Source organism: Rothia nasimurium (assembly GCF_928391935.1).
Classification (GTDB): domain Bacteria; phylum Actinomycetota; class Actinomycetes; order Actinomycetales; family Micrococcaceae; genus Rothia; species Rothia nasimurium_D.
The window spans coordinates 285926-342234 of record NZ_CAKMTD010000001.1; the positions used below are offsets into that span (position 1 = coordinate 285926).

The following is a 56309-nucleotide window of genomic DNA, read 5'->3' on the forward strand; positions in this document are numbered from 1 at the left end:
CACGGTCACTTGGAGTGTGGGGTTTGGCCAGGCGTAACGCTGCCGCAAAGAACTCTTTTTCTTGTTTCATAGCCACACCATAAAACAAATCGTTAGAAGAGCGTGTCATGACTCCCTGTGCGGGTGAGAACAAGAAGAAGCTCGTCTCGTTCCACCTTATAGATCAGTAGCCAGTCCCCTTCGATTTGGAGTTCCCGGTAGCCTTTCCAGTTCCCTTTCAAGGCATGATCCTTGTATTTGGTAGAGAGCAGGTCGCGGTCTTCGGCAAGTAGAGCTTCGACTGCCTGGGCTAGTTTTTCAGGCTTATAGTGTTTTCGAAAGAGAGCTTTGGCGTCTCTTTTGAACTGGCTGGTTCGGTGGATTCTAGTCAGCATCGGTTAGGTCAGCCATGAGAGCTGCTACAGAGTTGAATGTTTTCCCCTGTCTTTCTTCAGCTTCTTTCCGGGCTTGCACGCTGGCAGGGTTCTCGCGGTGGGGAGTGAAGGGCAGGCCATTATCAACCAGCGACTGTTTTAGAAACATATTCAGTGCAGTGCTGAGGTCGAGGCCGAGGTCGCTGTAGAGTTTTCGCACCTCTTCTTTAGTGGCGCTATCGGTGCGGAAGGAGATGGTTGCGTCAGCCATAAGTGCTCCTGTTATTACAGTGTCATTACATTTGCACCATACTCGCATGAATCTATCTTTTCAAGACTTTTACCGAGAAACCCAGTATTCGTGAATCCCGGCAATAAGAAACCACATGCCTTGTCACCAGCCCCAGAATTTAATCGGGGTGCAACAAGGCATGTGGTTCTGTAAAAGATAAGCGAACGGTTAGACGTTCTTCTCGATCAGCGCCTTGACCGCATCGACGTCGTTGGGCAGGTCGATGACGTGGCGGTCGGCGTCCATGATGCCGGCGAAGCGCTCGGGGATAGCGGGCTCGGCGCCGGTAGCTTCACGGATGGTTTCAGCAAACTTGACCGGCAGGGCGGTTTCCAGGCAGATGATGGGGGTATCAACCTTCTCTGCCCAGTCGCGGGCGACCTTGACGCCGTCGGCGGTGTGGGGGTCAAGCAGCACGCCCAGGCGCTCGTTGGCGTCGCGGATGGTGGCGATGCGGTCGGCGTGGGTTGAGCGGCCCGAGGCAAAACCGTAGCGCCCAGCAGCCTCAGCGAACACCGGGTCCTCGGCCAGGGAGAAGCCGCCCTGGCGCACCTTGTTGCCGAAGAGGTCGGCGGTACGCTCGGCGTCGCGGCCCAGCAGGTCGTAGATGAAGCGCTCAAAATTAGAAGCGCGGGAGATATCCATGGAGGGGCTGGAAGTCTCGTAGGTATCAGCCGAAGAACGCACCCGGTAGTCACCGGTGCGGAAGAATTCGTCGAGTACGTCGTTCTCGTTGGTGGCGACGATCAGGCGGTCGATGGGCAGGCCCATCTGGCGGGCGATATGGCCGGCGCAGATATCACCGAAGTTACCGGTGGGCACGCAGAAGGACACCTGCTGGTCGTTGCTTTCGGTAGCGCGAATCCAGGAGGAAACATAGTAGACAATCTGGGCCATCAGGCGGGCCCAGTTAATGGAGTTCACCGCACCAATGCGCTTGTCAGCTTTGAAGGCAGCGTCAGCAGAAATAGCCTTGACGACGTCCTGGCAGTCGTCGAAGACGCCGTCGAGGGCAACGTTGAAGATGTTGTCGTCGTCCAGGCCGAACATCTGGGCCTGCTGGAAGGGGGTCATGCGTCCGGCGGGGGTGAGCATGAAGACCTTGATGCCGGGGCGTCCGCGCATGGCGTATTCGGCAGATGAACCGGTGTCGCCCGAGGTGGCGCCCACAATGTTGAGGGTCTGGCCGCGGCGGCCCAGCTCGTATTCGAAGAGCTCGCCCAGTAGCTGCATGGCCATGTCCTTGAAGGCGGCGGTGGGGCCTTCAGACAGGTGGCCGATCAGGATGCCGGGTTCCAGTTCGGTCACCGGAACGATCTCTTCTGAAGCGAACTTGGGGTAGGAGTAGGCGCGGGCAGTCATCGCCTTGATGTCTTCGGCCGGGATGTCGTCGACGAAGAGGCTCAGGACTTCAGCTGCGAGCGCTGCGTAGCCCTCATCGGTGAGGACGGTGCGCCAGCGGGTGAGGGTGGCGTCGTCGAGGGTGGGGTAGGTTTCAGGCAGGTAGAGGCCGCCATCGGGTGCTAGGCCACCGAGCAGGATGTCGGTGAAGCGGGCGGGGGTCTTGGAGGCGTCGCGGGTGGAGATGTACTGCATGGGTACAAGATTACCGGTTTTGGTGCTGTGTCGCCGGGTTCGGCTCATACTACGGTATGAACTCTGGGGTCTGGACGGTTTCGAGGCGGTTGGTCTGTGGTGGGCTGGTTTTAGACTGGGTGTGTGGATGAAATTCAGGTTGAGCTTGACACTGTTCAGCGGCGGAAGAGGCTGGTGAACGGTTTATCGGTTGTTCTGGCCCAGTTTGCTTCCCTCCTGTTGGCTGGGGTGGCGCTGTCCCAGACCACTTACTGGTGGGTTCCCTTGCTGGTGTGGGTGGTGACGACGTCTAGTTTGTACTGGCGGTATAGCCGGCCTAAGACCATGACGGCGGTTGTGGTGCTGGGGGTTTTTATCTCGGCTTTTGAGCCTTTCCCGGCGCTTCATCTGTGGTGGGTTGTGCCTGTGGTGGTTTACCACTGGGCCCGGTATGGTAGCCGGAGGACCCGGATTGCTATGGTGGTCTGTTCTCTGGTCGCTTCGGTAGCTGGTGGGGTTGTTTTCGCCCACGATATGAGCGTCTACCTGTGGAGCACCCCGGAGCTTTTGGTGGGCTTTGGTCTTGCAACCTTTGTCTGTTCTGCCTTGACCATGATGGCCTGGTTTTTAGGTGATACCCGGCGGCTTCGCGAGAACCGCCACCGGGCTTTGATTGAGCGGAACCGCCAGTTGGAGCATGAGCGGGAGCAGGAGCGGCAACTTGCTGCCCTGGATGAGCGGGCCCGTATTGCCCGGGAAATGCACGATATTGTGGCTCATTCTCTGTCGGTGATTATTACGCAGGCGGACGGGGCTCGTTATGCTGGTTTGGCCCGGATTCAGCAGGAGCAGACTTCGTGTCCGTCCAGGCTGGGGAGCACGGCCCAAGAGGGGCCTGCAGGTTCTCAGGTGCGGGCCTCCTTACCGTCGGATGATGGAGAACCGCTGGAGTTTAAGGCCCTGGGCACTATCTCTTCAACGGCCCGGGAATCCTTGCAGCAGATGAGGTCCCTGCTCGGGGTCTTGCGGACGGATGAGGGGCAGGTGTTTGAGCCACTTCCAGCCCTGCATAATATTCCCCAGCTGATTGAGCAGATGCAGAAACTGGGGTACGCGGTGGACTATACCCAGGTTGAGGGTGTGGAGGAGAAACTTCCCCAGGGCGCTGAACTGACCATATACCGTATCGTTCAAGAGGCCCTGACGAATGTTCGTAGGCACAGTCCGACCACGTCCCTGGTGACCGTCGCCCTCACCGCTGGCAAGCAGAGTTTAGATATTTCGGTAACCAACCGGCCTGAGGCGTCGGCGTCCGCCCCCATACCCGGTGCCCGCAGGGGCCTGCTGGGTATGCGGGAGAGGGTGGATATGTACGGTGGTACCCTTCAGTATGGCCGCCTGGCGGATGGTTCGTTCCGGGTTCTGGCCCAGATACCGTTTGCCCCCTAAGTTTCGTGTGAGAAGGTAAAACTATGCAAGATAAGATAAGGGTTCTGCTGGTGGACGATCAGCAGCTGGTTCGATCTGGGTTGGCGATGCTGGTGGGGTCCCAGCTGGATATGACGGTGGCTGGTGAGGCGAGTGACGGGGTTGAGGCTGTGGACGTCGCCGCCCAGCTGGCAGCGGCGGGGCAGGGCCCGCAGGTGGTGCTGATGGACGTCCGTATGCCACGTATGGACGGGATTGAGGCTACCTCTTCCCTGTTGGCTGCCCACCCGGATACCCGGGTCATTATGCTGACCACCTTTGATATTGACGACTATGTGTACGCTGCTATCCAGAATGGGGCCAGTGGTTTTCTCCTGAAGGACGCCCAGCCGGAGCAGCTCCTTGACGCAATTAGGACGGTCCACCGGGGGGATGCTGTCATTGCCCCGTCCGCGACCCGGCGGCTTCTGGAACAGATGATTCCCCATCTGCCCGGCGGTGACCTGGCCCAGCCGGGGCCGAGGCAGCACGCTGAGAAGATTGCCAGCCTGACCCAGCGTGAGCATGAGCTCTTACTGCTGATCGCCCAGGGTATGTCCAACGGTGAATTAGCCCAGCACCTCTTTGTTGCAGAGGCAACTATTAAGACCCATGTTTCCCATATTTTGGCAAAATTAGGGGCTCGTGACCGGGTACAGGCTGTCATTATTGCCTACGAGGCTGGCCTGATGAGCACTTAGCACCCTAGCTGATGTGCCTCATACCCAGGTATGAGGGCATGGACTAGAGAAGAAACACCTTTTCACACCGGGGAGTGATGCTTGCCCACCTTCTCTTTGGGAAGCTTGATGTATGAATATTCCACACACCACACCTATTGCTGTTTCAGCCCGAAACCTCAGTAAAACGTACGGATCTGGCCCCAGCGCCGTGGCCGCCCTCAAAGACCTCAACATCGACTTTGAACGAGGCAAGTTCACCGCCATTATGGGCCCCTCAGGCTCGGGGAAGTCCACCCTCCTGCAAACCCTAGCTACCCTAGACACCCCAGACTCCAGCCCTGCCACCTCCCTGCAGGTGAAGGGGGTGGAGCTGACCGGCCTGAAAGACTCCCACCTCTCCGAGTTCAGAGCCCGTAATATCGGTTTCATCTTCCAGTCCTTCAATCTCATTCCCACCCTCACCGCCGCCCAGAATATTGAGCTCCCCCTGGGCCTAGCCAAGATGGCGGTTGATACCATCTGGCGCGATGAGCTGGTACGCACCCTGGGCCTTGCTGACCGCCTCAAGCACCTACCCTCCCAGCTCTCCGGTGGGCAGCAGCAGCGGGTGGCGATCGCCCGGGCCCTGTTGCCCCGCCCGGCCGTCATTTTTGCCGACGAACCCACCGGTGCCCTCGACTCCGCCTCCAGTACCGAGGTACTAGGACTCCTCCAGCAGGCCAGCCGGGAGCAGGGGCAGACCATCCTCATGGTCACCCACGACCCCCTCGCAGCCTCCTACGCCGACCGGGTCCTCCTCCTCAAGGACGGCCAACTAGCCGGTGGGCTCGAAGCTCCCACCCAGACCAGCGTCCTTTCAGCCCTGGCAAGGCTCGGTGATTAAGATGGCCACCACCCTTGGCACCGTTGCCTTTTCTAACCTGGGCAAGCACCGCCTGCGCTTTGCCCTCACCTCTATCGGCATCGCCATTTCCGCCTTCTTCCTCACCGCCGTCCTGCTCCTCAATTCCTCCATGGACGCCACCCTACGTGCCGGGTCTGAACCTGCCTACAGCAAGGCTGATTTCGTGGTGTCACCGGTAGGGGTCTTCAACAACGATTACTCCCTGGCCCAGTCCGTGCCCCTGGAGCTTGAAAAAACCCTCGAAGGAATCGAAGCGGTCAGCGGCCTCTGGGCCCAATTCACCGTTTACGCCCCCACCGTCATCAATAACGAGGCAGGACGCTCCACCCGGCACTACCTGGCCCGCGCCGACCTGCCCCCGTCCGCAGACCTCTTCCCCTTCGAGCTGGAGGAAGGTGCCTACCCCACCGATTCCAGCCAGGTCCTGGTTCCTAGCCCCCTGGCCACCGAATACGGCCTCACACCGGGCAGCACCATCGATCTCACCGACTTCAAACAAATCAGGGACGACAACCTCTACCAGATCGACACCCAGCCTCTCCGTTCCTACACCGTCAGCGGAATCTATAAAGTCTCCCCCTTCACCGCAGAGACCGCCTCCCCCATCTTCACCCTCGCCAGCCCTCTTGACGGGGACAGCGTCCGTAGTTACCAGAACAGTCTCATTGCCTACTTCGGCGGTAACGAAAAAAGCGAGGCCACCCAGATCCTCCTGACTGTCCAAGGGGACCCGGCCCAGGCCCAAGCCCAGCTTGAACAAGCCCTGGCCCCCTACCCCAGCGTCCTCCTGGCCACCCCCGACCAGCAGGTGCAGCAGGAGGTTGGTCACAGAATGGGCTCAGCCTCCAACCTGGTGGTTGCCCTCCTCACCTTCTGGCTCCTCGCCCTGGGCCTCTCCACCTTTATCATCGCCAACACCTTCAGGGTCCACGCTGCAGCTCGGACCCGGGAACTAGCCCTCCTGCGGGTCCTCGGCGCCAGCCAGGGCTCCCTGGTCAGAATGCTCCTGCTTGAAGCGGCCCTCCTCGGGGCCACAGCCTCCCTCATCGGCGTCGCGACCGCCTACCTGGTGGGCTACCTCTTCAGGCTCGCCCCCACCACTGACCTCATCATAGAACCGACCGCCTTCGCCGGACTCACGGCCATTGCAGTCTGCACCCTAACCACCCTGCTCGGAGCCCTCCTCCCGGCCTTACGCACCCGGTCGCTCTCCCCCGTCGCAGCCCTCAGCCCCCAGGGCCAAGGCCTTGAACCCAGCAGGTTGAGCCGTCTACCCCTCTACGCAGGTCTGGCCTTCCTACTCTCAGCCGGGCTGGCCCTACTCCTCGGCGGTGGCCACTACGTCAGCTACATCGTAGCTACCGTCCTCTTCTCCATCGGCCTCATCTGCCTCTTCCCCCTAGCCCCCTACCTGCTGGCCCAGGCCCTCACCCGCTGGGGTAGCCCCTATTCCTCCCTCCACCTGGCAGCCAGCAGTATCAGGCAGTCCCCCACCCAGGCAGCTACCGTCGGGCGAATCATCTTCACCTGCACAGCGATCCTCGCCGCCCTCTTGACCGGCACCAGCACCGTACAAGAGAGCGTGCTCACGGAGATGAAAAAATATCAGTCCTTTGGGGTGGACGCCCCCGTCCAGCTGCGTCAGCTCACGGAGGCAACCAGCCTGCAAGACCAGCTCCTGGCCCTCCCCCAGGTCAAGGCGGCAACTGTTACCTTCCCCCAGGCCACCGCCCCGGCCAGCATACCCGACATGCCAGATGTCACCCTCTACTCCGCCGATCTTGACCAGCTCGCCGGGGCCCTGCTGACTCCCCAGGAGCTGGGTGACCTCGACTCAGCCCTGGTCGTCAGTGAAGCTATAGCCACCAATAGCGGCTGGAAGGACGGGGACACCGTCACCGTAACAGGCAGCCAGGGGCACAAGGATCTCACAGTTAAAGTGCTTCCCTTTACCTACACCTGGGCCCTGATTCCCTACGCCGTTGGGCAAGATATCAGCGGAACCAGTTCAACAGCGCCCGGGGACAGTTCCGTAGAAGGCAGGATTATCCTCTCGACAGTTGACCAGACCAGCGACGAGCAGGAAGCAGCACTGCTCACCACCCTTGAGGACATCACGGGCACAGGAAGTAGCGGCTTCTCCGGCTTCTTAGCCCAAAAACAATCCCTTAAATCTGATATGACCGCGCTTCTGGCCGTGGTTCTGGGACTCCTGAGCCTAGCCCTGCTGATATCGCTGGTCGGTATCGCCAACACCCAGATTTTGAGTGCCTACCAGCGCCGCCGACCCTACGCCCTGCTCAGGGCAGCGGGTATGAGCACCCGGGCCCTCCGCAAGACCATCAGCCTAGAAACCACGCTGATAGCCAGCACTGCCGTGCTCCTGGGCCTGGCCGGGGGAATCTGCTCAGGGGTCCTGCTCATGCAGTCCTTTGAGGGGGTCAATCTGGTCTACGCCATCAACGGAATCGGCCTAGCCCTGGTCGCAGGTGGAGGCCTCTTCCTCTCCTGGTTCACCGCCTTCCTCCCGGCGGTGAGGGCCTCCCGCTACTCCCCTGTCAAGGCCCTGGCAGAAACCACCTAACCGGGAAGAGCAGGGCAGGACGGGGCCGCCCCGGCCCTACCCAGCAGTTGGGCTGGGGCTGGGGGTCGGCACCGTCACCGGGGAGGTGTCCTTCGGGTCGGTGGCGTCGGCGGCAACCCGCTCCAGGGAGGTCTCGTGAATAGTGGTCAGTTCCTCGGAGAACTGCTTTAGCCTCTTGTAGACCGACTCGTAGTAGCTGTTCTTGAGATCGGTCATAGCTGCATCAAAATTCAGGGTTTCCCGGCAGGAAATATCGGCAGCTAGCATGTCTTGAGCGGCTTTTTCCCCCAACAGGCTTGCCTCATATGAAGCCTGGTCTGTGGAGCTTACCTGGGCAAAGCCCCGGTCGTTCATGCAGCTAGCCCAGCTGTTCTGAAGGGTGGTGTAGTTTTCATCAGCAAAGAGGCTATCAGCAATGGCTTGCCCGAAAGATGGAGCAAGCAGGGCAGCCTTGATACCGGCCTCTACTGAACCATAGATGTATTCGTAGCTCTGGGCCATACAGCCTGCTGAATTCAAGGTGCCGGTGGAATACTCCATGAAGCTGACGCTGAAGGTTTCCCCACCGGTGCCCAGGTAGGCGTCCAGACCGGCCTGGTCAAAGCTAGCTACGGTTTCACTCTGGGTGGGCTGTAAGAGGTCATAGCCGTTCTCTTTGAGAGCTACTGTGCTTCGTCCCGTGAAAACAGCATCAGCCAGGCTGTCCTGGCTGACGGCTTCCGTGTAGGAACCTCCTGCAGCCTTCACGCACCTCTGGACGAAAGCCCGGCGGGCCTCTTCAGATTCAGCAGGCGGGTATATCCAGGTTTGGAGTTGGTCGATATGCTCGCTTTTTGCCTCAGCAGCTGTTAGTTCCTTGAAGTTTTCTGGCTCAGGGGTGCACCCCACCAGGCCGGTTCCGGCGAGACATGTCAGGGCTAGAATTGCCCGAATCCTTTTGTCCGTTACAAATAACACGGTGACCTTCCCTAGATAATCAGCCTCAATTCTAACTACTATGGATAGTCGAGTTATATCTTGCCCATGGCAATATGTGCGACGTCCTCGTCACAGAAAGCAGTTTCTTACTTTTATGGTCAATGATCAGCCCCAGCTGGGCCTTACCCCTAGCCGTCGATCGCTGATGCGTTTTGCGGCTCTCACTGGTGTGGCCGGTGTTGCCGTCAGCGCTGCCGGTTTAGTCCAGCCCCAGGCCCATGCTGCTGACGCTAAGGCAACGGTCTTTGGTGATACCTTCCCCTACCCGACAGTCAACGGCCCATCCCTGGCCCTGTGGGGCAGCTCGTCCATCGATGGAGCCTACGCTGACCAGGGGGTTCCTGCTGGCTATAATGCCACTGTTCAGGCCCGCCTCACTGAACTTCTGGGTGCCCCAGTGCTGGATTTTGGCCGGGGTGGGGATACCTCTTCAATCATTATTTCCCGTCGAGGCGTTCCTGATTTTCGGTACCGGATTCTCTTCCCCAACGACCGGATTCCTGCTGAGGGGTCGGTCCAGGTGGGGATCCCGTCAGACTCTAAGGTGGAGTGGGGGTCCTCTACCCTCCTCCCGGGTTATGTAGGTGCAGTACCTGGCATCCTGAGTGCAGGTGAGGTTGCGGGTACCTATGTCTTTACACGTGTGGTTCCTGGTGAAGAAATTTATGCCCCCCACGGGACTGGAGCGAACTGGCTTACCTCCTACCAGGAGATGATTAGCCGGTCGAGCTACCATCTGATTCAGGTTGGCCGTAATAACCTGGGTGAACCTGAAAAGATTCAAGCCCACACCCAGCTTGCCTTTGATCTAGCCCCGGAACGCACCATTGTCTTGGGTCATTTCCGGGCCCGGGGTGATGGCCGTGATTCGACCATGTCAAAGCAGGTGGAAGCCTACAACCAGTGGGGGGCCTCCACCTACGGCGCTAAGTTTATAAACCCGGAAACCTACCTGCGTGAGGTCACCCGGGAAGAGTGGCTGCGGTACGGGGCCCTGAACGGCTCGAATGTCTGGTCTTCTGATACTGATCAGAAAGCCTACGACGAAGGTAAAATCCCTCCATCCCTGTACGCCTCCGACGGCTTCCACCTCAACGGGTGGGGCTATATCGCCTTGTCACACATGATTGCTAGCAAGGTAAAGGAACTGGGCTGGTTTTAGCCTTCCCCGCTTTCTTGGGCTGAGAGGCCGGTGGCACCTAAGGTGCAACCGGCCTCTTTTTCGTGTTAAACACGTCAGGACGCCCCTGACCTTACCTGGCAGACCAGGTGGGTCAGGGGCGTCCTGTGGTGTGGCTGGTGCTCTTGTTAGGCTTCCTTGGGTTCCTCGTAGCGGGGGAAGATGGGGGCCGGGGCAGGTAGCTCAGTGCCGGGGGTTAGGGCCTGACCCAGGGCCGCAAAGACGCGGTTCTCGGGAGCAACCGCCAGCAGGTCGAGCATCTTGCCCATAGAGGTGGGCATAACCGGCTGGGTGAGGGTGGCGACGATACGCAGGACCTCTGCGGTCACGTAGAGTACAGTGTTCATGCGCTCCAGGTCGGTCTTGCGCAGCTTCCAGGGTTCCTGGGCGGTGAAGTAGCGGTTGGCCTCCCCCACCACCTGCCAGATGCGCTCCAGGGCCCGGTGGAAGGCCTGCTCGTCAAAGTCAGCGCGGACGGGCTCGTAGAGGGCGGCTGCCATCTCAAGCATGGCGGTATCCTCGGAGGTGAAGGCACCGTGGGCCGGGACCTTACCTTCGCAGTTCTTGGCGACCATAGAGAGGGACCGCTGGGCCAGGTTACCCAGGTCATTCGCCAGGTCTGAGTTGATACGGTTCTTGATGCCTTCGGCTGAGTAGGAGCCGTCCTGGCCGAAGGAGACATCGCGCAGCAGGAAGAAGCGCAGCTGGTCCAGGCCGAAGCTGGCGACCAGGTCGGCAGGGTCAACCACGTTACCGATGGACTTGCTCATCTTCTCGCCGTCAACCAGCAGGAAGCCGTGACCGAAGACCCGCTTGGGGATTTCAAGGCCGGCTGACCAGAGGAAGGCGGGCCAGTAGATGGCGTGGAAGCGGGTGATGTCCTTACCGATCATATGCACATCTGCAGGCCAGTACTTGGTGAAGAGTTCGCCCTCGGTATCGGGGTAGCCCAGGCCGGTGATGTAGTTGGTCAGGGCGTCCACCCAGACGTACATGACGTGCTTGTCGTTGCCGGGTACAGGTACGCCCCAGTCGAAGGTGGTGCGGGAGATGGAGAGGTCGGTCAGGCCGTTCTTGATGAAGGCAGCCAGCTCATTACGGCGGGATTCGGGGTAGACAAAGCCCTCGGTGGAGTAGAGTTCCAGCAGGCGGTCGCCGTACTTGGAGAGGCGGAAGAAGTAGGATTCCTCTTCGGTCCATTCGACCTCGGTGCCGGTTGAGATAGCGTAGCGGACGCCGTCGCGCACCTCGGTTTCGTCTTCGGTGTAGTAGGCCTCGTCGCGCACCGAGTACCAGCCGGCGTACTTATCGAGGTAGATATCGCCGTTCTCTTCCATCTTCTTCCAGATGGCCTGGGAGGCAGCGTAGTGGTCGGCATCGGTGGTGCGGATAAAGCGGTCATAGGAGATGCCGAGCATATCGTCCATCTCTCGAATTGCGGCAGAGTTGCGATCAGCAAGTTGGCGCGGAGTGAGACCTTCCTTCTCGGCCGTGGTCTGCATCTTCTGCCCGTGCTCATCGGTACCGGTCATAAACCGGACATCGAACCCGTCAAGACGTTTGAATCGAGCCATGACGTCGGTTGCAATGTGCTCATAAGCGTGCCCGATATGAGGCTTGCCGTTGGGATAAACAATCGCAGTGGTGATGTAGTACGGGGTAGAAGTCATAGCTACCACTTTACCCGTTTACAGCAACCACTGCGAACGCTATTTCACACAGGAAAAAAGGCGCGGGTGGGCTTTCCCGGAGCCGACTGGCTGGGGCTGGCATGAATTGGTCGAGCGCCCCAGCGCGAGACCAAGAAGGTTAGTCGGCAAGGGAAAGCCTACCCGCGACTTCGTTTAGTCAGCCAGATTAATAACCGCTGCGCGAGAGGCGTTGACGACGCGCTTGATGGATTCGAGTACCTCGGCTGAGAGGGCTGAGTCCAGGGCCAGGACGCAGAGGGCTTCGGCGTTCTTGTCGTTGCGGGAGACCTGCATACCGGCGATGTTGATGGAGGCGGTGCCCAGCAGGGTACCGATAGCAGCAATGACGCCGGGGCGGTCTACATACTCCAGAACCAGCATGTGGTCGGTGATGGGGATTTCGACGTCGAAGCCGTTGACGTTGGTCAGCTTCTCGATCAGCTTGGGGCCGGTGACGGTACCGGCTACGGAGACGACCTCCCCGTTAGCTAGAGCACCGGTGAGCACGGTTTCGTTGCGGAAGTAGTCGGTCTCAGTGGTGGTGACCAGCTCGACCTCGACGCCGCGCTGTTCGGCCAGGACGGGGGCGTTGACGTAAGACACCTTGTCTGAGACGACGTCGGTGAAGACGCCCTTGAGAGCTGAGAGTTTGAGGGAGGTGACGTCCTTGGTTGCGATCTCGCCGGCGATCTTGACTTCCACGCGGGTGAGGGCCTCGTCGCCGCCAATGGCGGTGAGGATGCGTCCTACCTTTTCGGCCAGGGGAACGCCGGGGCGGACGTCCTTGTCAATAGCGCCACCTGCAACGTTGACGGCATCGGGCACCAGGTCACCTTCAAGAGCCAGGCGAACCGACTTGGCTACTGAGATACCGGCCTTTTCCTGGGCCTCGAAGGTGGAAGCACCCAGGTGGGGGGTGGCAACGACGTTGGGCAGCTCAACAAAGGGCACGTTCTTGGCCGGTTCCTTGACGTAGACGTCAATGGCTGCACCGGCAATTTCACCGGCACGCAGGGCAGCATCCAGGTCGGCTTCGTCAATCAGGCCGCCGCGGGCTACGTTGACAACGTAGGCGGTCTTCTTCATCTTCTTGAAGCTCTCAGCATTGATCATGCCCAGGGTTTCGGGGGTACGGGGCATGTGGATGGTGATGAAGTCCGAGCGCTCTACCAGTTCATCGAGTTCAACCAGTTCTGCCCCCAGGGCTGCTGCGCGGGCTGCGGTAACGAAGGGGTCGTAGGCGATGATTTCGGTACCAAAGGCTTTGAGACGTTCGGCCACCAGCCCGCCGATACGGCCCAGGCCGATGATACCGATGGTCTTTTCAAAGAGTTCTACACCGGAGAAGGCAGAGCGCTTCCACTGGCCTTCTTTCATGGAGGCATCTGCTGCTGCGATATTACGGGCCAGCCCCAGGATGTGGCCGACTGTTAGTTCAGCTGCGGAAATGACGTTAGAGGTGGGGGCATTGACCACCATGACACCGGCCTTGGTGGCGGCCTTGATATCGACGTTGTCAAGGCCTACGCCAGCTCGGGCGATGACCTTGAGCTTCTTGGCGGCAGCGATAGCTTCGGCGTCCACCTGGGTGGCTGAGCGGACAAGAATGGCATCGACGTCGGCGATGGCGGGGATGAGTTCCTCGCGGTTGGCTCCGTCGCAGGAGCGGATTTCAAAGTCGGGGCCCAGGGCTTCAACGGTGGCAGGTGATAGTTCTTCAGCAAGCAGAACGATGGGTTTTACGGTCACAGGTAGGTTCCTTAGATGACGTGGGGTAACGGTTGGTGGGTGCTGGGCGCTTCGGACCCTAAAGGACGCTCCAGCAGGTGGGAGGTTCGGGTGCCCGGTGTCGGCGTGGGGTTGGCAGGTAGTTCACCGTACGGCTACCTGCTGGCCTGGGGACGGGCGGGGGTGGGGACGGCAGAAGCCGACTACCGTCGTTATGTGACGACGACGGTAGTCGGCTTTGTTCAGCTGTCCCGATTGTGGTTCATCGAGGGGGTAGGCAATCTGCCTTAGCGGGCAACGGAGCCGTCGACGTAGTCTGAGTCAACGGAGTTGTTCCATGCAAAGAGCTTGCGCAGTTCGCGGCCGGTTGCTTCGATGGGGTGGGCTTCGCCCTTGGCGCGCAGTTCCTTGAACTCGGGACCGCCGGCTGCCTGGTCTTCCATGAAGCGCTTGGCAAAGGTGCCGTCCTGGATGTCAGCCAGAACAGCCTTCATGTTCTCCTTGACCTCGGGGGTGATGACGCGGGGGCCGGAGACGTAGTCGCCGTATTCGGCGGTGTCTGAGATGGACCAGCGCTGCTTGGCGATGCCGCCTTCAATCATGAGGTCAACGATCAGCTTGAGTTCGTGCAGGACCTCGAAGTAGGCGATTTCGGGCTGGTAGCCAGCTTCGGTCAGGGTTTCGAAGCCGTACTGGATCAGCTGGGAAGCGCCACCACAGAGGACTGCCTGCTCACCGAAGAGGTCGGACTCGGCTTCTTCCTTGAAGGTGGTTTCGATGACGCCTGCGCGGGTTGCACCCATTGCCTTGGCGTAGGCCAGGGCCAGGTCAAGGGCCTTGCCGGAGGCGTCCTTTTCAACGGCGACCAGGGCGGGAACAGCGCGTCCTGCTTCGAATTCGCGGCGGACAGTGTGGCCGGGGCCCTTGGGGGCTACCATGGCGACGTCGACGCCCTCGGGGGCTTCGATGTAGCCGAAGACGATGTTGAAGCCGTGGGCGAAGAAGAGGGCGTCACCTTCGTTGAGGTTGGGGGCGATGTCGTTCTTGTAGACCTCTGCCTGGACCTGGTCGGGGGTGAGGATCATGATGACGTCGGCTTCTGCTGCGGCTTCGGCAACAGTGAGGACGCGCAGGCCTTCAGCTTCTGCCTTGGCGCGGGACTTGGATCCTTCTGCAAGGCCGACGCGGACGTCTACGCCTGAGTCACGCAGGTTGAGGGCGTGGGCGTGGCCCTGGGAGCCGTAACCGATGATGGCGACGGAGCGTTCTGCGATGTTAGCCAGGTCGGCGTCGTCGTTGTAGTAGATCTTTGCCATGATTGTGCGATCTCCTTAGATCGGGTGAGGGGCGTGGTGCCCGTCGGTTGTGAGTGGGTGAAACCCTTAGTTTCTACAGTAACCCCTGTTACTGGTTTTGAGACATAGGTTTCATATTTTGGAATGTTGTGGTGGTTTTAGACGCGCAGGGCTTTTTCGCTTATGGAGCGGGGGCCGCGGGACAGTCCAATGGTGCCTGCCCGCACGATTTCCCGGACCCCGAAGGGCTCAAGGACTTCGAGCAGGGCGTTGATTTTGTTGGCAGAACCGGTGGCCTCGATAATGACCGATTCGGTGGATACGTCCACAATTTTGGCGCGGAACAAATCAGCTGCTTGGGTTACCTGGATGCGGGTTGCAGCATCTGCCTTGACCTTAATCAAGATGTGGTCTCGCTGGGCCGACTGGTCGTCGGGCAGTTCAACAATTTTCAGGACGTGAATCAGCTTGTTGAGCTGTTTGGTGACCTGTTCTAGGAGCACCCCGTCCGCGTCCACAACGACCGTGATGCGGGAAATTCCGGGGACCTCGGTGGGGCCGACGGCCAGGGAGTCGATGTTGAACATGCGGCGGGCAAAGAGGCCGGAGACGCGGGCCAGGACGCCGGGCTTATCTTCTACCAGAACTGAGAGGGTATGGCGGCTCATTAGATTTCCTCTTCTTCGCCCCAGGAGGGTGAAATGTCTTTTGCAATCTGGATCTGGTCGTTGGAGACGCCTGCGGGCACCATGGGCCAGACGAGGGCGTCGGGGCTGACGTTGAAGTCCACGACGACGGGGCGGTCGTTGATTTCGAGGGCCTTGGCGATGGTGGCTTCGACGTCCTCATCTCGTTCACAGCGCAGGGCGGCGCATCCGTAGGCTTCGGCGAGTTTGACGAAGTCGGGGATGCGGGCGGTGCCCATGCCGGTGTTGAGGTGGGTGTTGGAGTAGCGGCCGTCGTAGAAGAGGTTTTGCCACTGGCGCACCATGCCCAGGGAGGAGTTGTTGATGACAGCTACCTTGATAGGAATGTTGTTCTGGACGCAGGTGGCTAGTTCCTGGTTGGTCATCTGGAAGCAGCCGTCGCCGTCAATGGCCCAGACGACAGAGTCGGGGAAGGCGACCTTGACGCCCATGGCGGCGGGGACGGAGAAGCCCATGGTGCCGAGGCCTGCTGAGTTGATGAAGTGGCGGGGGTTCTCGTTCTTGATGAACTGGGCTGCCCACATCTGGTGCTGGCCGACGCCGGTGACGTAGTAGGCGTCGGGGCCGCTCATTTCTGAGAGCTTCTGGATGACCAGCTGGGGGGAGCCGAGTCCGTCGGTGGTGGGGGTGTAGCCCAGCGGGTAGGTTTCCTTGAAACGGTTGACGAGGGCCCACCAGTCGGTGAGGTCGGGCAGGTTCTGGGCGAATTCGCCGGTGAGGATTTCGTTGAGGTCGGGCAGGACATAGCGCAAATCGCCGACGATAGGCACGTCTGCAATGCGGATCTTAGAAATTTCTGCCGGGTCGATGTCAACGTGGATGACCTTGGCGTGGGGGGCGAACTCTGAGACCACGCCGGTCACGCGGTCGTCAAAGCGGGTGCCCAGGGCGATGAGCAGGTCGGCCTTCTGCATAGCGGTGACAGCCGGTACGGTGCCGTGCATGCCGGGCATGCCCAGGTTCTGGGGGTCGGAGTCGGGGTAGGCCCCACGGGCGGTGAGGGTGGTGACGACGGGGGCGCCAATGGTTTTGGCGAGCTTCATCAGTTCCTCGGAGGCTTCGGCCCGGACGACGCCGCCGCCAACGTAGAGGACGGGGCGGCTTGATTCGGTGATGAGCTTGGCTGCTTCACGAATCTGCTTGGAGTGGCCTCGGGTGACGGGGTTGTAGCCGCGGGGGTCGGTGTTGGCGGGGGGCCAGGAGAAGTCCATCATGCCCTGCTGGGCGTCCTTGGTGATGTCTACCAGGACGGGGCCGGGGCGGCCGGTTGAGGCAATTTTGAAGGCGGTTGCCAGGCAGCGGGGAATTTCCTGGGCGTCGCGCACCATGAAGGAGTGCTTGGTGATAGGCATGGTCATGCCTACGATGTCGGCTTCTTGGAAGGCGTCGGTGCCGATGACCTTGGAGGATACCTGGCCGGTGATGCAGACAATCGGTACGGAGTCCATATTGGCGTCTGCAATGGCGGTGAGGAGGTTGGTTGCCCCGGGGCCGGAGGTAGCAATCGCAACACCGACCTTACCGCTGGCAATGGCGTAGCCTTCTGCGGCGTGGCCAGCACCCTGCTCGTGGCGGACGAGAATGTGATTGAGTTTCTCGGAGTCAAAGAGGGGGTCGTAGGTGGGAAGAATTGCGCCGCCCGGAAGGCCAAAGAGGTCAGTGACACCCAGTTCTTCGAGGGAGCGCACAATTGCCTGTGAACCTGTCATACGTTCTACAGGTGAGGGCTCCTGGGCGGCTGAACGAGTGCCCAGGTTCTTTGCTAGATCTGCCGGGTTGATTGAAGGTCCCGTCGTCATTGTTTTCCTCGTGGTGGTGTGAAAATGATCTTGTGTGGGTGAGCGATGGGTGCGCCCGTTAGGTAGGCTCGGCCGGGTTGCGGTTATTTACCTAGAAAAAAACCCTCCGCTGTACTTGAGCGAAGGGTGCGCACGCTTTGGACACAAGGCGTTCCTATGCTGCGCACTCGTTACCGAGTCGCACCACAAGACGAATCTGTGACTGCTGGCGTGATGTCATACCCACAATTCTCTTGTGTCCTTCCAGGGAGGTCAAACCAGTCTTAGAATGTGACACTTTTATGTCACAGTGTGGCTACCTACGGACTTCCCCCTAACCCGCTACCGGAGCTCCCACCCTGGGGATTCATGCTGTCATAAGGAGTCACATAGAACCTTCCCCGATTGATACCAGGACATTTAAACAGATAGAACATAGACTGATGGCATGACTTCACCCCAGCTCTCCAGCGCAGAAATAGCCCAGGCTTTGCACACCGTTTTTGATAGCCAGATCATTAACTACGGTGCCTATAACCTGGTTTTTGCGACGGGAACGTCGATGTACAGAAACCCTGACGTTGCTGCCCTCCAGGAGGACGACCAGCGTTATTTCCTTGTGGGCTACCGGGAAACCCCGCGCGAGGCCGTCGTCGCCCCCTTATCCCTTCCGTCGGTGCGCGGCACTGGCTCCCCGACGTCCGTGGATAACACTAACGCTGCGCGTACCTACGCGCTCTCAGATTTTTCTTTCGGGCTGGAGATGACCAATGGCACCTCCTTCTCCCTCACCTTTGAACCCCTCGTTACCGTTGAAACCGACCGGGGCGTTGGAGTTCTCGACCAGAGCCAGGATATTCCTGACTTCAAGAAGGTTATTATCGACGCCTGGGAGGTCTAGCCCCCTTATCCGGGAAACAGAGCCTGATGCCGTCAACTTGAGGTTAGCAAAAAGCCCGACCGGAAGACCGATCGGGCTTTTTCTCTGTGCGCCCCCTGGGACTCGAACCCAGAACCCATTGATTAAGAGTCAATTGCTCTGCCAATTGAGCTAGAGGCGCATATTCACTTGTCAGACCAGGTTTCCCTAGCAACGAATAAATACTATACGCCCATTTTTTGAAGCACGCAAGCCAAAACGGCCTTTTGTGACTAGACCCATAATTTCTAGCCTAACCCCCCAGGAATCGTCCTCCCATCCCTCCTGTGCACCCAGCAGATCCACCGCCACTGACTGACACACGAAAAAACCCGACCGGAAGACCGGTCGGGCTTTTCTCTTCTGTGCGCCCCCTGGGACTCGAACCCAGAACCCATTGATTAAGAGTCAATTGCTCTGCCAATTGAGCTAGAGGCGCATTTCTCACCACCAGGTTTCCCTGGCAACGAGTAATAACTCTACACACCCCACAAGTGGTTTGCAAGCCAAAATTCGGTTTTGTGACGACCTTCATAAAATTCCAGGTCGCCAACCGTCCTCGCCTGGACTTCTAGGACTTAGAGCTCCGATGCTCGGCAATCATTTCTGGGGTGATGACATCCATTACTGCCGTATTAATGCGCTCCCCCAGGGGTTCAGCAGCTGCAGCCTCAGACAGGTCGACAGGGGCCGGAGCCTCGGCCAGGGTGCTAGAAATAGCCCCAACTTCTGCACTGTGTTCGTCTGCCACTCCCTCAAGAACGGAGCTGCCACCGTGATTCTCTTCAAGGGATTCAATAATGCTGATCAGCATTTCGCGAAACTCAGGGTTAGAGAGTTCCCCGGCTGAGCCAAGCTTGCGGTCGATGCTTTCTGCCTCTGCAAGAACCCGTCGCCCCTCTTCAGTGATACCAAGCAGGTAGCTGCGACGGTCCACCGTATTGCGGGTACGGAAGACGTGGCCGTGAGCCTCCAGGCGGGCCAGGGTCTTACCCATGGTCTGGGCCTGAACACCCACTAGGGAGGCAACTTTAACCTGAGAAATCATACCTTCGCGTGCAATAACACCGAGGGCTGTCACACCTGCGTGGGTCAGCCCCAGCGACTTGAGCTGGTCATTCCAGCTGTATTCCAGCATGCGGGCTGCAGTTGAGAGCAGTCGATTAATCGACCAATTACGAATTTCTGGCATACCACCCATTATAAGCATGTTTATCACTTATCTGCCCAGAATTGACAGGACACCGCCCCACCACTAGGCGCTTCACACCTTTGACCAGACAGGTTCCCCGTCAAGGATTTACCAGGCAGGGCCTGCTTGTGCTTGATAAACTGGCCTCCTCACCCATCAGGAGCCTCCGCCCGTGCACACCCCGGACGGACGCGCCCGTCCAGCCCGATTTCCCCGAAAGGTTGCCCATGACCCGCCTTGAACCCGGTACCACCGCCCCCGCCTTCACCCTGCCCGCAGCTGGCGGATCCACCATCTCACTGGCAGACTACGCAGGCCAGCAGGTGATTCTCTACTTCTACCCCAAGGCCTCAACCCCCGGCTGCACCACCCAGGCCTGCGACTTCCGCGACTCCCTCGAATCCCTCGCCGCCCACGGCTACACCGTCCTGGGTGTCTCCCCTGACCCGGTAGCTGCCCTCGACCGCTTCGCGGCCAAGGAAAATCTTCCCTTCCCCCTGCTCTCTGACGAAGACCACGCCGTAGCCGAAGCCTACGGAGCCTGGGGCGAGAAGAAGAACTACGGCAAAACCTACATCGGCCTCATCCGTTCAACCATCGTCATCGACGCCGACGGAACCATCGCCCTGGCCCAGTACAACGTGCGAGCCAAGGGCCACGTTGCCAAGCTCCGCCGGGACCTAGGCATAGACGCCTAACCCCTAGGTTTCACAAAACCTAAACCGGTGTTGTAGCATAGTCTTTGTTGCTCTAAACAGCACCACGCGCGAGTGGTGAAATTGGCAGACACGCAGGATTTAGGTTCCTGTGCCTTACGGCGTGAGGGTTCAAGTCCCTCCTCGCGCACAGAGAAACCCGCCTCCCGGCTCAGCACCGGTGGGGCGGGTTTTGTGTATCACCGGCCCCTCCCCCAGCTCACACAGGGCGAAGGCCCGGGACAATGCTCTAAGATAGGCACCACAAGGCCCCACCCACCGAGGCCCATCCCGCTCACAGGTTCGAGGTTTTTCCATGGCACCTACATCGATACCCCGTCGCCAGGCACTCCAGCTCGGCGCAGCCTTAACCCTCGGCCTGTCCCTCACCGCCTGTAGCACCTCCACCCCCGAGGAAGCAGCCAGCCCCACCCCACAGGCCCCCCGCACCTTTACCTTTGCCCAGGCCGCCCACGTCCTGACCCTCGACCCGGCCCAAACCACCCGAATCGAGTCCTACCGAATCAGCGCCCAGATCCTAGACCCCCTGCTGAAAGCTGACGCCAACACCGGCCTGCCCTCCCCAGCCATCGCCGCAGAATGGGATGTCAGCGACGACGGCCTCACCTACACCTTCACCCTCGATACCCCCCTCAGCTTCAGCGACGGCACCGCCCTCACCGCGGCCAGCGTCCTGGCCAATATCGACCGCTGGAAAAAACTCGGCACCGGAACCCCCACCCGCACCAACCACCCCTTCACCCAGCTCTTTGCCCCCCTCCCGTCCGGCGGCGCTCCCCTGATCCAGGACTACACCAGCCCCGACGACACCACCGTCACCATCACCCTCAGCCGGGCAGCCCACAGCTTCTTGCTCATGCTGACCCAGCCAGCCCTCGCCCTCCTAGCCCCCGGCAGCATCGGCGAAGACGGCTACCTCAAAGGCACCCCCATCGGCAGCGGCGCCTTCACCCTGGCCACCCACGACACCACCACCTTCACCCTGATCCCCAACCCCCACTACCGGTCCGCTGCCCCCGAGATCACCAAACTCACCTTCGTCACCATTCCCGACGCCGAAAAACGCTACTACAACCTCGTTGAAGGCCTCGTAGACGCCTACGACCAGGTAGGACTCACCGACTACGTCCCCCTAGCCCTCGGCGGCTTCCCCGTCCAATCCCGCGACCCCTACGCCATCGCCTACCTCGGAATCAACCTCAACCACCCCGCCTTTGACGACGCCCGCGTCCGCCGGGCCCTCGCCCACGCCATCGACCGCAACAAAATCGTCAGCACCTACTACCCCCAGGGAACAGCAGCAGCCCGGGACTTCCTCCCAGCCCTCTTCCAAATGCGAAACGAGGACGCCGCCCAGGCCTACACCTACAACCCCGAGCAGGCCCGGGAACTCCTTCGGGCCTCCACCTACGCCAACCAGCCCATCGACATCTACTACCCCATCAATCTCTCCCTCCCCTACCTTCCCTCCCCAGAGGGGATCTACTCCCTCATCTCCGCCGACCTGGTGAAGGCCGGCTTCACGATCGTCCCCAAACCCTACCGCTGGTCAGACACCGGCACCGAAGACATCCCAACCGCCCACCCCGACTACGGGCTCGAACTCACCGGTTTCGTCGGCGCTTACCGGGACCCCACCGCCTTCCTCGCCCCCGTCATTTCAACAGCAGCCAAGGCCCCCTCCAGCCTGACCCTACCCACTGCCACCCCCAGCCCCACCAGCTCTCCCAGCCCCACCAGCGCCGCCCAGGAACCCACCCAGGTCGCCTCAAGCTACCCCGCTATCCTGCAAGCCATCGCAGACGCCGACGCCATCACCGACCTCGCCGAACGACGCGAAGCCTACAAGGCCATCAACGCCAATATCGCCGAACTCCTACCTGCCATCCCCCTCGCCTACCCCGTCTCCGGCGTCTCCCAAGGCCCCCGCGTCGATCGCTACAGCGTCAGCGCCACCTGCATAGACGATTTCTCCCGCGTCGCCCTAGAAAGCTAGCCACCCCACCGGCACCCCAGTAATGTGCAAGTAACCTAGCCCACCTGTTAGGCCAGGTGGGCTATCTGTACTACTCTAAAAAGTAAGCGGGGTCCGCACGGGCCCTTCCCCTGTGGTGTCCAAAGTCGGGCACCATATCGTACAGTGACGGAGTGTCAAACAAGTGGCAAACGAAGTAAAGACCGACGTCGTCCTTGTAGGCGGCGGAATCATGAGTGCAACCCTGGGCGTCCTGCTCAAGGAGGTCGAACCCACCTGGGATATCACCCTGCTCGAACGTCTGGATCAGGTAGGCCAGGAATCCTCCAACCCCTGGAACAACGCAGGCACTGGCCATTCAGCCCTCTGCGAGCTCAACTACGCCCCGGCAGGCCCCGACGGCACCGTCGACCCGGCCAAGGCCCTGGGCATTAACGAGCAGTTCCAGGTGTCCCGCCAGCTGTGGGCCTCCCTGGTTCAAGAGGGCAAGCTCAAGAACGCCAACTTCATCAACCCCGTCCCCCACATGTCCCTGGTCTTCGGCGACGACCACGTCTCCTACCTGGGCAAGCGCTTCGAGGCTTTCGAGAACCAGAAGCTCTTTGAGCGCATGAAGTTCTCCACCGACTTCGACCAGATCCGCCAGTGGGCCCCCCTGGCTGTTGAGGGCCGTGACCCCAACCAGAAGATCGCTGCCACCTGGTCGCCAGAAGGTACCGATGTTGATTTCGGCAACCTGACCCAGCAGATGGTGGACTACCTGGTAGAGCAGGGCGTGACCATCCAGTACGGCCAGCAGGTCACCAACCTGACCCAGCAGAGTGACGGCAGCTGGCTGGTAACAGTCAAGAACCGTCTGAACTCAGAACTCAGCCAGACCATCCGCGCCAAGTTCGTCTTCCTTGGCGCAGGCGGTGGAGCCCTGAACCTGCTGCAGAAGTCAGGGATCAAGGAGGGCAAGGGCTTCGGCGGTTTCCCCGTCTCTGGCCTCTTCTTCCGGAACACCAACGAAGAAACCGCCCTCAAGCACAACGCCAAGGTCTACGGTCAGGCTTCTGTCGGTGCGCCCCCGATGTCGGTACCCCACCTGGATACCCGCTACGTCAACGGCAAGCGCTCCCTGCTCTTTGGCCCCTACGCCGGTTTCAAGACAAACTTCCTCAAGCAGGGTTCCCTCCTTGACCTCCCCCTCTCCCTGCGCCCGGATAACCTCTACCCCATGGTGCGGGCCGGTCTGGCCAACGTTGATTTGACCAAGTACCTGATTGGGGAACTGCTGAAGAACCGGGACGAGCGCCTTGCCTCCCTGCGCGAGTACTACCCCCAGGCCGTCGCCGACGAGTGGGAATTGATTACCGCAGGCCAGCGCGTCCAGGTCATTAAGAAGGACGCGAAGAAGGGCGGTGTGCTGCAGTTCGGCACCGAGTTGATTGCCTCGGGCGACGGCTCCATTGCGGCCCTGCTGGGCGCCTCCCCCGGCGCTTCAACCGCAGCCCCCATTATGCTGAACCTCCTGGCCCGCTGCTTCCCCGGCAAGATGGGCCAGTGGGAACCCCGTATTAAGGAGCTCGTACCCGGTTACGGGGTCAAGCTCAACGATAACCACGACCTGGCTGATGAGCTCTTTGCCCACACCGCCAAGGTCCTCGGTATCGACAACTAACCCCGGAGCTTCCCCTCAAGCCTCAGCCTGTGCCCCGGCCCCTGCGCCGGGGCACAGTCGTCTGAGCCAGGAGGGGAAAATCATCATACTACTGATAAGATGTTGACTGATTAAAAATCAGTACCCTTACTCGCACCCCCTAAAGGACACCCACCGATGGCACGCGTTGAACAAACTATCAGTCGGTCCCGCACCGAGGACAAACACCGGCAGACCCCCAAGCCCACCAAACTCACCCAGATGAGTGCTTCCAGCTGGAAGTACATCTTCAAACGGGCTTTCAGAGAGTTCTCCATCGACGGCTGCACCGACCTGGCAGCGGCCCTCACCTACTTCACCGTCCTGTCCATCTTCCCGGGCCTCCTGGCCGTCGTCTCCCTCCTGGGTGTCTTCGGTCAGGGCCAGCAGACCACCGACGCCATCCTGGGCTTCATGAAAGACTTCGCCCCGGAAGACATGCTCAACCTGCTTGAAGAGCCCATCACCCAGCTCACCAGCTCCTCCGCAGCCGGGTTCGCCCTACTGACCGGTGTCGTCGGTGCCCTCTGGACTGCCTCAGGCTATGTTGGGGCCTTCGGCCGGTCCATGAACAAGATTTACGGGGTGGCTGAGGGCCGCCCCATCTGGAAGCTCCGCCCCTGGAACCTGATGGTCACCGCCCTCATGGTCCTGATCGTGGTAGCCATGATGTTGGTTCTGCTGTCCTCGGGCGACGTCCTCAACACCATCCAGGCTGCTATCCCGGCGGTAGAGCTTGGCGGCTTTATCGGAATCTGGATGTGGCTACGCTACCCCATTATGCTGGTGCTGGCCGTGGCCCTCATTAGCCTGCTCTACTTTGCTACCCCTAACGTCAAGCAGCCCTCCTTCCGTTTTCTGACCCCGGGGGCGGCCCTGGCACTGGTCACGATGGGTATTGCCGGGCTCGGCTTCACCTTCTATGTGTCGAACTTCGGTTCCTACAACGCCACCTACGGCCTGATCGGTGGTGTCATTGTGATGTTGCTCTTCATCTGGATTATGAACAACGTGCTCCTGCTCGGGGCCCAGGTGGACGCTGAAATTCAGCGGGGCCGGGAGCTACAGGCTGGTATCAAGGCCGAGGACGAGCTCAGCCTGCCCCCGCGCGATGACACGATGGCCATCAAGATTCAGAAGAAGCAGGACGAGCTGGTGGAAGAGGGCCGCCAGATCCGCCTGGAACACCACGGGATGGATTTCCAGCAGTTGGCCAAGGACCAAGAAAAGAAGAAGCAATAATTCCCGTATGACATGCCAAGGGCCCCGGTTACTTCAGACAGTAGCCGGGGCCCTTACTCTATATACCATGACATCTTTTTCCCTCACCCTGGAGTATCTGCCCGCCCCCACGCTTCCGCCCGACGCCCCGGCCCGGCTGGTGGAGGGCCAGCAGGTGGTGCTGGTGCACGGTTTTGCTTCCACGGCCCAGATTACCTGGGAAAGGACGGGCTGGGTCAGGCAGTTTCACCGGGCCGGGGCCGGGGTAACCCTGGTAACCCTGCCCTGCCACCGGCTAGTTACCAACCCGGTCGAGGACGAGGCCCACCAGCTGACGCAGGTTGCGGTCAGCTTTCAGGAGGGGGAAGGCCTACTGTCAGCTATCAGCCGGTCCCTAGCCAAGGCCCTAGAAGCACAGGCATTTGGAGGCCAGGCCCTAGAGGCCCAGCCCGGCCCGGTTCATCTGGTGGGCTACTCCCTGGGGGCCCGCCTGGCCTGGCAGGTAGCCCTCAGCTACCCTCAGTTGGTTGCGACCCTCACCGCCGGCGGGCTGCCCACCAGCACCCACCTGGGTGGGGTGCATGCCTACCTCACCGGTACCGCAACCAGCCAGGCCCTGCCGCCTGGCCTCCAGGCCGTCCTGGCCTCTAGCCCCCTACCCCGGCAGGCCCTAGCAGACTTCACCGCCCACCCGGTCGAGCCATTTGATCTGACGAACCTGCCCACCTGCCCCGTCCTGCTCTTTGCCGGGGATCAGGACGACCTGGCCCGGCAGACCCCCAACCTGCTCGCCGACTTACCCCACCCGGCATCCACCTTCCTGCCCCTGGCCGGGCGGGACCATATAACCGCCCTCACCAGCGGCCAGGCCCGCCGGGCCACCACTGACTTCATAGCCCGTCACGCAATCTCACCAGCTGGCAGAGAGCCCGGCCACACGGTAGCGTAGAAGCAGAGCACGGTAGGCTACCCTGCCTGCCCCTTATCCTCCCTCCCCTCACCAAAGGAGCCCCCATGCACAAGGTCAAGGCCGTTGTTTCTCTGGCCAAAAATGAGCCCGTTGAAGTAGTCACCATCAATGTGCCCGATCCCCTCAAGGGCGAAGCCCTGGTCAAGGTCCTGACCTGCGGTGTCTGCCAGACCGACCACCACTATGTTCAGGGCGGGGTCGGCAACGACTACCCCTACCTGCTGGGCCACGAATCAGCAGGCATCGTCGAGGCCGTGGGCGAGGGCGTCACCAACGTCGCCCCCGGCGACCTCGTCATTCTCAACTGGCGGGCTGTCTGCGGCGAGTGCCGGGCCTGTAAGAAGGGCAAGCCCCAGTACTGCTTCGCCACCCACAACGCCACCCAGAAGATGACCCTGGAGGACGGCACCGAACTCTCCCCCGCCCTGGGTATTGGCTCCTTCGCTGAGAAAACCCTAGTGGCAGCAGGCCAGTGCACCAAGATTGAGGCTGAGCTGACCGAAGACCAGTACGCCGCCATCGGCCTGCTGGGCTGCGGCGTCACCGCCGGTCTGGGCGCTGTGCTCAACACCGGTGAAGTAGCCCGCGGCGAGTCCGTCGCCGTCATCGGCTGCGGCGGTGTGGGTACCGCCGCTGTTGCAGGTGCCAAGCTGGGCGGGGCAACCACCATCATCGCCGTTGATATTGACGACGAGAAGCTGGCCCGGGCAAAGGAGCACGGTGCCACCCACGTCATCAATTCAAAGAACCAGGACCCGGTAGCCGCCATCAAGGAGCTTACCGATGGCTTCGGAGCCGACCTGGTCATTGACGCTGTGGGCGTTGAAGCCACCTTCAAGCAGGCCTTTGAAGCCCGCGACCTGGCCGGACGCGTCGTCCTGGTGGGCGTACCCGCCCCCGGCACCACCTGGCAGGCACCCCTCGATGAGGTCTTCGGACGCGGTGGCTCCATCAAGTCAGCCTGGTACGGCGACACCCTGCCCTCCCGCGACTTCCCCATGTTCGTCCAGCACTACAAACTCGGCAACCTGAACCTAGACGGCTTCGTGACCGAACGCATCAGCCTGCACCAGGTCAATGAAGCCTTTGAAACCATGAAGACCGGTAAAGTCCTGCGCTCGGTCGTAGAACTCTAAGGAGAAAACACATGTCAGAACGCATTGAACGGGTTGTCACCTCCGGAACCTTCTCCCTGGACGGGGGCACCTGGGAGGTCGACAACAACGTCTGGATTATCGGAAACGACACATCCGTGGTCATTATTGACCCGGCCCACGACGTCGATAAAATTTCAGCCAAGGTTGCAGGGCGCACCGTTGAGAAAATCCTGCTGACCCACGCCCACGACGACCATATCCGCTCCGCCAAGGAAGCTGCCGACCGCTTTGACGCCCCGGTTTACCTGAACCCGGCCGACCGGCCCCTCTGGGAAATGGTTTACCCCTCCTGGGACTTCGATTCTGCCCTCACCGACGGGGATACCATTACCATCGGCTCCACCGAACTAAAGGTGCTGGCCACCCCCGGCCACTCCCCCGGCTCCGTCTGCTTCTACGCCCCCACCCTTTCCTGGGACAACAGCGAGGGCGTGCTCTTCTCAGGTGACACCCTCTTCAACGGAGGGCCCGGAGCCACCGGCCGCTCCTTCTCCAGCTTCGAGACCATCATCGAATCCATCTCAACCAAGCTCCTGACCCTGCCCGAATCCACCGCCGTGCTCACCGGCCACGGGGACTCCACCGGCATTGGCCTAGAAGCCCCTGAGCTGGAGAACTGGATCAAGCGCGGCCACTAGCCCCACCTCCGTCCAGCTTTCCCTAAAGGTTTAAGAGCCGATCCTCGAACCGACCTACAAGAGGGAGCGCTAAGGTGAAAGCTGGGCTGATGAAGGCTCAAATGGTTGTGATACCCGCAATAATGTACTAGCTCGTGACCTGACTGACCTCACCTTGGATGAAGACGGTTGCCAAGTGCTAGCCGGAGTCCTCCAAGCCCCCTATACGGATACCAACATCGCTTTGCTCCGTTGAGGTTCAGTCATTGATGGTATTCGACTTGCAACTCCTCGACCTGGTGGTGAATAAAGTTATGGGAAAAGAAAGAATGCCTGCGGGACAGACTAAGAAACAAAAGGTTTTTTCGAGAATAGGACTCTGTGTAGCTCTTCTTATTTTTGGTGGGTATCCTTTGTTTAACTGGTACAACACGACACACCCAGTCAGCCGTGAATGTACTATCGAATCAGCTGAAGTTTCCAGCAGCCGTAGTGGCACCGGTGGAATCGCTACCTCCAGTACCAAACTCAAAATCCATACTTCAGATTGTGGAACCGTCTATATCTCGAGTGTCGCAGACCCTGGGTACCGTGCCTCTTGGCAAGAGATGGCAGATGAAGTGAATAAGCATCAAGGTCAGAAAATGACCTTGCTCTTTGAACCTATTCAGCTACCTGCTGAGGGGGATCGGGTAGAAGGATTAGGGTTTGTTTTATAGGGTGTTGTCTTAATGAGTAGAAAAACAAGCATATTTTATACCGGTGCAGTAAATGAAAAAGGAAATAGAAAGCCCAGAAAGTGGGTTACTATTTGCCTGTTGAGCATTGTGTTCCTTAGTGTTTCATCTATGATTGGCGTTCCGTTGTATAACGCATATAGCCAAAAGAATCCTATCGATAAGACGTGCACTATCATTTCTGCGGAAGTCTTCAATAATCGCAGTGGCACTGGCGGTTTATCAACTTCCAGCACTGAGTTGAAGATTCGTACGCAGGAGTGCGGAACTGTCTATGTATCGAAAGTTTTGTCTCCTTCTCCTGCTAGGTCTTGGGATGAGATGGCTGCTGAGTTGGATGGGTATCGGGGGCAGCAGGTTACGCTGGTGTTCCCGCCCTTTCAGCTACCGGCTGAGGGAGATTACGCACTGGGGTACGGGTATGCGGTGCCTCCCCAGGAAGAAGAGATGAAGACAATGCTTTGAAGGGTGGCGTCAAGTCCGCTGTGAGTGGTGGTTCTAGGATGGTGAGTTCTGGTGCTACTGATAGTATTCGGGTGGCGACACCTAGACAGATATGGGAATAATGATGCAAAAGAGTAAGAGTAGCTCGCAGGCTGGTTCTCGTCGGGGAACTATTTTGTCGATTATTTTTACCATTTTGAGTTTGTTGATCTTTGTAGGCATACCGTTGGGGGAGAAGTACCGGCAGGCTAATGCTGTGGATCAGCAATGCACCATTGTCTCTGCTGAGGTTTCAAGTAGTCGTAGTGGTACCGGTGGTCGATCAACTTCCAGCACTAAGTTGAAGATTCGTACACAGGAGTGCGGAACTGTCTATGTATCGAAAGTTTTGTCTCCTTCTCCTGCTAGGTCTTGGGATGAGATGGCTGCTGAGTTGGATGGGTATCGGGGTCAACAGGTGGTGTTGGTGTTCCCTCCTTTTCAGTTACCGGCTGAGGGGGATTATGCGTTGGGGTATGGGTATCGTTTGTAGGTTTGTGATGTGCCGGTGTCTTGTTGAGTAGCTACTTCCTTTTCTTTTACTAGTAACCAACCAGGCGGCATTCCAGGTGTGCTAATAGAGTGAAAGATGGTAGCGTACGAAAAACAACAATGAAGAAAATAATCAGCTCGTAAAGCAGGAAACTAATCATAGACCTGGCGGTAAATTGTTCACTTTTATTCTTGTTGGGTTTTTGATTATTACAGGCGGGTATTATCTGATTAATTTAAACTTCGATCGCCCTATTGATTGCACGGTCATCAGTGCTACTGGAAGTAACGGAGGCGGTGGCGTGAAAACCTCGGCTTCAAGCCCAAGCGTGACTGTTGAAACACAAGAGTGCGGAACTATTGTTTTTGTACGAATACACAACGATGGTTTTGATACAGCACAGGATCTAGCCGATGAATTGAATAAGAAAAAGAACGAGAAAGTTCGTTTTTATGTTGGGCCAATCCGCTTGTTCACATGGCCTTATGAAGCTAAAGCTGCTGATCTCGAAGGGTATCCCATCAGATAGTGAATCGGTGGAAAATGCTATAATAAATGAGAGTATAAGAAGTAATTATTGGATGGGGTACAGATGAAATTCACCAGTAAATTTTCAGACAATCTCAAGGCAGCTGCAATTATTTTATTTATTTTTTCCTACATAGTTCTGCTTCCTTCATTTTTGGCTGGGGATTTTGCGGGCCGAATAAAAGTTTTCACTGCCGTATCTGCGGTAGGTTTGATATACACCACGCTAATTCCTGAAAAATTAATAATTTCAGTAATGATTATTCCATTGGTGGCACTACCCTTTTCAGACCACCTTCTGTTTGAATACTCAAAATATGGCCTAACCGCTTTTTTCGCGTTCTTAACTGGATCCCTAGCTTCAATCTGCTTTATTCGTAAAAGTTCAAAGTAAAAAATGTGTATATTTAAAGATTCCAACGGAAAAGAGTTAAAGATATCGACTTTTACCCATACCTTCAAACCGTTATTCAGGTCAGAAGTTAAGATTCCTTGCATCAGGGTAGAAACATGGGATGGATGGGCCATTTTCAGTGTTTCCAACCTAGATGTTTCTAATATAAATATCGTTGCAACGTACTCAAACGTTGGCGATGTATTTCTAACGCACGTGAAAAGCGTAGCTCAAGATACATATTTTGGGGATATCACCAGAGGCATCCCCGCAGACCGTTGGGTTCTTACCTTTATGGGCATGAAAGATAATCAAGTTCAAGCGGTATTTACCGAAGATAGATTTATAGAATTTTTGAACATATGTAAAAAATTGCAACCTGCTGAAATTCTATAGTATAATTTCAGCAATCACCCATAAGGAATTCTGGCATTTTAGTAATTTTTCAACAAGTCGATCTATACTAAGCGGATAGTATTCACCCCACCATCTCGCCTGCGAATATGAAATAGAATTTAGGGAAATATCTTATTTTCTGGTATTTTCGCCCTACAATCATCAATAGAACCGTAGATACCTCCAGCTGTAGGCAACATGGCACAGGGTTGATGTGATACCCTCTGATGCTCTGGTGGCGTGAGATTGGTAGTTGAAGTTCTTGTGGATGAGAGTGTTAGGAGTAATGTAAGTGAATAGCGAGAATCCATTAGAAAATGGAGATGAGAAGAAAGCTAAAAAGCCTGTTACTCGTGGGGAGCGTATTCGGGCGGGGCTTTTCGTATTGGTTTTTGGCTTACCTATGGTATTGGGCGTTGCTTGGGTACTCTTCTCTACACCCTTTAACCGGGCCTTCCATTACGAGAAAGAATGTACTATCACAGCAGTAATCGGTGCAAAAGGTGGTGCAAAATCATATAACTCATCATCAGATATCTATATCCAAAGCCCAGACTGTTCAGACCTCGAGTTCAAAGGCTCCCAGCATGGCCTCAGAGACGACCAGGTGGTCGAACGTATTCGTGATTTTAAAGGCCAAACAGTGACAGTAGATGTTGGTTACTGGCAGTTACCTTTTTCTACCACAGTAATTGTTGGCATTGAAGGCCTGGATTTAAGTCGCGAAAGTAAGGAGTAGTGCAAATGAATACCGAGAATACATTAGAAAAAGAGGACGAGGGGAAAGTTGAGAAGCCTGTTACTCGTGGGGAGCGTCTCTTAGCGATTATTGGATCTGTCATACTTATTGGGCCTATGGTATTTAGTATCACTACACTATTATTCGCCACCCCCTTCAACAAAATCTTCAATTACGAAAAAGAATGCACCATTTCAGGGGCAGCTGCGGGCTCATCTGGTTCCAAGTCCTCCTCTAGTAGTTATTATATTTATGTTAAAAGCCCTGACTGCGGCGGGATGAGATATTACGGCCCCCGCAATGGACTGAACCATGACGAAGTTGCTGATCGTATTGACCTTTTAGAGGGTCAGACGGTGACAGTGGATGTTGGTTATTGGCAGGTTCCTTTTTCAGATACTGACATTGTTGGTATTGAGGGGCTAGACCTTAGTCAATAGCTTCCAGTCTCTTACCTTTAAGCCTGGTAGTAAAGCCGTGCCCTTATATTCGTATGAGGGCACGGCTTTCATCATTTCGCATCACTTTTATATTCCAGCTACAAGGAGGAACACCACATGACCAATCCCAAAACGGCCCTAATCGAACACATCTGTACCCTACTGACGTGCGACACCAGTGACCCCAATACCCGCAGGACTATTGCATTAGCTCATCACAGGGATCTAAGGCAGACCCTTCAACGCACCCCAGTTTCCGCCCCCACCCCGCACCAGGTGGCAAATCATCAAAGACGCCAAGCTAGTAAAAACCCAGACCAGCTCAAAGCCCTCCGAAACCTCTACAAGGAGCTAGGCCCCGAGGGACTGACAAAAGCTGCTAAAACTATCAGCAACTTGAACACCCAAGAACGTACCCAATTCCTCACCACCAACCCCGACAAAACACCCAGCGGCTCCGGTACCTGCACGGTACCGGAGCCGCTTCTGTTGCCACCAGGTAGGCCTACAGCAGGCTCAGGCGCTCCTCGTAGGCCCGGCGCCAGCGGAAGCCGTACAGATGGCCGAAGCAGAAGTAAATCACGGCAGCCAAAATAGGTACCAAAAGGGCGACCTGGTAGTTGTAGAGGCCACTGAGGTCAGCGGCCCAGACGAAGCCCACAGCAATCCCGCCCAGGGAGCTGGCCTGGAGGGTTGCGAGCGCCAAATCCAGATTGTGGCGGGCAGTGAGGCTGGCAGTAATGGAGTCCATGGTGACCAGGCAGATCCCGTAGGCCAGGCCCATGCCGATGAGGGCCGGGATCATGCCCAAGGTGGAAACGGGTAGGGAGAGCATCATGGAGGTGATGGTCAGGAAGATTCCGCTGATGATCCAGGCGCTCCAGCCGAACATGGGAAGGCGTTCGAAGATGACGAAGAGGGCGGCGGCTACGGCTGATACGCCGAGGAGGGCGATGAGGAAGCCGGTGACTTCCATCTGGTCGGTTGAGATGGTGAAGGAGACGATGGAGGCCTGGGTTGCTCCGAGGGATAGGCCGAGGAAGACGCTGCCTACTTGGGGGATCCAGATGAGGCTTCGGTTGCCGCCGCGGAGGGGCTTGCGGGGGTTGTCGGAGACGACGCGGGTTTCGATGGGAAGGTTTTCTGGTCTCCAGAGGAGCATGAGGAGGCCGAGGACGTTGATGAGGATGACGGCGAAGAGGGTGAATTGGGCTGTTAGGGCTAGGGTGGTGATTCCGGCGAGGGCGGCTCCTGCGGGAATAGCGGTGACGTCGAAGATGGTTTCCAGGGAGATGCTGGCGTTGAGTTTTCGGCGGTCTTTGGTGGCCTGGTACTCAGCTGACCAGTAGCTTCGCATTACTGTTCCGAGCGGGACGGTGGTGAGTCCTGAGAGGGCGCAGGCGATGAGGAATCGGGTGATGGATCCGTTGGCTGTTTCGCTAAATCGGAGGGATTCGAGCATAAGCCAGAGGAGGGCCATGATGTTGAGTAGGGTGATGGTGAAGAAGATTCTGCGTTGGCCCCACCGGTCTGAGATGGATCGGTAGACCGGGATCATGAGGGCGGCGCCGAGGCCGACGGTGCCTGCTGCGTATCCCCCGAGGGTTGCTTCTCGGTTTTGGTCGGAGAGCATCATCATGACTGCGAGCATGACCATTGCGGTGGGTAGGCGCATGAGCAGGGAGAAGACGAGGAAGCGCCACCCGTGGGCTAGGAGGATCCCTTGGATGCGGGTGCGGGCGTATTTGGCTGAGACCCCGAGGCGGCCGACTCCGTCCTTCATGCTGGAGCCGAGTGTTTCGGTGGCTTCTAGGGGGCGCCGGCGGTGTCGTCGGTAGCCGATTCCGGCTAGGGGCGAGGTGCTCCTGTTGTTGGGGTTCCGATGGGGGCTCACTGGGCTCCTTGGTCAGTTATGAGGTGGGACCCCTGGGGGGTGGTTGCTAGTTGGACGTGTTTGGTGATGCGGTTTTTCATTTCGGCGACGTGGGAGATGAGGCCGATGACGCGGCCTCCTTCTCGTAGGCCGTCGATGGTGGCCATGACTTCTTCGAGGGTTTCGTCGTCGAGGGAGCCGAAGCCTTCATCGACGAAGAGGGTGTCGATGTCGATTCCGCCGTGGTTTTGTTGGACGACGTCGGCTAGGCCGAGGGCGAGGGCGAGGGAGGCCATGAAGGTTTCTCCGCCGGAGAGGGAGTCTGGTTTGCGGGAGGCATTGTGCCAGGCGTCGAAGACGTTGAGTCCGAGGCCGGATTTGCGGTTGCGGCCGTCGGATTCGTCGGTGTGTTCTAGGCGGTAGCGGCCGTGGGTCATGCGTTGGAGGTGCTCACTGGCGGCTTCTGCTACTTCTGATAGTTGGAAGGCTAGGACGTAGGTGGATAGGGTCATGCGGAGTCGGTTGTCGGTGCTGAGGCCGTTAGCGACGTCTGATAGCTGGGTTTTGAGGTGGGCGTCTTCGATGAGGTGCTGTTGTTTTTGGTGGGTTGCGGTGAGGGCGGCGATTGAGGCGGTGAGTTCCTCGCTGGTTGCGGTGAGGCGTGTGGTATGGGTGAGGAGTTGGTCGCGGTGTTGGCTGGCTTTTGCCTGCTGGGTCTTGAGCTGGTCTAGTTCGGTTCGATCGGGTGCGGTTTCTCCGGCCTGGTGGAGTTCGCTGATGCGTACCATGGCTTCTTCAGCGAGGAGGGTTTCTAGGGACAGGATTTGCTCACGGTGATCGGTGATTGCGTTTTCATAGGCTGTTGCTGTGGGCTGGGGCAGGATTGCGTCGGTGACCTCGGCTGGGGTGGTGAAGGTCGATTCGCTCAGGTGGGTGTCGAGTTCTTGGCGGGCGGTGGCCTCTTGCGCGGTGAGGCGGTCGTGTTCTGCCTGGGTGGAGAGCACGTGGGAGAGCTGGTGGCTGATCTGGTTGAGTTGGGTTATCCGCTGGTCGAAGGGTAGCTGCTGGTGCTGGGGTTCTAGGACCTCTTGGAGGGTTTCGATGGTTGAGTGGTGCGTTGTGATTTGGCTTTGGCAGGCTGATATGTCCTGGTGGCGGGAGTTGAGGGTGTCGGTTGCCTGCCGTAGTTTCTTCTCGGTTTCTGTGATGCGGGTAGCCTGTTTTTGGCGCTGGGTGAGGGCCGCCTGTGCCTCTTTTAGGGCGGCTTCGGCGGCGGTGAGACCTGCTTGTGCTGTGTCTGGCTCAGGGGTCTGGTTCTCGATGAGTTGGGTGAGGGCACCGCGTGCTGTGGCGTGCTGGGCTAGGGCTGTGTTGGCTGCTTGTTCTGCTGCGTCCCTGGCTTTCTGGGCGTTTTCTATTTCTTGGTTCGTCACTTCCCGGCCTGTGTGGGAGGCGGGGTTGGGGTGTTCTGGTGACCCGCAGACAGCGCAGGGTTCTCCCGGGACGAGGGCCAGCGCCAGGGTGTGGGCTGCGTTGTCGAACCGTTGCCTGAGGAGGGTTTCGTGGTGGTGGGTTGCCTGACGACGGTTCTCTTCGGCCTCTTGGGCGGCCCTTGCTGTTGTTTCTGCAGTTGTGCGGGCCTGGGTGAGTTTCTTGGCTTCGGCGACGGCCTTCTGAGCTGCGGCCAGGGCCGTTTCGGCTGCTTCGTAGCGGGCGGGGGCTTGTTCGACCTGTTCATAGGCAGCCCGGTCTGCTTCGAGTTGTTTTTCGAGGGTGTGCTGGGTTTCCTGGGCGGCCGTTAGCTTGGTGGTGGCTTGGACGAGGTCTTCTTGGGCTTTCTGGAGTTTTGTGCGGGTGGCGGCTAGGGTGAGTTCGTCCCGCTGGAAGGTGGCCAGGTCTTGGGTTGCGGCGTTTGCCTGTTGTGTGAAGGAGGAGAGGGCTGGTTCGGTTAGTTCCCCCTGGATCAGTGTGGCGGCGTCGGCGAGCAGGCCAGCTTCTAGGGCTTGGTCTGTCAGGTTCGCTTGCGCTGATGTAATGGCGTCTGCGGCAGCTGTGCGGGCTTGTCCTGCTCGCTGTCGGGCCTCAGCCAGGGCTGTTTCTGCTCGGCTGAGGTGGGTGATGTAGGGACGGATCTGGGCAGCTTCCCGGTGGCGGGCTAGGGCTAGATCCTGCTGGTTGATGGTCTCGGTCTGAGCCTGGAGGGTGGCATGGAGGGCGGTGAGCTTCTGGTATTCCTGCCAGGCTTCTATTTCCTGGCTGAGCTGCCGGGTCTGGTGGGTCAGCTGGTCCAGGAGGCCGGTGTGCTGGTTGAGGGCTGAGTCGAGCTGGGTGAGTAATTCTGTGAGGTCTGTGGAGAAGCTCCTTGCAGATTCCAGCAGCTGTTCAGGTGTTTCTTGGGTTTTTTCTGGGACTGGGTCACCAGGGTAAATAGTTGGGTCTGTGGGGTGGGGCTGTCCGAGGAGTTCCCGGGTCCGTTCCAGGGAGGCGGTGGCCATCGCCCGCTGGACACGGTTCATGTCGGCGTCCAGCTTGATGGCAGCTTCAGCTGCGGTGGTGCTTGCTTTTCGTGCGTGTTCCTTCAGGGTTTCTTCGATCTGCTGGTAGTCGGCTGCCCCGAAGAGTTGGCGAAGTAGCTTTTCCCGGTCGGTTGATGAGGCGGTGAGGAACTGTTGGAACTGCCCCTGGGGAAGGAGCATAACCTGGTTGAATTGGGCTGCGTTCAGGCCAATGGCAGCCATCATGAAGGCGGCGGCATCGTCGATTCGGGTGATGGCTGGGGCGTCTGTTGGTTCCCCGCTGGCCTGGTCGAGGGTTTGGATCAGGACCTTGGCGTGTTCTTTTTGAAGGCCGGAATTTTTCCTTTTCCCGGGCCGGGTGAACTCTGGGTTGCGGACGATCCGGTACCGGTTTGCGCCGATACTGCAGGTCAGTTCTACTTCGGGTGTGGTGGTGGGGTCTGCGAAGCGGGATTTGAGGTCGCTCCGACCTGACGAGGTTCGGCCGTAGAGGGCAAAACAGATGGCATCAAGTATGGATGATTTGCCTGATCCGGTGGGCCCGTTGAGCAGGAAGAGTCCTTCGCGGTTGAGGTCGTCAAAGTCGATACTGACGGTTCCGGGGAAGGGGCCGTAGGCTGTGAGTTTGAGGTGGTGCAGTCTCATGCTGATGCTCCTTTGACGCGCACTTCTTCAAGGATTGAGCGGAGGTAGGTTCGTTCCTCGTCGTTGAGGTGGCGTTCCCGCACGTGGTTGAAGAAGGCGTCGCAGATTTCTTCGGTGCTTTGGGTGGTTGCAGATCGCCGGTAGGTGTGGGTTGGCTTCTCTGCTGCCCCTTCTGGGGAGAAGTAGAGTTCGTGGACGTTCTCAAATGCTGCTTTGAGGTGGTCGAGGGCTTTGGCAGGACGTTCGGGGTCCGTTAGGGTGATGCTGAGGAAGGCGTCCTTGTAGCGGTTCCTGTTCTCTTCGGAGAGGATGTCTTCTAAGGTCCCTTTTAGGGTGGCTAGGGTGAGGTGGGTTTTCCAGTGGTATTCGGTGATGGTGGCCTGCCCCTGGGGATCGAGGTCAATGATCCAGGCGCCCTTGCGGTGGTGTTTTTCACTGAAGGAGTAGGCCAGGAGGGACCCTGAATACCTGACGGTATCGGTGATGGTCTGTTTGCCGTGGAGGTGGCCCAGGGCGGTGTAGGTCATGGGGCTGAAGAGGGAGGCCGGGGCACTGATGGCCCCTCCGACGCTGATATCTCGTTCTGAGTCAGACCCTTCACCGCCGGTTGCAAAGCAGTGGGCTAGGGCGATGGTGGCGGTGTAGTTTTGCTCCTGGGCGTGGTTTTGTATCCGGCGCATGGCTTCTGTCAGGACGGCGGTGTGGCTGGCTTCTGTTCCCCAGGCTGCTGCCGTTGGGCGCGGCTCAAGGTAGGGGATGCCGTAGAAGCCGACGCGCACCCCGTCCTTGTCTAGGACAACCGGGGAGCCAACCTGCTCGATGGAAGTGATAAGGTGCAGGCCGGCGTTTGCCAGCATGGAGGAGCCGAAGCCGAGTCGAACGGCTGAATCGTGGTTGCCGCTGATTGCGACCACCTGGGTGCCAGCTGAGATGAGACGGGTGAAGACGCGATCGAGCAACTGTACGGTTTCTGGCCGGGGCTGGGCTTGGTCGTAGACATCCCCGCTGATGAGAACGACATCGATGTCTTGTTCGCTGACAAGGTCAATGAGTTCGTCGAGTACCTTTTCTGCGGTGGTGTGCAAGGACGTTCCGTGGAAGGTCCGGCCAAGGTGCCAGTCTGATGTGTGCAAGATACGCATACACCCAGTCTAATAGGGCTGGCAGGAGCAGGGTTTTAGAATAGGGGGTATGAGCCCTGTTTTTCCAGCACCTAATGCCCTATCCCCCACCTACCGGGCAGCCCTGCGCGGGAGCCTGTACGGCACTGCCCTGGGCGATGCCCTGGGGTACCCTGTGGAGACCTTCACCCTAGCCCAGATGCTTGATACCTTCGGCGTCAACCAGCCTGATGACCTGGTTCCTGCCCTGGCCCAGCAGCCCCTGCTGGTCTCTGACGACACCCAGCTCACCCTCTCCACCCTGGACGGCCTGACCGAAGTCCTGGAATGGAACAATGAGGGCCAGGCAGCCGACGAACTAGCCTGTATTTGGCTGTCATACTTGCGCTGGTACACGGGGACGGGGCATCCTGCTCCAGAGGCAGCCCCCTTCTCCCTGCCCCGGCCCCTGAACCAGTGTGAGGTGATGACGGTAAGTCGTGGCCCGGGAAAGGCTACCCTTGCTGCCCTGGCTGAGGGGGAGATGCAGTTTATTTCAAAGAATGTGAACCCCCAGGCCCTTGGTACCGGGGCTCTGATGCGGTCGGCCCCCTTTGGCTACCTCCCGGTTGAGGATGATGCGACAGTCATTAAGTTGTCAGCCCACGCGGCAGCCCTAACTCATGGCCATCCTGAGGCTATTGTTTCTGCCAGCGCCTACGCCCTCCTCGTCCGCTACCTCCTGGGCGCCCAGCAGGTTGCCCTTACTCTGCCGCTGCGGGCAGCTGTTGAGCAGGTTCTCAGGTGGCTGGCCGGGGTCAAGGATTCCCAGGCCCTCCCGGGTTCAGGGGCTCTGACCAGCGGGGCCCTGCAGAAGGCCCTGAGGGCTGTGGACGATAGCCTCACAGGTGCCGAGGCAAGGGACCTTTTCGGGGATCTGGTGCTTGCACCAGATTGCCTGGGGTATGCCCTCTGGGTGGCCCTGGCTGCTGAGAAGGCTGTTGAGGACGGGGAGCAGACGGTCGGTCCTGACCTTTTCCTGAAGGCGGTCGGGGCAGCAATCGCTATCGATGGGGACTCTGATTCCCTAGGTGCCCTTGTAGGTTCCCTCCTCGGAGCCCGTTTCACGGATGCCGTCCTCCCCCAGCATCTGGTTCCCATGCTCGATGCCCTCGCGGCTCTTGAACTTGTCGAAGCCGCCTGGTTTAAGCAGCTAGGTCTTTAGCCCAGGATGCGGTCCCTGTGCTCCAGGTACCATTCGTCGGCCCGTTCGATGGCTAGGCGTTCGATAGCGCCTCCCATCCCGTTCCGCATGGTATAGGCCAGGGATTGCAGGGGCAGCAGCCGGGCCACGATGGTGGCCCGGTTGAGCTGGTCGGGGCTGAGGACCTTGGCCAGGGAATCCCAGCCATAATAGTTGCCCAGGGAGGCATGGTCGATAGCGGGGTCCCCCACTGAGGCGTGATCCCAGTCGATAACGCCTACGAGTTTATCGCCGTTCCAGAGGATGTTGTGACCGGCCAAATCCCCGTGAACTAGGCAGGGTTCAACAGGTTCGAGGGCCAGGACGCTGTCAATGGCTGCCAGGGCAACCTTTTGGGCCGAGCGGAGAAGGTTCGGAATAACCTGGGACTTGAGGTAGTCGTCCCAGTTATCGCGTCCTCCCCAATGCTCGTGAACCATGTCGAGGTAGGGCCCATACCCCCCGTAGTCAATCCCGTGAATTGCTTTGATGAGGGTAGCCAGCTGCTTGGGTGGGGCTGCCCCCTGCAGGCGGGGTTCTCCCTTAATCCAGGTCAGCCCAACAGCGGTATAACCGTTGCGGGTAATGACCCGGGTGATGGGCCGGGGCACTTCGAAGGGGAGGTTGTGGGGTAGACGGCGCAGGATCTCTGTCCTACGGGCCACGAGGTGACCTGTTTGTTGGGTTTTGGCGATGCGCACACTGAGTTCAGCCCCCATATTGACGATGAGGTGGGCGCTCCCGGTCGTGCGGATATCCCACCGCTCTGGGGGGATATTAAGGCCGGCTTGGTCCATAACGGCTGTCACGACCGGAAGAGCCTTCATTTGTTCCAGTTGTGCAAGGTGCGCTGCCATAGGGTACCTTCTGTGCGGACGGGGGTGGGGTGGGTTAGCGTTCCAGGGCTGCCTTGAGGTGGGGCAGCAGCTTGGCCAGGGCTTGAGCCCGGTGGCTCATGGAGTTTTTAATCTCTGCTGGCACTTGGGCGCAGGTGAGTCCCTCGTAGTCGCCGGTGAAACCGCTCGGGGCGAGAATCGGGTCATAGCCGAAGCCGCCCTCTCCCCTGGGTTCGGTTGTCAGGGTGCCGGGTAACTCGCCGTGTTCCACGGCGGTTTCTCCACCGGGGACGGCCATGGAGGCGGCACAGACGAACTTAGCTCCCCGGTGCTGGGAGGGGATGTCAGATAGTTGGGCCAGGAGCAGGTTGAGGTTGGCGGTGTCGTTCCCGTGCTGGCCTGCCCAACGGGCTGAAAAAATCCCGGGGGCACCGTGCAGGACGTCAACGGAGAGACCTGAGTCGTCAGCTACGGCAATGAGGCCGGTGGCCTCCGCGACAGCCTTGGCTTTGAGGAGGGAGTTTTCAGCGAAGGTAAGGCCGGTTTCTACCACGTCCGGGGCGCCTGCTGAAGCGGCGTCAATGACCTCAGTATCGACGTCCAGCCCCTCAATGGCTCCGCGCAACAGTTCACGAAATTCGCGGAGTTTTCCTTGGTTCTGGGTCGCGAGAACGATTTTTGCAGGCATTAGGATTCCAGGGCTTCTTTCTGAATCTGGGCCAGTTGGGCGGTACCGTGGAGGGCCAAATCGAGGAGGGAGTTGAGTTCATCGCGGTCGAAGGGGGCCCCTTCTGCGGTTCCCTGAACTTCAACGAATTTGCCGTCCCCGGTGACCACGACATTCATATCAGTTTCAGCCCGGACGTCCTCTTCATAGGGAAGGTCAAGCATGGGCGTGCCGTCGATGATACCCACAGAAATAGCGGAGACGGAGCCGGTCAGGGGCTTAGCCTTGGAGGAAATAATTCCCTCCCGGACGGCCCAGGCGATGGAGTCAGCCAGGGCAATGTAGGCGCCGGTGATAGCTGCTGTGCGGGTGCCGCCGTCGGCCTGCAGGACGTCGCAGTCAAGAACGATGGTATTTTCCCCAAGTTCTGCGGTGTCGATGACAGCCCTCAGGGAGCGGCCGATCAGGCGGGAAATTTCGTGGGTTCGGCCGCCAATCTTCCCCTTGACGGATTCGCGGGAGTTGCGGGTGTTGGTGGCTCGCGGGAGCATGGCGTATTCAGCCGTCACCCACCCGGTGCCCTGGCCCTTGAGCCAGCGGGGCACGCCCTCGGTAAAGGAGGCGGTGCAGAGAACCCGGGTGTTACCGAACTCAATCAGGGCAGATCCCTCTGCGTTCTTGGCCCAGCCCCGGGTGATGGTGATGGGACGGAGCTGGTCTGGGGTGCGGCCGTCGGCGCGGAGGACGGTGGTGGTTTCTGCCATGGGGTGTGTCATACCTATCAGCCTAGTGGGTGGTGGGGTGGGTTGGGGGCAGGTGGCTTAGGCCAGTTGGCCGTGTCCTGGGGTGGGTTTAGCCGTGGTGGCGGCTAATGACATTGAGGGTGGTGGTTTGCGGGTTAGCGGCGTATTCTTCGGGGCTCCTGCGGGGGTTGACCCGGTAGGTTGCAGACGCTTCAGCAACGGAGATCGGGCCGTCGAAAACTTGACGGGCTTCTGCCAGGGCGATGGCGGGGTCGGTCCAGATGGGTAGGTGGGTGAGCAGGAGGTTGCGGACGCCTGCCTCAGCGGCAGCTTCCCCCGCCCGTTTGCCGGTGAGGTGGATTCCACGCAAGGCGTCATCGCGTCCTTCCTGGTAGGCGGCTTCGCAGAGGAAGAGGTCGGCCCCGCGGGCAGCCTCGATCAGACCGATGCAGGAATCCGTGTCGCCGGAGTAGGTCAGTACGGTTTTACCCTCGCTGGTTTCACATTCTATGCGGAGGGCGTAGGGTTCAACAGTGGGGTGAACAACGACGTGCGGGGTGACGGTAAAGGGACCGATTTTCACCTCAGAGTGGTTAGACCACTCATGGAACTCGAACTCGGTGTGCATACCCGGTTCCAGGGGCAGGCCGTGGGTGTTCACAAGATACTGGTGAATATCGCTGGGACCATACAGGGGGATGGGTCCCTTTGACCAACCATTCGGGTTCCACTTGACCGCAACGTGCAGACCAGAAAGGTCAATACAGTGGTCGGGATGGAGGTGGGAAATCAAAATAGCGTCGATATCTTCAAGATTGATGTGAGTCTGGAGAGTACCGAGGGCACCGTTGCCCATATCAACGATGATCCGCCAGGTTTTACCTAGGTCGTCGATGGTTGAGACCATGTAGCAGCTTGCTGCAGCATTTGGCCCGGGGAAGGAGCCGGTGCAGCCTATGACTGTCAGTTGCATGGGTCGATTCCTTTGGTCTGTGCATCTAGGGGAAAGATTAGTGTGGGGTGGTGATATTGACCTGTGGCTTGATGAGCTCTGGGGGGATCACGGCAAGGGAGCCGGTGGGGAACCGTTCAGCCACCGAGTCTGTGTGGCGGACGGTCGCTACTTCCGGTCCAAGGAAGCGGCGGGCCAGGTTCTCAAAGAGTTCGGTTTCGCCCGTTGCCAAAAATTCGTGGGAGGGAGGGAGGGTGGCCGGACGTTCAAGACCCGCCTTGAGCAGGGCCTTGTAGACATCCTTGGCAGACTCTTCGGAGGAGGATACGAGGGTAACGTCATCCCCCATAATGTAGGAAATCACGCCTGTCAGCAGGGGATAGTGGGTGCAGCCAAGCACCAGGGTATCTACCCCGGCTTCCTTGAGCGGGGCCAGGTAGGCTTCTGCGGTTTCCAGTAATTCGGGGCCGCTGGTGATGCCCTTTTCAACAAATTCCACGAAGCGGGGGCAGGCCACAGAATAAATTTCAAGGTCGCTCATGACCGAGAAAGTATCTTCGTAGGCCCGGGAGGTCACGGTCGCTTCAGTAGCAATCACCCCAATTTTTCGGTTGCGGGTGGCAGCCACAGCCCGTCGGGCAGCAGGCTGAATCACCTCAACCACCTGGATCCCGTACTTGCGGGTATAGCGTTCGCGGGCGTCCCTCAGGACGGCGGCCGAGGCCGTATTGCAGGCAATCACAAGGAGCTTGACGCCTGAGTCCACCAGTTCATCCATGATGCGCAGGGCATGGGCACGCACCTGGGCAATGGTCAGGGGCCCATAGGGGCCGTGGGCGGTGTCCCCAACGTAAATGATTGATTCGTGGGGCAGCTGGTCCATGATGGCTCGGGCTACTGTAAGTCCGCCCACTCCGGAGTCGAAAACACCAATGGGGGCGCTGGCCGTGGGCTCGGCAAGCACCTGGGACCCCCAGGGGGTAACAAGGGTGGGGTTCATATCACTCATGGTAGACCTGACACTAGCTAACTTTTGGTGCCCTGGTGGGTTCCGTTGGCACCTTCACAACATATTGAGTTGACCATCACGGGTAGACAGTCTTCAGGACGTCATAAAACGTACTGGGTGGGCCTTATTCTCCATCTTCAAAACTTTGGGTCAGCGCTTCCATCAGGCTGTCCTGGATCCAGGTCAGAAAGTTGTAGATCAAACCCATGTAGTCTTCTGTTGTTTCTACAGAATCCCAGTCCCGGTACTCCGCGATCCGTTCAGCGTCCTCTGCATGGTTGATGTTGAGGCGGGTTCCGAGGGTGAGCCTGACGTCGTTGAGGGCCGCCGCCCAGGCCCTGGCGTGGTCCGTTGTTAAAGTGACGGTTCCGGCCTGGAGGTCCATGGCGGCCAGGGTGAGATTGGCTCTTTTCGCCTGCCTCAGAGAGAGGTCAGTGTACCGACGATACTCGTCGGCGACTTCCGGATCATCGCTTGCGACCGGTAGCATTCTGGCAACTGCCGGATCTGTTGGAACAGCTGCCGACTCAGAGATACCCACCATAACCGCTAGCGGGTCTGCCTCCGGGTCCAGATCAGGTTCGAGGGTCAAGGCTACGTCCTCAAAGAGGCGGGTGAGAATACTGACTTCTTCCTCCGAGAATTTAGCGGTGATGCCCCGGGGCGTGTAGGTAAAAGGCTTTGCCATGTCTCTAGTTCCCTGCCTGCTCAAACGTAGCCCACAATCCCCACGTGTGGAGGGCTGTAGTGTGCTGTTCAGCTTCTTCCTTGGATCCGCTGAACACTGCGGCCTTACCCTCGTGATGGACTTTCAGCATCAGCTCGTGGGCCTTTTCCTTGCTCATGCCAAACTGGGTTCTAAACACATAGGTCACAAAACTCATCAGGTTCACGGGGTCATCCCACACAATAACCGTCCAGGGGGCCTGGCTATTGATAGCTGAGTCCTCAAAAACAGACCGCTCAAGGTCAGGCAGGGTATCTACCCCACCACTCGACAGATCAGCGTTCACCACCGAACACATCAGAAACATCAGCTCCCGGTCTAACTTTTTGTATCTAAGTCAGAGTAGAACCCACTGAAGGTTACCCCTACCCTTACTATCATAGATGCTCACTAGCAGGTACGAGCACCAAACCATTAGAGTAGTACCGTGACTCAGAAAACCTCGCTCCTCACAGACCATTACGAACTCACCATGGTCCAGGCTGCCCTCGCGTCCGGGGCTGCCCACCGTAAAACCGTCTTTGAAGTCTTTACCCGCCGTCTCTCAGGTGGCCGCCGCTACGGCGTCCTTGCCGGGACAGGACGCCTCCTAGAGGCCCTCAAAAACTTCACCTTCGGCCCTGAAGAAATCGACTACCTGGCCCAGCGCAAGGTCGTCAACGACGAAACCATCGAGTACCTGCGGAACTTCCGATTCAGCGGAACTATTCGGGGCTACGCTGAAGGCGAGGTCTTCTTCCCCTACTCCCCCGTCCTTCAGGTTGAAGCGACCTTCGCAGAAGCCTGCCTGCTTGAAACACTTATTCTCTCGATTCTGAACTACGACTCAGCTGTTGCCACAGCCGCCTCCCGCATGACCATTGCAGCAGGTAACCGCCCCTGCATCGAGATGGGCTCCCGACGAGCTCACGAGCAGGCTGCTGTCTCAGCAGCCCGGGCAGCTGTTATCGCTGGATTCGCTGGAACATCTAACTTGGAAGCAGGACGTCAGTACGGCCTGCATACTCTCGGAACCAGCGCCCATGCCTTCACCCTGCTCCATGATTCGGAGGAGGACGCCTTCCGCGCCCAGCTTGCCTCCCAGGGAGCCGGTACCACCTTGTTGGTTGATACCTACGACGTCGAACAGGCCGTGAAGCTAGCAACTGAACTAGCTGGGCCCGAGCTGGGGGCCGTCCGTCTTGATTCTGGGGACTTGGTCGCCCAGGCAGCGGCCGTCCGTCAGTTGCTCGATTCCCTCGGGAACAGCAAAACCAAGATTACTGTGACGTCAGATCTTGATGAATACGCTATCGCCTCCTTGGCTGCTGCCCCTGTCAATTCCTATGGCGTTGGCACCAAACTGGTAACTGGTTCTGGGGTGCCGACCTCTTCAATGGTCTACAAGGTTGTCCTCCGCGAAAATTCTGATGGAGTGATGGAACCGGTCGCTAAAGCCTCCTCGGGCAAGGGATCTGTTGGGGGGAAGAAAACAGCTGTACGCCGCCTGAATGCTGGTGGCATTGCCACAGCTGAGGTGGTTGGAGTTGACGCTGCAGCACCTGCCGATGCTAACGACCGCCCCCTGATGGTTGATTTGGTGGTTGACGGTGAGATCCAGCCTGGCTTTACCGGGGCTGAGGGGGTCCGGAGGGCTGCAGAGCGTCATGCCCGGTCACTGGAGGAGCTGCCTCCGGCGGCCGCCCGTCTCTCCCCCGGCGACCCGGTGATCCCCACTGAATTTGTCTCTTCGTTGTAAAGGATTTTACTGATGTCAAAAGCACTCATTATCGTCGATGTCCAGAACGATTTTTGTGAGGGCGGCTCGCTGGCTACCGATCGGGGCGCAGAAGTTGCTGCCCTCATTAGCGAATATGTAGAGAACCACCACGGCGACTACGAGGCAATTGTTGCTACCCAGGACTGGCATGTAGACCCCGGTACCCACTTTTCAGAAAACCCTGATTTCAAGGACTCCTGGCCGGTTCATTGCAAGGCTGAGAGCCAGGGCGCTGAGCTACACGAGGATCTTGATACCGACTACATCGAGGCCTACTTCCGTAAGGGCGAGTTTGAGGCCGCCTACTCGGGCTTTGAGGGGCTGCTGGCCCCCGAGGATTCTGTGATGACCGGCGAGCGCGAGGCCGGTGCCCCGGCCCAGGACGATACCCCCAAGGTGTCCCTGGATGATTGGCTGGCTGAGCGGGATATCACCGATGTTGATGTGGTGGGTATCGCTACTGATTACTGTGTGAAGGCTACTGCGCTGGACGCGGTGGACGCCGGCTATGAGACGCGGGTTCTGCTTGATTTGACGGCCCCGGTTGATGAGGACGCCCTCGATGAGGTGAGCGAGGAGCTTGAGGACGCCGGGGTAACGGTCACCGAGGTGCTGTAACCTCTCTCCCCCACCAGATTCACTTTGGACCATCTTCTGCCCAAAAATCGCCTTATTTGAGGCACTTTTTGAGTAGAAGATGGTCCAAACTCATTGAGGCTACTTGCGCCCGACGAACCAGTCTTGCAGCTTTTCCAGGCGGGCCTGGAGCTGTTCTGCTGAGGCTTGGGCAACGGCGGGCCCGCCGCAGATTCGGCGCAGTTCATTGTGGATGGAGCCGTGGGGTTTGCCGGTGCGAGCTGCCCAGGCTGCCACGTTTTTGGCCAGCTTGTTGCGCAGGTCTTTGAGCTGGCGGTGGTCGACAACCTGAGGCGCTGCGGACGCGGGGCGTCGGGTGGCGTGGTCTTTTTGGCGGGCGCGGAGCAGGGTGCCGACCTGTTCGGCGTCCAGCAGGCCGGGGATGCCGAGGAAGTCTTGTTCTTCGTCGGAGCCGATTTCCAGGCCGCCGGTGGAGAATTCGGCCCCGTCGAAGAGGACGCCGTGGAAGGAGGCCTGGGAGCCGATGGCTTCGAATTTGCCGCGGGTGAGCTGGTCGCTGGCGACTTCTTCCTTGTTGGCTTCTTCGATGAGGTGGTCGTCCAGGCCCTCGTTGAGGGGATCGACGACCTCGTCGGTTGCGCCCTTACGGTCGAGGGCGTGGTCGCGTTCGGTTTCCATCTCGTTGGCCAACATCATGAGCTGGGGTACGGAGGGCAGGAAGACCGAGGCGGTTTCCCCGCGTTTGCGCGAGCGCACGAAGCGGCCGATGGCCTGGGCGAAGAAGAGGGGGGTGGAGGTTGAGGTGGCGTAGACGCCAACAGCCAGGCGGGGGACGTCCACCCCTTCAGATACCATGCGCACGGCGACCATCCAGCGGGAAAGACCTGCGGAGAACTCTTCGATGTTGTTGGAGGCTTCTTTGTCGTCGGAGAGAATGAGGGCGGGTTTTTCGCCGGTGATTTTTTGGAGCTGTTTGGCGTAGGCGCGGGCGTCGGCGTGGTCGGTGGCGATGACGAGGCCGCCAGCATCGGGGACGGTGCGGCGCACTTCGGTGAGGCGTTTGTCGGCTGCGGCAAGGACGGTGGGAATCCATTCGCCGTCGGGGTTAAGGGCGGTGCGCCAGGCCTGGGCGGTGACGTCCTTGGTGAAGCCCTCCCCCAGGTTGGCGGCCATTTCTTCACCGGCGGAGGTACGCCAGCGCATCTGGCCGGAGTAGGCCATGAAGATGACGGGGCGCACGACGTGGTCTTTGAGGGCGGGCCCGTAGCCGTAGGAGTAGTCGGATTTGGAGCGGCGAATCCCGTCGGCGTCCTCCTCGTACTGGACGAAGGGGATGGCGGCGGTGTCGGAGCGGAAGGGGGTGCCGGTGAGGGCCAGGCGGCGGGTGGCCGGTTCGAAGGCTTCGCGCAGGCCGTCGCCCCAGGAGAGGGAGTCACCGGCGTGGTGGATTTCGTCCATGATGACCAAGGTGCGGCCGTTTTCGGTGCGGGCCCGGTGCAGCATGGGCTTGTTGGCGACCTGGGCGTAGGTGAGGGCGACGCCCTGGTAGCCGCGCCCCGTGGTGCCGTCGGAGTTTTTGAAGTTGGGGTCGATGGAGATTCCGACGCGGGCGGCAGCGTCGGCCCACTGCCGTTTGAGGTGGTCGGTGGGGGCGACGACGGTCATGCGGTTGATAGTGCCGCGGTTGAAGAGTTCCTTGGCGACGGTGAGCGCGAAGGTGGTTTTACCTGCACCGGGGGTTGCCACGGCCATGAAGTCGCGGGGGTTCTCGGTGAAGTACTTGGTCATGGCTTCGGCCTGCCAGGCGCGGAGCTTAGGAGCGGTGCCCCAGGCGGCGCGGTCGGGGTAGGCCGGGGAGAGGGAGCTGCTGCCTTCCCCAAAGAGTGGTAGCTGGTTCTCGTCCATGTCTCGTCCCTTCCCTCGCGTCTTTGCCCCAGCTTTTGGGGCACCACAAAAGTTTAGCCCCATTCGGGGGTGAATGGGGCTATGAGGTGGGTCTAGTTCTCGTCGCCGGGGGCGAGGCCTTCGTAGATTTCCTTGCATTCGGGGCAGACGGGGAACTTTTCGGGGTCGCGTCCGGGGGTCCATTTTTTGCCGCAGAGGGCTTCGACGGGGTTGCCGGTGAGGGCTGACTCCATGATTTTTTCTTTGCGGACGTAGTGGGCGAAGCGTTCGTGGTCGCCGGGTTCGACGTTTTGGACTTCCTCGCGTTCGAGGAGGGCGGTGCCGCCGGAGTGGGCGGTTTCGGGGAAGGGGTCTTCGATTCCGGGGATGGATGACATGGGTCCTCCTGGGTTGGTCTGTTTGTACCCCAGTCTAATACGGGGTGGTGGGTTTATGAGAAGCGGGCCACGCGCTGGAGCATGTCGGCGCAGTGGTGTTCGAAGCGGCGGGCTCCTGCGCGGATTCCCCAGGTGAGGACGCCTGCAGAGATGAGGGCGACGGCCCCGACTCCCAGCCAGGCCCAGAGCTGCTGGCCGGTGATGGCGGTTGCTGCAAGCCCGATGAGGCCGGGCAGCCCCAGGCCCATGGGGATAAGCATGATGAGGCCCCTGACGAAGCCCTTGGCCATGCCGTCGGGTTGTTTGGGGGTTTTCCAGGGGCTGGAGCCTGGTGGGGGTACGGGCAGGGAGAAGACTGTATCGGTGTAGGCCCCGATGCCCAGGCCAATTCCGAAGACGGCAACGGCCAGCAGGGTCATGGGCAGGGCGTAGCTGCCTACCCCTGAGAGCAGGCTGAAGGCGATGGTGCCGAGCAGGATCATAGGGAGGTAGAGGGTGGTAATCCCGTAGATTCGGCCGAGCCTGTCGTCGATTCCCCGCAGGGAGGTGGTGGTGTGCAGGGCGAAGGCCGTATTTTCGTAGGGCACCAGGTAGGTGATGATGTACCCGGCGAAGGCGGGAACAAAGACTGCCACCATGACGACCCCCATGATGGGGCTGTTGTACTCTTCCCCCGGGCTGGGGCTGAAGGTGAAGCCGTTGAAGACGAGGAAGAGCAGGTAGAAGATGGGCAGGGAGATGAGGTTGACGTTGCAGCGTGGGTCTTTGATCATCATCTGGACGGTGCGGGCGGCAATAGCCCCGCGGACGGTAGCGGGGAAGCGACCGAGCAGGCCCAGCTTGCCTGCCGCCAGGTCCTTAGAATGGCCGGTCTGCCCCTGCTCCCCCACGGTTGCCTGGGCCTTGGTTGCTGCCAGTTGCCAGAGGTACCAGGCCAGGGCCAGGTAGATCAGGGTGAGCAGGGTCAGGGCTGCGGCGATCCCGTAGTTGCCTTGGGCTACCTGCCCAGTGATAGCCCAGGCGGAGGCCAGCGGGGTGAACTGGAGGGTTCCGATGATCTGGGGCATGTGCGTCCAGAGGTGTTCGAGTCCGCCCAGGGCGGCGAGGATGAGGGGGCCGGTGCACATGAGCAGGACGAAGGTCAGGAGGGTCAGGGTATTGCTGACGCCTCGGCGGGCCCGCAAGGGTATGGAGGCTACCGTCACCAGACGTGATCCCACGATCGCCAGGGCCAGGCCCAGGAGGGCTGAGAGGGGGTAGGCTGCCAGGGCCAGGGGGGTTGCCAGGGTAGAGGTAGCAGCAGCCAGGGCAAACAGGAGGGTGAGAAGGCCGGGGAGCCCAATCAGGGCCCCCAGGGCCTGGCCTGCCATGAGCTGGCGGACGGTAATCGGGTAGGGGGACAGACGCTCGGGGTCTAGGGTGGCGTCGGCGGCTGAGGCGACGAGCGGTATAAGCCACCAGGCGAGGGTCAGCAGGGAGCCGACCAGGGCCAGGAAGAAGAGGGTCTGATCCGGCTGCCCTAAAGCCAGCCCCAAGGCCCCTACCCCAAAGGCCACTCCGAGCCCGTAGAGGCCGCCAAAGATCAGGCCGAAAATGGCCCAGGGGTTACCCCCGGCGAAGCTGGCTTTGAAGTGGGCAAACTTTAGTTGGAGGAGGACTGCAACCATGCCAGGCCCTCCGATTCAACGCGTCCACCTACCAGGGAGACAAAACGGTTTTCCAGGCTATCTCCCCTGCGGACTGCCTCCATGGGCCCGGAGGCCAGGATCCGGCCAGCGTCCATCACAGCCACATGGTCGCACAAGCGTTGAACGAGGTCCATGACGTGGGAAGAGACAATGACGGTTCCTCCCCCAGCGACATAGGCCCTGAGAATATCTTGAATGTTGGATGCCGATACCGGGTCTACTGCCTCAAAGGGCTCGTCGAGCACCAGCAGGGAGGGGGCGTGGATCATGGCACAGGCCAGCCCGATTTTCTTGGTCATACCAGCCGAATAGTCGGCAACCTGCCGCCCGACAGCTGGCACCAGGTCCATGGCCTGGAGGAGGTCGCGGGTGCGTTCGGCTACCGTCGCCTTATCGAGCCCGTGGAGACGGCCTGCGTAGGTGAGGAGTTGCTCGCCGGTGAGCTTATCGAAGAGGCGGACGCCGTCGGGCAGCACCCCAATCTTCCGTTTGGCTTCCAGGGGCTGGGCCCAGAGGTCGGTACCGCCAACAAGCACCCGCCCGGCCGTGGGCTTGAGCATACCTGTTGCCATGGACAGGCTGGTTGTCTTACCAGCCCCGTTGCGGCCTACCAGCCCATAGAAAGAGCCTCGAGGAATGGTCAGGTTGATTCCATTGACCACAGGGCGCCCGTCATAGACCTTGACCAGCCCGGTCAGTTCCAGGGCCGGGGTGGCTGTACTGCCGGGGGCCACCTCGGCCTCGACCGGGGACGGGGGCAGGGGCTGGGCTGGTTGTTCCAGCCTTGAGTTCTCTTCCGCTTGGGGGTCGGACGGCTGGGGCGTCGGCTCGGGTATCTGATGAGGGGAGGGAGACCAGGGGGTTATTTCGTGTGCCATACCACTTACTTTAGTCTGTACCCTGACCTTTTTCATCCCTCGGGAGGATGAAAAACCCAGGTCACCGCTCCCCTGCCTAGCCCCTTCAGCCAGCGGGGCAGGAAACCCCAGGAAGGTCAGCTATAGCCTAGAACATGGCCATCATGAGGGCCGAGCGGGCTTTCTTCACCCGGGGGTCAGCTGAGCCGACGACCTCAAAGAGTTCCAGGAGGCGCTCCCGTACCTGGGTTTTGGTGGTGTCGTCCACGGCTTTGAAGAGGGTGATGAGGCGGTTGAAGGCGTCCTCCACATGTCCCCCGGCAATATCAAGGTCAGCGACGTTGAGCTGGGCTTGCACGTCGGTTGAGTCGGCGGCAGCCTTCTGCCGTTCTTCAGCCAGGTTGAGGGTTGAGACGCGGTGGAGCAGGTGGACCTGGGCCAGGCCAATCTTGGCGTCGGTATCGCCCGGGTTTTCGTTCAGGGCCCGAGTGTAGGCGGCCTCTGCGGCCTCGTAGTCCCCCCGATCTAGGGCGGCAAGGGCCTCCTGGTGCAGGGGCGGGAGGGGCTTTTCGCTGTCGGCTAGGACGGGCTCAAACCCGCCGGGTAGGCCCTGCTGGGCAGCTACCTGTAGTACCTGTCCGAGCACCTCCGTCAGCTCCTGTACTGGCAGGGGTCCGTGGGCGATCGGGACGGGACGCCCAGCCAGAACGGCCACGGCCGCAGGGACCCCCTGAATCTGGAATGCCTGGCCGATCTCAGGGGTCTTGGTGATATCAACAGCTGCCAGAAGCAGGTTGCCTCCAGCTGAGTTCACCATGGCCTCCAGGTTCTCAATCATCTCCACCGAAGCCGGGGAATGAGGAGCCCACAGGCCAAAAATCACCGCACCACGGTTGGATTCCTGCACCAGCTTCTGGAACTGGCCGGTATCAGTAACGTCCAGCCGCCAACGTGGGGCGGGGCTGTCGGCCTTGCCCTCAGCCGGGGCGGACGCGTCCTGCCCAGCTCCCTGGGCTACGGCGGCAAGATCCGGGGCGTTACGGACCGAGGCCGGAAGGTTCTGCTCCTGGAAGCCAGCCTGCTGGGTCATGATGCTCTCTTTTCTCTCAAAACGGGAAGTATCTCCCTACTATCGTGCCAAAGAGGCGCCCGAGGGCGAGCTTCCGAGCCCAGTTTCAAGCCCAGGGCAGAAATCAAGATAGGCTAGAGGCAAGACCACCCCCTACCGGACACAAACATGCCAGATATCCTCAACGCCCTCAAAAAACTGACGCCCCGCCGGTCAGCCCAGCAGGTTGCTGACGCTGTTCCCTCCGATGAAGCAGCGTCCTCTGACGCTACCGGCTCACCCCGTTTCAGCCTCCCGGCTCTCCCTGCTATCCCCGGGGCCCTCCCCCGCCACCGCTTCCAGCTACCAGCCGAGCCAGAAAACTACCCCCAGATTTCCCCTGACACGGACGCAGCCCCCGAGGCCCCTGCCGTCCGGCCCGAAGGCAAGGGACGCTACCTCACTAACCCGGTCTACTTCGGCTTCATGCTGGCCATCGGCATGGGCCTGGCCTATATCGCCTTCTATCTGGTGCTCAATGTGGGGGCCCTGGCCGGGTGGCTCACCGGCGCCCTCTTTATCGGCCTGGGCCTTGACCCCCTCGTCAGAAAACTCGAAAGCTGGGGCCTGCCCCGCTCCCTCGGAGTGACGGCCGTCTTCCTCCTCTTTGCCGGTATCGCCGCCGCCGTCATTTTCTGGATTATCCCCATGGTGGCCCGGCAGGCTGTAGCTTTCGTTACCGGTTTCCCCCAGCAGTTTGAGAGCTTCCTTAACAGCGACCTTGTCATTACCCTAGATAAACGCTTCCAGGTGCGGGACGCCGTCGACGCCGAGGTCGAAAAAATCTTTGCTCAGATAGCCTCAGACACCTCGGTGGTCAGTGGCTTCCTCAACTCCCTCATGAACGCAGGGTCCACCCTGGCTGAGGTCACCACCGGCACCATCATCGTCCTTTTCCTCTCCATGTACGTCCTGGCCTCCCTGCCCACCATCAAGGCCTGGTTCATCCGTCTGGCCCCGGCCTCCAAACGGGATCGAATCGGCTACCTGACCGAGAAAATTACCTCCTCGGTCGGCCAGTACGTCTCAGGCCAGGCCCTGGTTGCTCTCTGCAACGCCACCGTAGCCTCCATCATCATGCTCATTGTCGGCGTTCCCTTTGCCCAGCTCCTCATGCTAGTCGTCCTGATTCTCGCCTTTATCCCCCTGGTCGGCGGGGTCAGTGCAGCAGCCCTTGTGTCGATCATGGCCCTGATTGAAAGCTGGCAGACGGCCATCTTCTTCCTCATCCCCTACCTGGTCTACCTGCAGGTTGAGGCCTACTTCATCTCCCCCCGCATTATGAAGCGGGCTGTGGCTGTTCCCGGTGCGGTGGCCATTATCGCGGTTGTAGCAGGTTCTGCCCTCTGGGGAGTCCTCGGGGCCCTCATCGCTATTCCCGTCGCAGCCTCCCTGCTCATCTTGGTCAATGAGGTCCTAGTTCCCCGGCAAGACCAGCTGTAGCCCCTCCCTGCCCCAGCATGCAAGGACGCACAAGCCCCACCTTCAGCTTCAGAAGGTGGGGCTTTTCCGTCCTGCCCTAATACCAGAGACTGCGTGTCTCCCAGCAGCGTTTATGCCAGTGCCTCCGCTCCTCGATGGCTCGCTGGGCACCAAACATGTGATCGGTCTGCCAGGCCACCAGGTGGGCCACCCCGGGGTTAATCTGCCGCTCACAGGCCGGACATTTATAGGTCTTCTTGGCATTGACCGCTGGAATATACTGCACATACCAGTCCCCATCGGCGCTTTCCTCAATGAAAGGGGCAGGGTCGAGGATACGGGAAATGTCCCTCCCTTGGGGGCGGGTTTTCTGCCACTTACTCAAGGCAGGTCCAGAGTTGGAGCGACGTTTGGGGTGGGGTCTACGAGGCATAGCCCCTATTCTGTCATGGCCCATGCCCCAGGCCCAAGCCCTGCCCCTGACCTTTGGCCTTGGCCCTGCTTGGGGCACCGGTAGCCCTCTGCCCTTGGCTCTGGCCCTGGCTCTGTCCCAAGCGCAGTCCCAAGCCCTGTGCCTTGCTCTGGCCTTTGACTGTGCCTTGAGCCCTGACCATCCTGGTCAGCCACTTCGCCGCCACCAGCACAGCTCTGATTCTCCTCCCGGGGCTGTCATTTCCCCCATCTGCTCTCGCTGAACGGCCTCTTCGCCGCCCCTCTGCCCTATCTCTGTCTGTCCTCCCGGGGCCGTCTTTTCCCCCTTCTGGGCTCGCCGGACCGCCTCTTCGCCGCCCCTCTGCCCTATCTCTTCCTGCCCTCCCGGGGACGTCATTTCCCCCTTCTGCCCACACTGGGCCGCACCACCTGCCCGTCCTGCTGGGGGTCTGGCCCCTAGAGCCTGAGCCGGGCAACCTGTTAGAGTTGGGAGGTGCGTTTAGTAATAGCTGATTGTTCTGTCGATTATATGGGCCGTCTCAATGCCCACCTGCCCCGGGCAACCCGCCTGCTCATGATCAAAAACGATGGGTCTGTACTGATTCATTCCGATGGGGGTTCCTACAAGCCCCTGAACTGGATGAGCCCGCCCTGCCGTCTGCATATTTCCCCCCGATCAGAGTTTGAGGGAACCTCCATTGCTGACGACCTTGACCCTGACGTAACCGAACTGTGGACGGTGCAGGCCGCCAAGAGCGACGACAGGCTCCTCATCCGTATCTTTGGCACCCACGGTGAGATGAGCCATGATCTAGGAATCGATCCGGGCCTCATCAAGGATGGGGTTGAGGCTGACCTACAGCGCCTGTTGGCAGAGCAGATTGAGCTCTTGGGGGCTGGCTACCGGCTGGTTCGACGCGAGTACCCCACAGCCATTGGTCCAGTCGATATCCTGGCCAAGGACGCCTCCGGTATATCTGTTGCCGTTGAGCTCAAGCGGATTGGCGACATCGACGGTGTTGAGCAGCTCACCCGTTACCTGGACCTGCTCAACCGGGACCCGCTGCTGGCCCCCGTCCAGGGTGTCTTTGCCGCCCAGAAAATTAAGCCCCAGGCCCGTACCCTGGCCGAGGACCGCGGTATCCGCTGCGTATCTCTTGACTACGACGCCATGCGCGGGGTAGACGACGTAGAATCCCGCCTTTTCTAACACCAAGGTCTTCACGCAACAAGGGCCCCTTCACCCGCCGGGTAAAGGGGCCCTTGCTGTCGAAAAGGACCATATTGGAGCCTGGATACAAGGACGCCGCCCTCCCCCATTACTGGGTTAGGGCGGCGTCCTTTCAGCCAGGCTTGAACCTAGATCTGAGCGTGCTTGGCTGCGATGGTGACTCGATCGTTAGAAACGGTCAAGAAACCCTCGTTCAGGCGGGTGGTCTTCTTTTCGCCGTTGGTGGCTTCAATCAGAAGTTCACCGTCGTCAGCAAGAAGCGCCATGGTGGGGATGTGGCCGGGCATGATACCGAGGTCACCGTCAACGGTGCGAGCTCGTACATACTTGGCTTCGCCAACCCACACGATGTGTTCGCGTGAAACGACTTCAACTTTCAGTGCCATAATTACTTGGCTCCAGACTGTGCCTTGATTTCCTCGTAACGGCGCATGACGTCGTCCATACCACCGATGTTGTAGAAGGCCTGCTCGGGGATGTGGTCAACATCGCCACGGCAGATCATCTGGAAGGATTCGATGGTGTCCTTGATCGGCACGGTTGAACCCTCAACACCGGTGAACTGCTTTGCAGTGTAGGTGTTCTGGGAGAGGAACTGCTCGATACGACGGGCACGGGCAACAACGATCTTCTGCTCTTCAGAAAGTTCGTCAACACCAAGAATCGCGATGATGTCCTGGAGTTCCTTGTTTTCCTGGAGGATAGCCTTGACCTGGATTGCGGTGTCGTAGTGCTCCTGACCGATGTAC

Annotated in this window: 53 protein-coding genes and 3 tRNA genes (2 of these 56 running past the window's edge); 24 read left to right on the top strand and 32 right to left on the bottom strand. The window is 59.4% G+C overall.

Going from position 1 to position 56309, the window contains the following annotated elements:
- From L7A15_RS01365 to thrC, 4 genes are all read right to left on the bottom strand, one after another.
- Positions 1 to 70, bottom strand: the 5' end (the start) of a protein-coding gene (locus tag L7A15_RS01365; protein WP_237189411.1) for a hypothetical protein. The gene continues 281 nt to the left of window position 1, outside the view; 70 of the gene's 351 nt are visible here — the first part of the coding sequence; the start codon lies at positions 68 to 70; its stop codon lies beyond the left edge, outside the window.
- Positions 71 to 92: 22 nt separating this feature from the next.
- Positions 93 to 374 (bottom strand): type II toxin-antitoxin system YafQ family toxin, encoded by a 282-nt coding sequence (locus tag L7A15_RS10735; protein WP_237218422.1) that lies wholly within the window; start codon positions 372 to 374, stop codon positions 93 to 95.
- Positions 364 to 624 (bottom strand): type II toxin-antitoxin system RelB/DinJ family antitoxin, encoded by a 261-nt coding sequence (locus L7A15_RS01370; RefSeq protein ID WP_237207929.1) that lies wholly within the window; start codon positions 622 to 624, stop codon positions 364 to 366. The genes L7A15_RS10735 and L7A15_RS01370 overlap by 11 nt, the downstream gene beginning before the upstream one ends.
- A 189-nt stretch (positions 625 to 813) precedes the next feature.
- Positions 814 to 2241: a threonine synthase gene (gene thrC, locus L7A15_RS01375; RefSeq protein WP_237207930.1), complete on the bottom strand. Its 1428-nt coding sequence runs from the start codon at positions 2239 to 2241 to the stop codon at positions 814 to 816.
- 123 nt (positions 2242 to 2364) lie between these two features.
- Here thrC and L7A15_RS01380 point away from each other — a divergent pair, with 123 nt between their 5' ends.
- The 4 genes from L7A15_RS01380 to L7A15_RS01395 all read left to right on the top strand — a co-directional run bounded on the left by L7A15_RS01380 (position 2365) and on the right by L7A15_RS01395 (position 7858).
- Positions 2365 to 3669 (top strand): sensor histidine kinase, encoded by a 1305-nt coding sequence (locus tag L7A15_RS01380; RefSeq protein WP_237207931.1) that lies wholly within the window; start codon positions 2365 to 2367, stop codon positions 3667 to 3669.
- A gap of 23 nt (positions 3670 to 3692) precedes the next feature.
- The gene (locus L7A15_RS01385) at positions 3693 to 4388 is read left to right on the top strand and encodes a response regulator (RefSeq protein WP_237207932.1); all 696 of its coding nucleotides are present in this window, start codon (positions 3693 to 3695) and stop codon (positions 4386 to 4388) included.
- A 112-nt stretch (positions 4389 to 4500) separates the two neighbouring features.
- Complete coding sequence (locus tag L7A15_RS01390) at positions 4501 to 5253, top strand: ABC transporter ATP-binding protein (RefSeq protein WP_237207933.1); 753 nt, start codon at positions 4501 to 4503, stop codon at positions 5251 to 5253.
- Between the two features lies 1 nt (position 5254).
- Positions 5255 to 7858, top strand: coding sequence for an ABC transporter permease (locus L7A15_RS01395; protein WP_237207934.1), 2604 nt, complete (start codon positions 5255 to 5257; stop codon positions 7856 to 7858).
- A gap of 36 nt (positions 7859 to 7894) precedes the next feature.
- On the opposite strand, the gene L7A15_RS01400 is transcribed toward L7A15_RS01395, so the two are convergent.
- Complete coding sequence (locus tag L7A15_RS01400) at positions 7895 to 8815, bottom strand: hypothetical protein (protein WP_237201185.1); 921 nt, start codon at positions 8813 to 8815, stop codon at positions 7895 to 7897.
- 115 nt (positions 8816 to 8930) lie between these two features.
- Between L7A15_RS01400 and L7A15_RS01405 the strand changes: the two genes are divergently transcribed.
- Positions 8931 to 9998: a hypothetical protein gene (locus tag L7A15_RS01405; RefSeq protein ID WP_237207935.1), complete on the top strand. Its 1068-nt coding sequence runs from the start codon at positions 8931 to 8933 to the stop codon at positions 9996 to 9998.
- A 146-nt stretch (positions 9999 to 10144) separates the two neighbouring features.
- On the opposite strand, the gene metG is transcribed toward L7A15_RS01405, so the two are convergent.
- The gene (metG, locus tag L7A15_RS01410; RefSeq protein WP_237207936.1) at positions 10145 to 11686 is read right to left on the bottom strand and encodes a methionine--tRNA ligase; all 1542 of its coding nucleotides are present in this window, start codon (positions 11684 to 11686) and stop codon (positions 10145 to 10147) included.
- Positions 11687 to 11860: 174 nt separating this feature from the next.
- On the bottom strand, positions 11861 to 13456 hold the full coding sequence (gene serA, locus L7A15_RS01415; RefSeq protein WP_237207937.1) for a phosphoglycerate dehydrogenase: 1596 nt from the start codon (positions 13454 to 13456) through the stop codon (positions 11861 to 11863).
- 15 nt (positions 13457 to 13471) lie between these two features.
- On the opposite strand from serA, the gene L7A15_RS01420 reads away from it, so the two are divergent.
- Positions 13472 to 13726, top strand: a complete 255-nt coding sequence (locus L7A15_RS01420; RefSeq protein WP_237207938.1) for a hypothetical protein — start codon at positions 13472 to 13474, stop codon at positions 13724 to 13726.
- Here L7A15_RS01420 and ilvC read toward each other — a convergent pair.
- From ilvC to L7A15_RS01435, 3 genes are all read right to left on the bottom strand, one after another.
- Positions 13723 to 14751 (bottom strand): ketol-acid reductoisomerase, encoded by a 1029-nt coding sequence (gene ilvC / locus L7A15_RS01425; protein ID WP_185174491.1) that lies wholly within the window; start codon positions 14749 to 14751, stop codon positions 13723 to 13725. The two genes, L7A15_RS01420 and ilvC, sit on opposite strands and share 4 nt — an antisense overlap.
- Before the next feature lie 137 nt (positions 14752 to 14888).
- Positions 14889 to 15398, bottom strand: a complete 510-nt coding sequence (gene ilvN, locus L7A15_RS01430) for an acetolactate synthase small subunit (RefSeq protein ID WP_237207939.1) — start codon at positions 15396 to 15398, stop codon at positions 14889 to 14891.
- Entirely contained in the window at positions 15398 to 17236 is a 1839-nt protein-coding gene (locus tag L7A15_RS01435; protein ID WP_272878654.1) for an acetolactate synthase large subunit, read from the bottom strand. The genes ilvN and L7A15_RS01435 overlap by 1 nt, the downstream gene beginning before the upstream one ends.
- 427 nt (positions 17237 to 17663) lie before the next feature.
- Between L7A15_RS01435 and L7A15_RS01440 the strand changes: the two genes are divergently transcribed.
- On the top strand, positions 17664 to 18116 hold the full coding sequence (locus tag L7A15_RS01440; protein ID WP_237189779.1) for a hypothetical protein: 453 nt from the start codon (positions 17664 to 17666) through the stop codon (positions 18114 to 18116).
- Positions 18117 to 18203: 87 nt separating this feature from the next.
- Here L7A15_RS01440 and L7A15_RS01445 read toward each other — a convergent pair.
- The 3 genes from L7A15_RS01445 to L7A15_RS01455 form a co-directional block, all read right to left on the bottom strand.
- Positions 18204 to 18276 (bottom strand) — tRNA-Lys (locus L7A15_RS01445).
- Positions 18277 to 18500: 224 nt separating this feature from the next.
- A tRNA-Lys gene (locus L7A15_RS01450) sits at positions 18501 to 18573 on the bottom strand.
- A 132-nt stretch (positions 18574 to 18705) separates the two neighbouring features.
- Positions 18706 to 19326, bottom strand: a complete 621-nt coding sequence (locus tag L7A15_RS01455) for a MarR family winged helix-turn-helix transcriptional regulator (protein ID WP_237189780.1) — start codon at positions 19324 to 19326, stop codon at positions 18706 to 18708.
- Between the two features lie 227 nt (positions 19327 to 19553).
- Between L7A15_RS01455 and bcp the strand changes: the two genes are divergently transcribed.
- The 10 genes from bcp (at position 19554) to L7A15_RS01505 (ending at position 29905) form a co-directional block, all read left to right on the top strand.
- Entirely contained in the window at positions 19554 to 20024 is a 471-nt protein-coding gene (gene bcp, locus L7A15_RS01460) for a thioredoxin-dependent thiol peroxidase (RefSeq protein WP_237189781.1), read from the top strand.
- Positions 20025 to 20090: 66 nt separating this feature from the next.
- Positions 20091 to 20172, top strand: a tRNA-Leu gene (locus L7A15_RS01465).
- A 165-nt stretch (positions 20173 to 20337) separates the two neighbouring features.
- On the top strand, positions 20338 to 22038 hold the full coding sequence (locus L7A15_RS01470) for an ABC transporter substrate-binding protein (RefSeq protein WP_237201180.1): 1701 nt from the start codon (positions 20338 to 20340) through the stop codon (positions 22036 to 22038).
- Between the two features lie 163 nt (positions 22039 to 22201).
- A complete protein-coding gene (locus tag L7A15_RS01475; protein ID WP_272878633.1) occupies positions 22202 to 23680 on the top strand; it encodes a malate:quinone oxidoreductase in 1479 nt (492 codons plus the stop codon).
- Positions 23681 to 23836: 156 nt separating this feature from the next.
- Complete coding sequence (locus L7A15_RS01480; protein ID WP_237207940.1) at positions 23837 to 24940, top strand: YihY/virulence factor BrkB family protein; 1104 nt, start codon at positions 23837 to 23839, stop codon at positions 24938 to 24940.
- 67 nt (positions 24941 to 25007) lie between these two features.
- Positions 25008 to 25868, top strand: coding sequence for an alpha/beta fold hydrolase (locus L7A15_RS01485; protein WP_237207941.1), 861 nt, complete (start codon positions 25008 to 25010; stop codon positions 25866 to 25868).
- 65 nt (positions 25869 to 25933) lie between these two features.
- Positions 25934 to 27025 (top strand): S-(hydroxymethyl)mycothiol dehydrogenase, encoded by a 1092-nt coding sequence (locus L7A15_RS01490; RefSeq protein WP_237207942.1) that lies wholly within the window; start codon positions 25934 to 25936, stop codon positions 27023 to 27025.
- Between the two features lie 11 nt (positions 27026 to 27036).
- Entirely contained in the window at positions 27037 to 27684 is a 648-nt protein-coding gene (locus L7A15_RS01495; RefSeq protein ID WP_237207943.1) for an MBL fold metallo-hydrolase, read from the top strand.
- Between the two features lie 260 nt (positions 27685 to 27944).
- On the top strand, positions 27945 to 28382 hold the full coding sequence (locus L7A15_RS01500) for a hypothetical protein (protein ID WP_237201175.1): 438 nt from the start codon (positions 27945 to 27947) through the stop codon (positions 28380 to 28382).
- A gap of 1169 nt (positions 28383 to 29551) precedes the next feature.
- Complete coding sequence (locus L7A15_RS01505; RefSeq protein ID WP_237207945.1) at positions 29552 to 29905, top strand: hypothetical protein; 354 nt, start codon at positions 29552 to 29554, stop codon at positions 29903 to 29905.
- 128 nt (positions 29906 to 30033) lie between these two features.
- Here the strand turns inward: L7A15_RS01505 and L7A15_RS01510 are convergent, their stop codons facing one another.
- Entirely contained in the window at positions 30034 to 30447 is a 414-nt protein-coding gene (locus L7A15_RS01510) for a hypothetical protein (RefSeq protein ID WP_237207946.1), read from the bottom strand.
- 539 nt (positions 30448 to 30986) lie between these two features.
- On the opposite strand from L7A15_RS01510, the gene L7A15_RS01515 reads away from it, so the two are divergent.
- Both L7A15_RS01515 and L7A15_RS01520 read left to right on the top strand, forming a co-directional pair.
- Positions 30987 to 31433, top strand: a complete 447-nt coding sequence (locus tag L7A15_RS01515; protein ID WP_237207947.1) for a hypothetical protein — start codon at positions 30987 to 30989, stop codon at positions 31431 to 31433.
- 5 nt (positions 31434 to 31438) lie between these two features.
- Entirely contained in the window at positions 31439 to 31873 is a 435-nt protein-coding gene (locus tag L7A15_RS01520; RefSeq protein ID WP_237207948.1) for a hypothetical protein, read from the top strand.
- A 505-nt stretch (positions 31874 to 32378) separates the two neighbouring features.
- Here the strand turns inward: L7A15_RS01520 and L7A15_RS01525 are convergent.
- From L7A15_RS01525 to L7A15_RS01535, 3 genes are read right to left on the bottom strand one after another with little or no spacing between them, the layout of a single operon-like run.
- Positions 32379 to 33767 (bottom strand): MFS transporter, encoded by a 1389-nt coding sequence (locus L7A15_RS01525; RefSeq protein WP_237207949.1) that lies wholly within the window; start codon positions 33765 to 33767, stop codon positions 32379 to 32381.
- Positions 33764 to 36907, bottom strand: a complete 3144-nt coding sequence (locus L7A15_RS01530; protein WP_237207950.1) for an AAA family ATPase — start codon at positions 36905 to 36907, stop codon at positions 33764 to 33766. Before L7A15_RS01530 ends, L7A15_RS01525 begins: the two co-directional genes overlap by 4 nt.
- The gene (locus L7A15_RS01535) at positions 36904 to 38049 is read right to left on the bottom strand and encodes an exonuclease SbcCD subunit D (RefSeq protein WP_237189650.1); all 1146 of its coding nucleotides are present in this window, start codon (positions 38047 to 38049) and stop codon (positions 36904 to 36906) included. Before L7A15_RS01535 ends, L7A15_RS01530 begins: the two co-directional genes overlap by 4 nt.
- Before the next feature lie 49 nt (positions 38050 to 38098).
- Between L7A15_RS01535 and L7A15_RS01540 the strand changes: the two genes are divergently transcribed.
- The gene (locus L7A15_RS01540; protein ID WP_237207951.1) at positions 38099 to 39232 is read left to right on the top strand and encodes an ADP-ribosylglycohydrolase family protein; all 1134 of its coding nucleotides are present in this window, start codon (positions 38099 to 38101) and stop codon (positions 39230 to 39232) included.
- Here L7A15_RS01540 and L7A15_RS01545 read toward each other — a convergent pair.
- The 7 genes from L7A15_RS01545 to clpS all read right to left on the bottom strand — a co-directional run bounded on the left by L7A15_RS01545 (position 39229) and on the right by clpS (position 44473).
- A complete protein-coding gene (locus tag L7A15_RS01545; RefSeq protein ID WP_237189648.1) occupies positions 39229 to 40107 on the bottom strand; it encodes a phosphotransferase in 879 nt (292 codons plus the stop codon). The two genes, L7A15_RS01540 and L7A15_RS01545, sit on opposite strands and share 4 nt — an antisense overlap.
- 34 nt (positions 40108 to 40141) lie before the next feature.
- Entirely contained in the window at positions 40142 to 40774 is a 633-nt protein-coding gene (gene rdgB, locus L7A15_RS01550) for an RdgB/HAM1 family non-canonical purine NTP pyrophosphatase (protein WP_237189647.1), read from the bottom strand.
- Positions 40774 to 41517, bottom strand: coding sequence for a ribonuclease PH (gene rph, locus L7A15_RS01555; protein ID WP_237207953.1), 744 nt, complete (start codon positions 41515 to 41517; stop codon positions 40774 to 40776). Before rph ends, rdgB begins: the two co-directional genes overlap by 1 nt.
- A gap of 88 nt (positions 41518 to 41605) precedes the next feature.
- Positions 41606 to 42469: an MBL fold metallo-hydrolase gene (locus L7A15_RS01560; RefSeq protein WP_237200413.1), complete on the bottom strand. Its 864-nt coding sequence runs from the start codon at positions 42467 to 42469 to the stop codon at positions 41606 to 41608.
- Between the two features lie 37 nt (positions 42470 to 42506).
- Entirely contained in the window at positions 42507 to 43448 is a 942-nt protein-coding gene (murI, locus tag L7A15_RS01565; protein ID WP_237200412.1) for a glutamate racemase, read from the bottom strand.
- Between the two features lie 133 nt (positions 43449 to 43581).
- Positions 43582 to 44145: a DUF2017 domain-containing protein gene (locus L7A15_RS01570; RefSeq protein ID WP_237207954.1), complete on the bottom strand. Its 564-nt coding sequence runs from the start codon at positions 44143 to 44145 to the stop codon at positions 43582 to 43584.
- 4 nt (positions 44146 to 44149) lie between these two features.
- Complete coding sequence (gene clpS, locus L7A15_RS01575) at positions 44150 to 44473, bottom strand: ATP-dependent Clp protease adapter ClpS (protein ID WP_423816682.1); 324 nt, start codon at positions 44471 to 44473, stop codon at positions 44150 to 44152.
- 138 nt (positions 44474 to 44611) lie between these two features.
- Between clpS and L7A15_RS01580 the strand changes: the two genes are divergently transcribed.
- Positions 44612 to 45922, top strand: coding sequence for a nicotinate phosphoribosyltransferase (locus L7A15_RS01580; RefSeq protein WP_272878632.1), 1311 nt, complete (start codon positions 44612 to 44614; stop codon positions 45920 to 45922).
- A 12-nt stretch (positions 45923 to 45934) separates the two neighbouring features.
- Positions 45935 to 46561 carry an isochorismatase family protein gene (locus tag L7A15_RS01585; RefSeq protein WP_237207955.1) on the top strand — a complete coding sequence of 209 codons (627 nt, stop codon included), beginning with the start codon at positions 45935 to 45937 and terminating at the stop codon, positions 46559 to 46561.
- A 99-nt stretch (positions 46562 to 46660) separates the two neighbouring features.
- Here the strand turns inward: L7A15_RS01585 and L7A15_RS01590 are convergent, their stop codons facing one another.
- The 5 genes from L7A15_RS01590 to L7A15_RS01610 form a co-directional block, all read right to left on the bottom strand.
- Positions 46661 to 48445, bottom strand: a complete 1785-nt coding sequence (locus L7A15_RS01590; protein WP_237189798.1) for a DEAD/DEAH box helicase — start codon at positions 48443 to 48445, stop codon at positions 46661 to 46663.
- Positions 48446 to 48537: 92 nt separating this feature from the next.
- Positions 48538 to 48822, bottom strand: a complete 285-nt coding sequence (locus L7A15_RS01595; protein WP_237189799.1) for a DUF3039 domain-containing protein — start codon at positions 48820 to 48822, stop codon at positions 48538 to 48540.
- A gap of 53 nt (positions 48823 to 48875) precedes the next feature.
- Entirely contained in the window at positions 48876 to 50489 is a 1614-nt protein-coding gene (locus L7A15_RS01600) for a hypothetical protein (RefSeq protein WP_237207956.1), read from the bottom strand.
- On the bottom strand, positions 50465 to 51388 hold the full coding sequence (locus tag L7A15_RS01605) for an ABC transporter ATP-binding protein (protein ID WP_237207957.1): 924 nt from the start codon (positions 51386 to 51388) through the stop codon (positions 50465 to 50467). The genes L7A15_RS01600 and L7A15_RS01605 overlap by 25 nt, the downstream gene beginning before the upstream one ends.
- 127 nt (positions 51389 to 51515) lie before the next feature.
- Positions 51516 to 52457: a tetratricopeptide repeat protein gene (locus L7A15_RS01610; protein WP_237207958.1), complete on the bottom strand. Its 942-nt coding sequence runs from the start codon at positions 52455 to 52457 to the stop codon at positions 51516 to 51518.
- A gap of 147 nt (positions 52458 to 52604) precedes the next feature.
- Here L7A15_RS01610 and L7A15_RS01615 point away from each other — a divergent pair, with 147 nt between their 5' ends.
- Positions 52605 to 53918: an AI-2E family transporter gene (locus tag L7A15_RS01615; RefSeq protein ID WP_237207959.1), complete on the top strand. Its 1314-nt coding sequence runs from the start codon at positions 52605 to 52607 to the stop codon at positions 53916 to 53918.
- A gap of 76 nt (positions 53919 to 53994) precedes the next feature.
- Here the strand turns inward: L7A15_RS01615 and L7A15_RS01620 are convergent, their stop codons facing one another.
- Positions 53995 to 54330, bottom strand: a complete 336-nt coding sequence (locus L7A15_RS01620) for an ATP/GTP-binding protein (RefSeq protein WP_237207960.1) — start codon at positions 54328 to 54330, stop codon at positions 53995 to 53997.
- Positions 54331 to 54822: 492 nt separating this feature from the next.
- Between L7A15_RS01620 and nucS the strand changes: the two genes are divergently transcribed.
- Complete coding sequence (gene nucS, locus L7A15_RS01625) at positions 54823 to 55539, top strand: endonuclease NucS (RefSeq protein WP_237200404.1); 717 nt, start codon at positions 54823 to 54825, stop codon at positions 55537 to 55539.
- Between the two features lie 149 nt (positions 55540 to 55688).
- On the opposite strand, the gene L7A15_RS01630 is transcribed toward nucS, so the two are convergent.
- Both L7A15_RS01630 and atpD read right to left on the bottom strand, forming a co-directional pair.
- Positions 55689 to 55946 (bottom strand): F0F1 ATP synthase subunit epsilon, encoded by a 258-nt coding sequence (locus L7A15_RS01630; RefSeq protein WP_237187992.1) that lies wholly within the window; start codon positions 55944 to 55946, stop codon positions 55689 to 55691.
- A 2-nt stretch (positions 55947 to 55948) separates the two neighbouring features.
- A protein-coding gene (gene atpD, locus L7A15_RS01635) for a F0F1 ATP synthase subunit beta (protein WP_237187991.1) crosses the window boundary here: on the bottom strand, positions 55949 to 56309 show its final stretch. 1103 nt of this gene lie beyond the right edge of the window; the window shows 361 of its 1464 coding nt (coding positions 1104-1464); the start codon falls outside the window, past its right edge; the stop codon is at positions 55949 to 55951.

Excerpts from the sequence above, each read along its gene's own strand:
- metG (WP_237207936.1), bottom strand. The coding sequence starts at position 11,686 with ATGACTTCTACCCCGTACTACATCACCACTGCGATTGTTTATCCCAAC.
- L7A15_RS01470 (WP_237201180.1), top strand. The coding sequence starts at position 20,338 with ATGGCACCTACATCGATACCCCGTCGCCAGGCACTCCAGCTCGGCGCA.
- L7A15_RS01395 (WP_237207934.1), top strand. The coding sequence starts at position 5,255 with ATGGCCACCACCCTTGGCACCGTTGCCTTTTCTAACCTGGGCAAGCAC.
- L7A15_RS01590 (WP_237189798.1), bottom strand. The coding sequence starts at position 48,445 with ATGGACGAGAACCAGCTACCACTCTTTGGGGAAGGCAGCAGCTCCCTC.
- L7A15_RS01620 (WP_237207960.1), bottom strand. The coding sequence starts at position 54,330 with ATGCCTCGTAGACCCCACCCCAAACGTCGCTCCAACTCTGGACCTGCC.
- L7A15_RS01420 (WP_237207938.1), top strand. The coding sequence starts at position 13,472 with ATGACGTGGGGTAACGGTTGGTGGGTGCTGGGCGCTTCGGACCCTAAA.
- L7A15_RS01560 (WP_237200413.1), bottom strand. The coding sequence starts at position 42,469 with ATGCAACTGACAGTCATAGGCTGCACCGGCTCCTTCCCCGGGCCAAAT.
- L7A15_RS01520 (WP_237207948.1), top strand. The coding sequence starts at position 31,439 with ATGAATACCGAGAATACATTAGAAAAAGAGGACGAGGGGAAAGTTGAG.
- L7A15_RS01390 (WP_237207933.1), top strand. The coding sequence starts at position 4,501 with ATGAATATTCCACACACCACACCTATTGCTGTTTCAGCCCGAAACCTC.
- L7A15_RS01405 (WP_237207935.1), top strand. The coding sequence starts at position 8,931 with ATGGTCAATGATCAGCCCCAGCTGGGCCTTACCCCTAGCCGTCGATCG.
- L7A15_RS01615 (WP_237207959.1), top strand. The coding sequence starts at position 52,605 with ATGCCAGATATCCTCAACGCCCTCAAAAAACTGACGCCCCGCCGGTCA.
- ilvN (WP_237207939.1), bottom strand. The coding sequence starts at position 15,398 with ATGAGCCGCCATACCCTCTCAGTTCTGGTAGAAGATAAGCCCGGCGTC.
- L7A15_RS01630 (WP_237187992.1), bottom strand. The coding sequence starts at position 55,946 with ATGGCACTGAAAGTTGAAGTCGTTTCACGCGAACACATCGTGTGGGTT.
- L7A15_RS01440 (WP_237189779.1), top strand. The coding sequence starts at position 17,664 with ATGACTTCACCCCAGCTCTCCAGCGCAGAAATAGCCCAGGCTTTGCAC.
- L7A15_RS01585 (WP_237207955.1), top strand. The coding sequence starts at position 45,935 with ATGTCAAAAGCACTCATTATCGTCGATGTCCAGAACGATTTTTGTGAG.
- bcp (WP_237189781.1), top strand. The coding sequence starts at position 19,554 with ATGACCCGCCTTGAACCCGGTACCACCGCCCCCGCCTTCACCCTGCCC.
- rph (WP_237207953.1), bottom strand. The coding sequence starts at position 41,517 with ATGGCAGAAACCACCACCGTCCTCCGCGCCGACGGCCGCACCCCAGAC.
- L7A15_RS01385 (WP_237207932.1), top strand. The coding sequence starts at position 3,693 with ATGCAAGATAAGATAAGGGTTCTGCTGGTGGACGATCAGCAGCTGGTT.
- murI (WP_237200412.1), bottom strand. The coding sequence starts at position 43,448 with ATGAACCCCACCCTTGTTACCCCCTGGGGGTCCCAGGTGCTTGCCGAG.
- L7A15_RS01545 (WP_237189648.1), bottom strand. The coding sequence starts at position 40,107 with ATGGCAGCGCACCTTGCACAACTGGAACAAATGAAGGCTCTTCCGGTC.
- L7A15_RS01490 (WP_237207942.1), top strand. The coding sequence starts at position 25,934 with ATGCACAAGGTCAAGGCCGTTGTTTCTCTGGCCAAAAATGAGCCCGTT.
- L7A15_RS01485 (WP_237207941.1), top strand. The coding sequence starts at position 25,008 with ATGACATCTTTTTCCCTCACCCTGGAGTATCTGCCCGCCCCCACGCTT.
- L7A15_RS01455 (WP_237189780.1), bottom strand. The coding sequence starts at position 19,326 with ATGCCAGAAATTCGTAATTGGTCGATTAATCGACTGCTCTCAACTGCA.
- L7A15_RS01535 (WP_237189650.1), bottom strand. The coding sequence starts at position 38,049 with ATGCGTATCTTGCACACATCAGACTGGCACCTTGGCCGGACCTTCCAC.
- L7A15_RS01610 (WP_237207958.1), bottom strand. The coding sequence starts at position 52,457 with ATGACCCAGCAGGCTGGCTTCCAGGAGCAGAACCTTCCGGCCTCGGTC.
- L7A15_RS10735 (WP_237218422.1), bottom strand. The coding sequence starts at position 374 with ATGCTGACTAGAATCCACCGAACCAGCCAGTTCAAAAGAGACGCCAAA.
- rdgB (WP_237189647.1), bottom strand. The coding sequence starts at position 40,774 with ATGCCTGCAAAAATCGTTCTCGCGACCCAGAACCAAGGAAAACTCCGC.
- L7A15_RS01435 (WP_272878654.1), bottom strand. The coding sequence starts at position 17,236 with ATGACGACGGGACCTTCAATCAACCCGGCAGATCTAGCAAAGAACCTG.
- L7A15_RS01495 (WP_237207943.1), top strand. The coding sequence starts at position 27,037 with ATGTCAGAACGCATTGAACGGGTTGTCACCTCCGGAACCTTCTCCCTG.
- L7A15_RS01370 (WP_237207929.1), bottom strand. The coding sequence starts at position 624 with ATGGCTGACGCAACCATCTCCTTCCGCACCGATAGCGCCACTAAAGAA.
- ilvC (WP_185174491.1), bottom strand. The coding sequence starts at position 14,751 with ATGGCAAAGATCTACTACAACGACGACGCCGACCTGGCTAACATCGCA.
- L7A15_RS01570 (WP_237207954.1), bottom strand. The coding sequence starts at position 44,145 with ATGGCAAAGCCTTTTACCTACACGCCCCGGGGCATCACCGCTAAATTC.
- L7A15_RS01480 (WP_237207940.1), top strand. The coding sequence starts at position 23,837 with ATGGCACGCGTTGAACAAACTATCAGTCGGTCCCGCACCGAGGACAAA.
- L7A15_RS01605 (WP_237207957.1), bottom strand. The coding sequence starts at position 51,388 with ATGGCACACGAAATAACCCCCTGGTCTCCCTCCCCTCATCAGATACCC.
- L7A15_RS01595 (WP_237189799.1), bottom strand. The coding sequence starts at position 48,822 with ATGTCATCCATCCCCGGAATCGAAGACCCCTTCCCCGAAACCGCCCAC.
- L7A15_RS01540 (WP_237207951.1), top strand. The coding sequence starts at position 38,099 with ATGAGCCCTGTTTTTCCAGCACCTAATGCCCTATCCCCCACCTACCGG.
- L7A15_RS01530 (WP_237207950.1), bottom strand. The coding sequence starts at position 36,907 with ATGAGACTGCACCACCTCAAACTCACAGCCTACGGCCCCTTCCCCGGA.
- L7A15_RS01600 (WP_237207956.1), bottom strand. The coding sequence starts at position 50,489 with ATGGTTGCAGTCCTCCTCCAACTAAAGTTTGCCCACTTCAAAGCCAGC.
- thrC (WP_237207930.1), bottom strand. The coding sequence starts at position 2,241 with ATGCAGTACATCTCCACCCGCGACGCCTCCAAGACCCCCGCCCGCTTC.